General features: G+C 43.1%; 47 protein-coding genes and 1 pseudogene (2 of these 48 only partly in view). 17 read left to right on the top strand and 31 right to left on the bottom strand.

The genetic code is table 11. From position 1 onward, the window contains the following. Positions 1-1,157, top strand: the 3' portion of a protein-coding gene (locus AC59IL_RS01085) for a glycoside hydrolase family 95 protein (RefSeq protein ID WP_496550214.1). 1,267 nt of this gene lie to the left of the window's left edge; the window shows 1,157 of its 2,424 coding nt (coding positions 1,268-2,424); its start codon lies off the left edge, out of view; the stop codon is at positions 1,155-1,157. A 195-nt stretch (positions 1,158-1,352) separates the two neighbouring features. On the opposite strand, the gene AC59IL_RS01080 is transcribed toward AC59IL_RS01085, so the two are convergent. The 9 genes from AC59IL_RS01080 to AC59IL_RS01040 form a co-directional block, all read right to left on the bottom strand. Then, complete coding sequence (locus tag AC59IL_RS01080; protein ID WP_496550213.1) at positions 1,353-2,105, bottom strand: FRG domain-containing protein; 753 nt, start codon at positions 2,103-2,105, stop codon at positions 1,353-1,355. A 59-nt stretch (positions 2,106-2,164) separates the two neighbouring features. Continuing rightward, positions 2,165-3,742: an ArnT family glycosyltransferase gene (locus AC59IL_RS01075; RefSeq protein WP_496550212.1), complete on the bottom strand. Its 1,578-nt coding sequence runs from the start codon at positions 3,740-3,742 to the stop codon at positions 2,165-2,167. A 107-nt stretch (positions 3,743-3,849) separates the two neighbouring features. Then, positions 3,850-4,620 carry a hypothetical protein gene (locus tag AC59IL_RS01070; protein ID WP_496550211.1) on the bottom strand — a complete coding sequence of 257 codons (771 nt, stop codon included), beginning with the start codon at positions 4,618-4,620 and terminating at the stop codon, positions 3,850-3,852. A gap of 141 nt (positions 4,621-4,761) precedes the next feature. Then, entirely contained in the window at positions 4,762-6,264 is a 1,503-nt protein-coding gene (locus AC59IL_RS01065) for a beta-helix domain-containing protein (protein WP_496550210.1), read from the bottom strand. A gap of 64 nt (positions 6,265-6,328) precedes the next feature. Beyond that, positions 6,329-9,463, bottom strand: coding sequence for a TonB-dependent receptor (locus AC59IL_RS01060; RefSeq protein WP_496550209.1), 3,135 nt, complete (start codon positions 9,461-9,463; stop codon positions 6,329-6,331). Positions 9,464-9,555: 92 nt separating this feature from the next. After that, entirely contained in the window at positions 9,556-10,536 is a 981-nt protein-coding gene (locus tag AC59IL_RS01055; protein WP_496550208.1) for a FecR family protein, read from the bottom strand. A 78-nt stretch (positions 10,537-10,614) separates the two neighbouring features. Continuing rightward, positions 10,615-11,241: an RNA polymerase sigma factor gene (locus AC59IL_RS01050; protein ID WP_496550207.1), complete on the bottom strand. Its 627-nt coding sequence runs from the start codon at positions 11,239-11,241 to the stop codon at positions 10,615-10,617. A 21-nt stretch (positions 11,242-11,262) separates the two neighbouring features. After that, positions 11,263-12,660 carry a S41 family peptidase gene (locus AC59IL_RS01045; protein ID WP_496550206.1) on the bottom strand — a complete coding sequence of 466 codons (1,398 nt, stop codon included), beginning with the start codon at positions 12,658-12,660 and terminating at the stop codon, positions 11,263-11,265. A gap of 133 nt (positions 12,661-12,793) precedes the next feature. Continuing rightward, on the bottom strand, positions 12,794-13,480 hold the full coding sequence (locus AC59IL_RS01040; protein WP_496550205.1) for an alpha/beta fold hydrolase: 687 nt from the start codon (positions 13,478-13,480) through the stop codon (positions 12,794-12,796). A gap of 173 nt (positions 13,481-13,653) precedes the next feature. Here AC59IL_RS01040 and AC59IL_RS01035 point away from each other — a divergent pair, with 173 nt between their 5' ends. Beyond that, on the top strand, positions 13,654-13,866 hold the full coding sequence (locus tag AC59IL_RS01035; protein ID WP_496550204.1) for a hypothetical protein: 213 nt from the start codon (positions 13,654-13,656) through the stop codon (positions 13,864-13,866). On the opposite strand, the gene AC59IL_RS01030 is transcribed toward AC59IL_RS01035, so the two are convergent. The 8 genes from AC59IL_RS01030 to AC59IL_RS00995 form a co-directional block, all read right to left on the bottom strand. Further along, on the bottom strand, positions 13,859-14,857 hold the full coding sequence (locus AC59IL_RS01030) for a M48 family metalloprotease (RefSeq protein ID WP_496550203.1): 999 nt from the start codon (positions 14,855-14,857) through the stop codon (positions 13,859-13,861). The genes AC59IL_RS01035 and AC59IL_RS01030 overlap by 8 nt on opposite strands. Before the next feature lie 22 nt (positions 14,858-14,879). Continuing rightward, entirely contained in the window at positions 14,880-15,251 is a 372-nt protein-coding gene (locus AC59IL_RS01025; RefSeq protein ID WP_496550202.1) for a hypothetical protein, read from the bottom strand. A gap of 321 nt (positions 15,252-15,572) precedes the next feature. Beyond that, the gene (locus tag AC59IL_RS01020) at positions 15,573-16,484 is read right to left on the bottom strand and encodes a DUF6175 family protein (protein ID WP_496550201.1); all 912 of its coding nucleotides are present in this window, start codon (positions 16,482-16,484) and stop codon (positions 15,573-15,575) included. A 15-nt stretch (positions 16,485-16,499) separates the two neighbouring features. After that, entirely contained in the window at positions 16,500-17,465 is a 966-nt protein-coding gene (locus AC59IL_RS01015) for an LpoB-related protein (protein ID WP_496550200.1), read from the bottom strand. 403 nt (positions 17,466-17,868) lie between these two features. Further along, a complete protein-coding gene (locus AC59IL_RS01010) occupies positions 17,869-19,173 on the bottom strand; it encodes an enolase C-terminal domain-like protein (protein ID WP_496550199.1) in 1,305 nt (434 codons plus the stop codon). A 99-nt stretch (positions 19,174-19,272) separates the two neighbouring features. Then, positions 19,273-20,148, bottom strand: a complete 876-nt coding sequence (locus tag AC59IL_RS01005) for a 2-hydroxy-3-oxopropionate reductase (protein ID WP_496550198.1) — start codon at positions 20,146-20,148, stop codon at positions 19,273-19,275. A gap of 204 nt (positions 20,149-20,352) precedes the next feature. Further along, a complete protein-coding gene (locus AC59IL_RS01000; protein WP_496550197.1) occupies positions 20,353-21,819 on the bottom strand; it encodes a GntP family permease in 1,467 nt (488 codons plus the stop codon). Further along, complete coding sequence (locus AC59IL_RS00995; protein ID WP_496550196.1) at positions 21,816-22,601, bottom strand: HpcH/HpaI aldolase family protein; 786 nt, start codon at positions 22,599-22,601, stop codon at positions 21,816-21,818. The genes AC59IL_RS01000 and AC59IL_RS00995 overlap by 4 nt, the downstream gene beginning before the upstream one ends. A gap of 457 nt (positions 22,602-23,058) precedes the next feature. Between AC59IL_RS00995 and AC59IL_RS00990 the strand changes: the two genes are divergently transcribed. The 7 genes from AC59IL_RS00990 (at position 23,059) to AC59IL_RS00960 (ending at position 31,449) form a co-directional block, all read left to right on the top strand. After that, positions 23,059-24,069, top strand: coding sequence for an efflux RND transporter periplasmic adaptor subunit (locus AC59IL_RS00990; protein WP_496550195.1), 1,011 nt, complete (start codon positions 23,059-23,061; stop codon positions 24,067-24,069). Positions 24,070-24,215: 146 nt separating this feature from the next. Beyond that, positions 24,216-27,296 carry an efflux RND transporter permease subunit gene (locus AC59IL_RS00985; RefSeq protein ID WP_496550194.1) on the top strand — a complete coding sequence of 1,027 codons (3,081 nt, stop codon included), beginning with the start codon at positions 24,216-24,218 and terminating at the stop codon, positions 27,294-27,296. Between the two features lie 267 nt (positions 27,297-27,563). Further along, on the top strand, positions 27,564-28,865 hold the full coding sequence (locus AC59IL_RS00980; RefSeq protein ID WP_496550193.1) for a TolC family protein: 1,302 nt from the start codon (positions 27,564-27,566) through the stop codon (positions 28,863-28,865). Positions 28,866-28,953: 88 nt separating this feature from the next. Beyond that, positions 28,954-29,463, top strand: coding sequence for a hypothetical protein (locus AC59IL_RS00975; protein WP_496550192.1), 510 nt, complete (start codon positions 28,954-28,956; stop codon positions 29,461-29,463). A gap of 37 nt (positions 29,464-29,500) precedes the next feature. Continuing rightward, the gene (locus tag AC59IL_RS00970; RefSeq protein WP_496550191.1) at positions 29,501-29,878 is read left to right on the top strand and encodes a GerW family sporulation protein; all 378 of its coding nucleotides are present in this window, start codon (positions 29,501-29,503) and stop codon (positions 29,876-29,878) included. A gap of 68 nt (positions 29,879-29,946) precedes the next feature. Continuing rightward, complete coding sequence (locus AC59IL_RS00965; protein ID WP_496550190.1) at positions 29,947-30,672, top strand: GDSL-type esterase/lipase family protein; 726 nt, start codon at positions 29,947-29,949, stop codon at positions 30,670-30,672. Between the two features lie 51 nt (positions 30,673-30,723). Beyond that, positions 30,724-31,449, top strand: coding sequence for an esterase family protein (locus AC59IL_RS00960; protein ID WP_496550189.1), 726 nt, complete (start codon positions 30,724-30,726; stop codon positions 31,447-31,449). A 99-nt stretch (positions 31,450-31,548) separates the two neighbouring features. Here the strand turns inward: AC59IL_RS00960 and AC59IL_RS00955 are convergent, their stop codons facing one another. After that, a complete protein-coding gene (locus tag AC59IL_RS00955; RefSeq protein ID WP_496550188.1) occupies positions 31,549-31,854 on the bottom strand; it encodes a hypothetical protein in 306 nt (101 codons plus the stop codon). 147 nt (positions 31,855-32,001) lie between these two features. After that, the gene (locus AC59IL_RS00950) at positions 32,002-32,334 is read right to left on the bottom strand and encodes a hypothetical protein (RefSeq protein ID WP_496550187.1); all 333 of its coding nucleotides are present in this window, start codon (positions 32,332-32,334) and stop codon (positions 32,002-32,004) included. Positions 32,335-32,933: 599 nt separating this feature from the next. Between AC59IL_RS00950 and AC59IL_RS00945 the strand changes: the two genes are divergently transcribed. Continuing rightward, the gene (locus AC59IL_RS00945; protein WP_496550186.1) at positions 32,934-33,197 is read left to right on the top strand and encodes a DUF6520 family protein; all 264 of its coding nucleotides are present in this window, start codon (positions 32,934-32,936) and stop codon (positions 33,195-33,197) included. A gap of 13 nt (positions 33,198-33,210) precedes the next feature. On the opposite strand, the gene AC59IL_RS00940 is transcribed toward AC59IL_RS00945, so the two are convergent. From AC59IL_RS00940 to AC59IL_RS00920, 5 genes are all read right to left on the bottom strand, one after another. Then, positions 33,211-34,590 carry a RagB/SusD family nutrient uptake outer membrane protein gene (locus AC59IL_RS00940; RefSeq protein WP_496550185.1) on the bottom strand — a complete coding sequence of 460 codons (1,380 nt, stop codon included), beginning with the start codon at positions 34,588-34,590 and terminating at the stop codon, positions 33,211-33,213. Further along, positions 34,587-38,003 carry a SusC/RagA family TonB-linked outer membrane protein gene (locus AC59IL_RS00935; protein ID WP_496550184.1) on the bottom strand — a complete coding sequence of 1,139 codons (3,417 nt, stop codon included), beginning with the start codon at positions 38,001-38,003 and terminating at the stop codon, positions 34,587-34,589. Before AC59IL_RS00935 ends, AC59IL_RS00940 begins: the two co-directional genes overlap by 4 nt. Before the next feature lie 221 nt (positions 38,004-38,224). Then, complete coding sequence (locus AC59IL_RS00930; RefSeq protein ID WP_496550183.1) at positions 38,225-39,442, bottom strand: FecR family protein; 1,218 nt, start codon at positions 39,440-39,442, stop codon at positions 38,225-38,227. A gap of 95 nt (positions 39,443-39,537) precedes the next feature. After that, positions 39,538-40,149: an RNA polymerase sigma factor gene (locus tag AC59IL_RS00925; RefSeq protein WP_496550182.1), complete on the bottom strand. Its 612-nt coding sequence runs from the start codon at positions 40,147-40,149 to the stop codon at positions 39,538-39,540. 432 nt (positions 40,150-40,581) lie between these two features. Beyond that, complete coding sequence (locus AC59IL_RS00920; RefSeq protein ID WP_496550181.1) at positions 40,582-41,220, bottom strand: DUF6266 family protein; 639 nt, start codon at positions 41,218-41,220, stop codon at positions 40,582-40,584. A gap of 876 nt (positions 41,221-42,096) precedes the next feature. Here AC59IL_RS00920 and AC59IL_RS00915 point away from each other — a divergent pair. The 4 genes from AC59IL_RS00915 to AC59IL_RS00900 all read left to right on the top strand — a co-directional run bounded on the left by AC59IL_RS00915 (position 42,097) and on the right by AC59IL_RS00900 (position 48,416). Beyond that, complete coding sequence (locus AC59IL_RS00915; protein ID WP_496550180.1) at positions 42,097-44,832, top strand: T9SS type A sorting domain-containing protein; 2,736 nt, start codon at positions 42,097-42,099, stop codon at positions 44,830-44,832. A gap of 117 nt (positions 44,833-44,949) precedes the next feature. Next, positions 44,950-46,134, top strand: a complete 1,185-nt coding sequence (locus AC59IL_RS00910) for an IPT/TIG domain-containing protein (RefSeq protein WP_496550179.1) — start codon at positions 44,950-44,952, stop codon at positions 46,132-46,134. Positions 46,135-46,341: 207 nt separating this feature from the next. Next, positions 46,342-46,968, top strand: coding sequence for a DUF6000 family protein (locus AC59IL_RS00905; RefSeq protein WP_496550178.1), 627 nt, complete (start codon positions 46,342-46,344; stop codon positions 46,966-46,968). Positions 46,969-47,138: 170 nt separating this feature from the next. Beyond that, positions 47,139-48,416, top strand: coding sequence for a serine hydrolase domain-containing protein (locus AC59IL_RS00900; protein ID WP_496550177.1), 1,278 nt, complete (start codon positions 47,139-47,141; stop codon positions 48,414-48,416). A gap of 96 nt (positions 48,417-48,512) precedes the next feature. Here the strand turns inward: AC59IL_RS00900 and AC59IL_RS00895 are convergent, their stop codons facing one another. Then, positions 48,513-49,199: a DUF1345 domain-containing protein gene (locus AC59IL_RS00895; protein ID WP_496550176.1), complete on the bottom strand. Its 687-nt coding sequence runs from the start codon at positions 49,197-49,199 to the stop codon at positions 48,513-48,515. A 278-nt stretch (positions 49,200-49,477) separates the two neighbouring features. Next, a pseudogene (locus tag AC59IL_RS00890) lies at positions 49,478-50,098 on the bottom strand (helix-turn-helix domain-containing protein); the annotation flags it as partial. 456 nt (positions 50,099-50,554) lie between these two features. On the opposite strand from AC59IL_RS00890, the gene AC59IL_RS00885 reads away from it, so the two are divergent. The 3 genes from AC59IL_RS00885 to AC59IL_RS00875 all read left to right on the top strand — a co-directional run bounded on the left by AC59IL_RS00885 (position 50,555) and on the right by AC59IL_RS00875 (position 51,897). After that, positions 50,555-50,980, top strand: a complete 426-nt coding sequence (locus tag AC59IL_RS00885; protein ID WP_496550175.1) for a YybH family protein — start codon at positions 50,555-50,557, stop codon at positions 50,978-50,980. A gap of 26 nt (positions 50,981-51,006) precedes the next feature. Continuing rightward, positions 51,007-51,333, top strand: coding sequence for a hypothetical protein (locus AC59IL_RS00880; RefSeq protein ID WP_496550174.1), 327 nt, complete (start codon positions 51,007-51,009; stop codon positions 51,331-51,333). Between the two features lie 156 nt (positions 51,334-51,489). After that, a complete protein-coding gene (locus AC59IL_RS00875) occupies positions 51,490-51,897 on the top strand; it encodes a GNAT family N-acetyltransferase (RefSeq protein ID WP_496550173.1) in 408 nt (135 codons plus the stop codon). A 439-nt stretch (positions 51,898-52,336) separates the two neighbouring features. Here the strand turns inward: AC59IL_RS00875 and AC59IL_RS00870 are convergent, their stop codons facing one another. The 5 genes from AC59IL_RS00870 to leuC form a co-directional block, all read right to left on the bottom strand. Continuing rightward, on the bottom strand, positions 52,337-52,591 hold the full coding sequence (locus AC59IL_RS00870) for a DUF4342 domain-containing protein (RefSeq protein ID WP_496550172.1): 255 nt from the start codon (positions 52,589-52,591) through the stop codon (positions 52,337-52,339). 255 nt (positions 52,592-52,846) lie between these two features. Next, entirely contained in the window at positions 52,847-53,920 is a 1,074-nt protein-coding gene (gene leuB, locus AC59IL_RS00865; protein WP_496550171.1) for a 3-isopropylmalate dehydrogenase, read from the bottom strand. Between the two features lie 162 nt (positions 53,921-54,082). Beyond that, entirely contained in the window at positions 54,083-55,576 is a 1,494-nt protein-coding gene (locus AC59IL_RS00860; RefSeq protein WP_496550170.1) for a hydroxymethylglutaryl-CoA lyase-like TIM-barrel protein, read from the bottom strand. Between the two features lie 144 nt (positions 55,577-55,720). Further along, positions 55,721-56,353, bottom strand: coding sequence for a 3-isopropylmalate dehydratase small subunit (leuD, locus tag AC59IL_RS00855; protein ID WP_496550169.1), 633 nt, complete (start codon positions 56,351-56,353; stop codon positions 55,721-55,723). Between the two features lie 106 nt (positions 56,354-56,459). After that, positions 56,460-57,671: the 3' portion of a 3-isopropylmalate dehydratase large subunit gene (gene leuC / locus AC59IL_RS00850; RefSeq protein WP_496550168.1), read on the bottom strand. Its footprint extends 192 nt past the window's final position; the window shows 1,212 of its 1,404 coding nt (coding positions 193-1,404); its start codon lies beyond the right edge, outside the window; its stop codon occupies positions 56,460-56,462.

Here is a 57,671-nt window from a genome sequence, read left to right as displayed (position 1 = left end):
AAAAAACAGCCAAAGCCTATTACAATGGAAAAGGGTGGGTGGCGCATGTGATCACCAATATATGGGGATATACTTCGCCGGGAGAACATTACTCATGGGGTTCCTTCAACACAGGATCAGCCTGGTTGTGCCAGATGTTATGGAGCCATTATGAATTTACACACGACACAGCCTATTTGCGCAAACTGTTTCCTGTATTAAAAGGCTCGGCGGAATTTTATCTGAGCACACTGGTAAAAGAACCCTCACATGGCTGGCTGGTAACGGCTCCGTCAAATTCGCCCGAAAATGCATTCATATTGCCCAATGGAAAAAAGGCGAACGTATGCGAAGGGCCTACCATCGATAACCAGATAGTGCGTTATTTATTTGCTGCAACCATAACAGCCTGCAACCAGTTACAAACAGATACGGAGTTTAAGCAGGCGCTCGAAAAAGCCATGGTGCAATTGCCGCCCAACCAGATCGGCAAAGACGGCCGCCTGATGGAATGGCTGAAAGAATACCAGGAAGCAGAACCGCATCACCGGCATGTGTCGCATGTATGGGGTGTATATCCCGGTAATGAAATAACTACCGCCACGCCCGAACTGGCCAATGCGGCCAAAGCATCGTTAACAGCCCGGGGCGATGAAGGCACCGGCTGGTCGCTGGCCTGGAAAATAAATTTATGGGCCCGGTTGCATGAAGGCGATCATGCGTTTTTGTTGCTGCAGAAATTATTAAAACCGGTACGGTCAACAACCACGAATATGTCGAACGGCGGCGGCACGTACGACAATTTATTTTGTGCGCATCCGCCATTTCAGATTGATGGTAACTTCGGCGGTGCGGCAGGGATAGCCGAAATGCTGGTACAAAGTCAAAACGGTTACATTGAGTTGTTGCCCGCGTTGCCGGCAAACTGGAATGCCGGTAAATTTTCAGGCTTATGTGTGCGGGGTGGGGCAGAAGAGAGTGCCACCTGGGAAAAAGGTCAGGTACGGGAGGCTACGCTAATAGCACATACGGGCAATAACTTCCTTATTAAGAAGCCGGTCAATGTAAAAAAGATTGTGCTAACTAAGAACGGTATTACTAAACCTGCAAACGACGGCGATTTGATACGCGTTGATGTAAAGAAAGGTGAAACGGTAAAATTCGCCTTCATATATTAAAGCTCGGCGAAGCCTGACGCCATAACTGTTCGAAACCTGAATCATACCAGTCTGCATTAGGAACATGGTTACCTGTAATGGGTATGAGAAAATCAGGTTTTATTTAAACTATGAACGGTTAAGGGTGTCTTTACAGATACTTTATTATTCGAATTGGCCCGGGGGACGCCCGGGCCTGATTTTGTAGAAACAGCCTTATGAATATCTTGCTGTTCCATCCGGGTTTAGGTTAACCCAGCTTTCATCTTCAGCAAGCGACCAGTTTCGTTTAATTTGTTTCGATAATCCATCAAGGCCCGGATAAATACTGGCATCGTTTATTCCGAATCTGTTAAGATGGAACCTGAAATGTGCAAATCTATTACCTGGTATTATCAATTTAGTAAGCTTGTTTTTAAATTCATTTGATTCTTCCAATGGCTCAAAGCTGGTACTGTTCGGTAAGCCCTTATGTACCGTAAAATAAGCTGATTGTGCGGTAATCCTTTCCGTTATAAGCCTCGGTTGATAAACCATATGTCTTTTGCATACGATTGTATTCATTTCAGCCTTTGAAGGCTTATCCTCATCACCCGGTCTTAAAATCCATACAACACCAACCTGATCATTAGTAACAGGGGGATTATTTACTGCAAACCATAATGCGGCAAAAGGATTTCTTGTCCAATCAAGTAATCTGGTAGGTAATCCATGATGTTGTGCAAGTGCAAGCCACTCCCAAACATTTGCTAAAGGGGTTGAATAATAGGGAACACTGCCATTTTGAAATTCCCCGATGATAGCTTTTTCATTTTCTATCAATTTATCATATGAGAGTTTTAGCCTTCCGATAGATGGAATCAGTTTATAATCGTTGCTCTGTCCACGAAAAAGCGACAACTCCCAATCGTTGTCTACAAATTCAACACGCTGCGTGAACTCATAGAGTGTGTTAATTGGTTGCTCCATAACCTAATTTAAGGATTATGTTGCCAATTAAAACAGGGTGTTTTTCACGTATTTTTAATTTATTTCCCCACAAGTACCGTCGTCGCTGTTTCAAACAAATCGCGCTCCTTTGCTATCAGCCTAACCGGAACACTATCTAATTCAGACAAATGGCTTTCGCGTGAAATAATGATGGCCTGCGGATTGTTCGTTAAAACCTGTTTAACCTGCGATGCATCATCCAGCATTTTAACCGGTTTGTTTAAATAGAAGTTATAGGCAGGATTGTATATTTTATAGGCATACACCTGCTCGTCTTTTTTTAACAGATGTATTGTTTTTGTTACCGGGTTGTGCTGATAAATTGCCGGATAACCAATCGCAAGAAATAAAAAATTAAATACCGAATAGCCTGCAAGCAATACATGCATCGCTTTTTTGATGCCTTCTTTTTTGAAGAACCACCAGCTGCCGGCAGCTGTAATAACCGGAACTGTAAATAACAAAGCCCATATCCTGAAGGAACGGGTAGCTGTTTCAAGACCAAGTCCTATCCACGCGGCCGTTAATAACAATATATTCAATACCAGTAATAACCAGAATGGATATTGTTTTGCCTGTACCTGTGCTGTTATGGCCTTGTTGATGAAATAGCCCAGTAAAATAGCTACAAAAGGGTAGCAGGGCATAGGATAGTTGGGCAGTTTGGTGCCCGATAAGCAGAAAAATACGATGAACACGGCTGTTACGTACATGCATAGCCTGATAAACGGGTGCTGATGGTACGAACGCAGCTTTTTAAACAGCTCGCCTGTAAACACCGAAAAAGGCAACAGCCCCAGTAATACAAACAAAGGCACCATTATAAAAATACCGCCATGTCCTTCCATCGGTTCGTCGATGCGGTTTAAATTATGACGAAGAAAAAACTCACGGGTAAATTCACCATGGGTGGCAAGGTGTACGGCAACATACCATGGTACGGCAATAAGGGCAATCACAGCGATATACAAAATCATTTGCCGTGAAAATAACACGACGTACTTTTTTTGCGCCAGCAGCCACCACACTAAAACAACGGCTGGTAATGCCAGTGCAACAGGGCCTTTGGCCAGTGAAGCCAATGCGGCCGCTGCGGCTGAACACAATAACCATCTCATCTTTTTTTCCTGTGAATAGGCGTAAAAGCAAAATATGCCTGCCATTATAAAAAAGATAAGGTACGGATCAGGAACCGACATTCGGAACTCGAATAAAAAGTGGGTTGATGCCAGCAATACAACTACAGCCCATATGGCGGTACCATAACTGATAAATCGTTTGGTGAAATACCAGGTAATATATAAAGTGAGCCATCCGAAAACGGCCGAAAAAAAACGGGCGGCAAAAGCACTGGTGCCAAACAGGCGATAGGCAACCTGCATAAAATAATAATGAAGTGGCGGTTTATGAGCCCGCAGTTCGCCGTTAAAAGTTGGAACGATCCGGCTATGATGCTCCATCATTTCACGGGCCGCCTGAGCATTTCGTGCTTCGTCGAGTATGTACATAGGCGTATACCCGATGCCGGTAAAAAGCAAAACGGCGGCAATGATGAATAGCCAGGTTATTTTGTTGGTGCGTAAATGCAACAACACATTATTCAATAGTGGTAACATAGGATGTAGGGGCCGGTTTTGGTGCAGCGGCACCGCTATGCCCCATGCAAAGGTGGGTAAAAGCCCGGTAAATTATAGGTTTTTAGATTCATGAATTGACTATCCGATTAATTTACTTTTTGAATTGTTGCCGGATATGTTAATTTGTAATTGCCGGCGTTTTCTGAAATGGTAATAGTGATCAATGCATACGTGCCGCCACCATAAACGGTACTGGTACTAAAATTATATAAACGAAAAAAATAGTTAGTAGTATTATCCTTTAAATAGGCGCCCGTAGCCGGATCAATCATACGATAATAAAGATCACGCCCTTTTAATAGTGTAACTGCCTGTGAAAATTTATTTATTGTAAGAGGAATATCATAATTCAAACTGTCTTTGGATGTTTTTGGAGAGCCGTTGTATAACCGGATATTGTAGGCGTTCAGGGGAGGTGTAATGGTTGTTACTGTTGATACATATTTAATACGAATCCTGATAGAATCGGCAGGAACGGTGAGTATACTTTTATCCCAGAAACCTTTTGTTTGAAGTAATTCGCTGCAAATAACGTCGAGGCTCGTTTTATTGTTTTTTGGAAAAGCAATCAGCGTGTCTGCAATAAGATTATCTGTTGTGTGTGCAGAATCGGCTTTGTATATCGTTAAGTGCCCGGTTTTTCCGGCTATCAATAAACCCAGGTCAATACTTTTCCCGGGATTTATGGTTCCTGCTTTATTTCCATCCATAAAAACATCCATGGCAACGATCGACAATGCCGAGTTATTGATATTAATACCTCCATAATAATGTTCCTCAGCCAAATTGCCTTTACGGCATGAATAAATAATAACCAGGCTCATAAAAAATACAGCTAAAAAAATCCGTCCTTTCATAATGGTTTGTGTTAACAGGTTTAGTGTAAGGCATTATAACATAAAGAGAGGCTCTCCCTTTTTTGAGGGAAAGCCGCTCTTCTGCCTTATAAATAAAGAAATACTGTTTGGTTGTTGTTGTTGTTAATTGATCAGAATAAATTATTGATATCTTGTCCAGTTTGCGCATCCGTTAACAATAGTCCAGTCTACACGACCAGGAAAGGCTCCTGCACCGGCTGCATCTGCATCTGTGAACTCACCGGCAAAGAAGTTGAAAGCGCCCAAAGAGCTACGATTAAAGGGAGCTTCCAGACCAAGTACACCCGGGTCGGCATCGATCACGCCAAAATTATTGTCGGTAGTCAGTGAAGTAGCCTTGTTAAAGAAGCCCAGGTTATTGCTGAATGAGGCTCCTGTTGCAGAAATACCGTTGCTTTCTGTGGCAAAAGGACCAACTGCAGGGGTAGCAGTGGTGCTGTATGCATGCACATAGGTATTTTTGATCCAGGAAGTGCCGTTATCGTATTTAACCTTGGTGCTGCCCAGTGCGCTATCCAAAGAAAGACCATAATTGAAACCCAGGAAAATGCCATGATTGATTTCAAACTCGGCATTTCTGCGCAGGTGACCTGCCCGGCCGTAACGACCAATGCCCGAACTTGCATTACCATTAGGCGGAACTGTAATTTGCTCAGAAGCCAGTGTGGCATCGGGCAATCCGATAAGGGTGATGTAATTGTAATGGGCATGGGTGTTAGGTGTTGCAGTTGAACCTGTAGCATTGTTGTCACTTTCAAGACCATTTGACTGGCTTACATCCGGACGGGTGATGTCTGACATACCCAGCGCATACGAAATAGATCCCTGATAACCATTATCTGTATCGAACATATCATCGAGTCCATCAACTGAAATCACATGTGAAGCATTTACGGTACCACCGAAAAATTCAAATGAATCGTCGTTGGATTTAAATACTTCTACATAGTCGATCGTTGTGCCATCACCTACGCCGCCGAGTGTAAGGCCATTGATTTCGTTGTTGGGGCTCAGTACATAACCGGCATATTCTATACGTACGAATTTCAGCGTACCTGAATTGTCATGGGCATCAGGAGTAGCTGATCCATAGAGAATGTCGATGCCGGGATAAAGAGTACTGTTGATACCTTCAATAGAAGCAGGATAGTTATTGGTAGGCGCGTTACCCAATAAAATAAGACCAGACCAATCTCCTGATTGAGGATTACTGTCATAACGATAAGAGGTGAATACAATAGGGCAGCTTGAAGTACCTACTGCCTGAATCTTTGAACCACGGGTAATAACAAGACCACCGCCAGGTGTTGAACCATCACTTGAACCGGGAAGACCCAGAATATGAGTGCCTTCCTGAATTGTAAGTGTGTGGTTACCGGTTACAAATACAAGTCCGCTTAATTTGTAGGTAACAGTGTTTCTGAGATAGAGGTCGGTTGTGATCTGTCCTGAAATTGTACTATCAGTGGTCGCTACAGCAGAACAACCGCAGTCTTCTGTAATACCGGCAGACAGGCTATGATCGTTTTTTTTAACGTCTGCTGCTTTTTTACAGGCTACCATTCCTCCTGAAGTAACAAGAAACACTGTTACTACAGCCATAAGGATTCTACTCTTAATCATAATTTTTGATTTGAATTGGTTTAATGGAAATCTGATTTCTATTATTTACAGGCATTGGGCTTTTTCATTTGAATGTATAACTTAAGGTTACGGTGCAGGTACGACCGGGCGCCGCTTTATAATTGACGATGTCTTTACCGGCCTGGTATTGCGCCTCTTTCTTGGATGGATCTTTTTTACTGAGCGATAACTCCGGATCCTCATAATTATTCTGATATACGATAGAGTAACTGTTGAGCAGATTGGAAAGATTAACCTTCAGTACCGCTTTTCTTTGCAGGAAATTAACAGCCACCTGCGCATCGAGCGATTTTAACGGCTGTTCATAAAGCGCGTCGTTTTGATGACCTTGTCCGGCAGGACGAAACATGCGGTTGGTAACACTGTTATAAACCAGGCTCAATGAAACCGGTTTGCTGTCGAAATAAAAGCCGGCATTGTACATATAGTTACTGGCGCCACTTTGCGGCCTTTTTTGAGAGGGATAAACGGTTTCCTGTACAATCAGCCGGTTAGGATTTTCGGGATCAGCCACAGCCTCGGCCAGCATTTGCCGTACTTCGGCATCGAGGTAGGTAAAGTTGCCGTATAAAGTAATATTGCGTAAAACAGGTATTCCGGTGAACGCAAATGACTTGCGGGCTTCTATTTCAATGCCATAGTTTTTTGCATCTTTATCATTAAGCAACTGGTAATCGGCATTCCCATACATCTGATAAATGGCCATAGGGTAATTGAGCTTTTTATAAAATACAGATGCAGATAAAATATCACCTGCCGATGGGAACCATTCATAGCGTAAATCATAATGGTGAATAATTGTAGAATGTACAAGATTTCCATGGTACTGACCTCCCAGCTCATAATCGTATTGGGCAAAATTTACCAGTTCGCGAAGATCGGGGCGGATAATAGATTTGGCATACGAAACACGCAGGTTCATTTGCCTGTTAAGATGATAAGTAAGATTGGCCGAAGGGAACAGATTCAGATTTTTTTCCCGGTTACGAAGGGCCGTAAAATCCAGCCCCGGATTCCTTGCCTGCAGTGAATCTACCTGCGAATTGATTTTATTCAGGTTATAATATTCCGCACGAACACCCCAAACCAATCTCCAGTGTTCGCCCCATTTATTGTCGAGCATGGCATAAGCAGCATGCAGGGTGGCCGCTTTGTGGTAAGTATCAAAAAACCTGCGCTGAAAATCAAAGGAAGCGCTGTATTCAGCAGTATAAATACTGCTCAACGGTACATACCAGGCAACGCCATTGACAGAGGTATTGGCAACATTGTTTCCAAAAAGCGTGTAAAACGAACGGTCTTTATTCCATCCACTGTAGCCGCCTTTAAATATCTGACTGTTTTGTTTGATTAAAAATGGTACACTCACCGCCGCATCCCAGGAATAATTTTTTTCAAGCGCCCGGGTCCAGAACCGTGTACCCGACCCGATTACATTCACATTATTGGGCGCCAGAGAATCTAATATAGCACCTGTAATCATAAAATGATTGTCGGGACGCAGCCTGTTCATTTGCAAATAACTCCCTGTGAAATTCAGTTTAACGCCTTTGTGACCGATAGACTGTTCGCCTGAAAGCTGGTTTTGCAAAAGGGTTGTTTGGTAGGTAACGTCATTCAACCCCCAGTTTCCCCCCTGGTTTGAACCATGATCAACCAGCAGCAGCTGCTGGTCTAATGTACGCAGGTACAGGGTGCTTGCTTTGATACGGGTATTTTTATTGCGAAACCCAAGGCCAACAAGGCCTGAAATATTGGTGGTAAATCCATACCGTTTGCCGGTTGCCCCATCTAATTCCACGGGAGCTCCCAGCCATCCATCCCTGCCTGTATTTATGTCCTGTATCTGCAATGTATTTCTGTAATTGCCCAAAGCAACAAGGCCCCATTTTTGATCGCTGTGAGCCGACTTAAGTACCCTGCCCAGCGAAAACTGGTAGTTTTGTGATGGCTGCGCCTTAAAAGAAGTGATACCCCAGTTGTTGCTTATCAGACCGGGATTTTTATCATGGCTATCATAATAATCAAAAATAGCTGCAGGGTTTTTCCAGTCGAGGCTACCGAATAATGTACGGCTTTTTGACAACTGACCGCGGTATTCGCGTCCTTCAAGCGGCAGTGATAGAAAATTCTTATTGGTTGTTTTATCATTGATGCTGCTGCCAATACTCAGGTTCAGAAAGTTTTGAGTTGGAATGTCGACAGTAGTTACTTCTACCAGCCCGCCTCCAAACTCAGCGTTCCGGTCGGGCGTCAGGGTTTTTATAACGGTTATATTTTCAACGATAGTAGCCGGTACAATATCCAGACTGAAATTTTTACGATTCAATTCGGTGCTGGGCATTACCTGTCCGTCGAGTATGGCCTGGTTGTACCGCTCGCTAAGCCCGCGTACAACGAGGTATCTGTTGTCTACCGCGGCTACTCCGCTTACACGCTTCATAATTTCGCCCACATTTTTATCGGGTGTGCGGTTGATTTGTTCGGCTGAAATTCCATTTGTCATGGCCGCATTATTTTGCTGGCGGGCAAATAACGAAGCAACACTTTCTTTTCGGGCGGTAGCGGTTACCGTAACCTGCTGAAGATTGTTTTTTTCGCGTTTCAGCGTCAGGTTCAATACAAACGGCCCATCATTTCCAACCTCGATGTCGGTAATTTTTTTTGCTACATAGCCAACAGAAGAAACATGCGCCTGATACGATCCTTCGGGTATTTGCATGGAGAAACTGCCATCTATGTCGGTTACAACGGATTTATTATTCAACTGAATAGTGGCTCCCGACACAGGCTCGCCGCTTTCTTCATCAATAATTCTGCCGCTCACGATGCCTGTGGTTTTTGGCGACTGTACCGGTGATAGTGGTTGCGATTTGGTCAAAATCACTATTGTTCCGTTTACCTCTTTGTATTCAAGCGAAAAATTCTTAAGTGCCTGTTGCAATATTTCCTGCAGCGCAGCATTGAGAAATTCATGAGCAGCTGCCTGCTTTTGCGCTACCTGATTTTCGTCGAAAGCAATGGTGATACCACTTTGCATTTCTATAGCTTTTAAACGCAGGCTGAGTGGTTCTTTTTTAAAAGAAGCAGTCAGTTTTTTCTCCTTTAATATCTGTGCGTGCAGTTGTGCATGAATGAATAACAACAGACCAGGAAAAAGAAATAAACGTAATTTCATAATTTAAATATGCAGTTTGGGTTAGTGTTGTGCGGGCATAGCGCTGCCATGCTCTGTGTCAGAACAATTTTTGCTGTGATAAATAATGTTGTTTACTGAATAATTATACGGTTGTCGATACGGTGATAACTTGTTTTATATATAGTGCACAATATGGCCAGCACATCTTCCAGTGAAGCGTTCTCCGGAAAGCCGGCCGAAAATGATGTTTGTAAAATGCGCTGATTATTGCTCGACAGTTGTACGCCGAACCTGAGTTGCAGCCGCAATGCCATTTCTTTAAAACCCGCCTTGTTCAGTATAAAATGATTGTTCCACCATTCAAGCCCCTGTTCAGCAGTTGTTACTGTTACATAAAAATGGCTTTTACTGTAATAGGTGAGCTGCCGGTTATGCCCAAGTGTATCGAGTATGTTGCCCGCGGCTGATACCTGCACACTGCCATGACTTACCAGTACCTGCATAGTTGCCAGCTGGCGATAGGCCTGTATATTGAATGCTGTACCCAATACCCTTGCATGAAGCGAATCTGCATGTACAATGAAGGGTCTTGCCGGGTTTTTTGCCACTTCAAAATATGCTTCTCCTTCATCGAGCCATACTTCGCGGGTGGCAGCGTTGCGATAGTCGGCAACCGACAGGGAAAGTCTGGTACCATTATTCAGCCAAACGATAGTGCCATCCGGCAAACTCAGTTTTTTACGAACCCCCGTATCCGTTGAAAATGTCTGGCGCATTGACAGTTTTCGTGCGGGTGCTGCCGGTGCCGTTAGCCAGCGAAATACTGACCAACCCGTAACCATCAGAACCAATGCAGCTGCATAGGGCAGGTACTTTCGCAGATGTATCAATTTCATCCCTGACGGTTGCGGCATTGTATTTACGGGTAAATTCAGTTGTGCCGACAGGCTTTGCCATGTTTCTGCTTTCGCACGGCGAAGGTGTTTTTGAGTAATCCACGCCGGCGTTTGCCCGTCGCCTGTTTCAGCATACCAGGCATTGACCATAGCGGCTTCCGATTCGTTAGCCTTCCCGTTAAGATAATTTTTGAATGTGCTTTTAATAAATTCCATGTTTCCTGTACTCAGTACTATAATACGGGGCGAACGTTGTTTTTATCCCGAAGAAGTATATTACCAATATGTTAAGCGTTAAATACCTGTAAGTGAGAGTACAAAAAGTATAAAGGCAAATTGTGCGGAAGAAGACACCGGTGCATCGGCATAATATTTATTGATACAGTCCCTGATGCGCGCCATGGCCAGGGATGTAAGGTTACGCACTGTTTTTTCAGACAGCGCCAGGCCTTCGGCAATTTCAGCAATGGAATAGCCCTTGCGCTGGCTCAGTTGTATCACCTTTTTCATGGTGACTGGCATGGTTTCTATTTCCTGATCAATGACTTTATACAACTCCTTCGCCATCACGTCTTCAAGAACATGGGATTCCTGAAGGGATAATACCTGTTGAAACACATGATAAGTTATTTCCATGCGCTTGTCCTGCGCAATGGCATCGAATATGCGATAGCGTAGTAAAGTATATAGATATGGTTTCAGGGAGCCTTCTTCATTTGTGCTGATGGCATTTCGTCTTATCCATAAAGAGGCCATGATTTCCTGTACAATGTCTTTCGTTTCAGAAGCTTTTCCAAGGCGCTTACCTGCTGCGATGTACAGTTCCTCCCAATAACGGTGAAACAACTGTGCAAAAGCCTGCTCATCGTTAGCCTGCATTTGCTTAAGCAATTCCTTGTCGGTTATTAATTGTGAAAGCATAAATATATTATTCTTTGCAAATTAACGCAGTTTGTTTATGCTAATCTCTGATGACGCCTGAGCCTGTGCGGTAGCCGAATGGTATATCATTTGAGCAGGTATAGTCGCATGTGACCTGCGCAAATCGCTGTATGCCGGCGGCAAGGCATTCCCATATATTAATTGCAGCGCTTGTTTTACGAGTGGGTCGGCAGTTGTACCGGCATCTGCCAGCGGCAATTCGGCCGTTTCATTCACCACATATTCGGGAACAAGACCGCCTGAATAACCACCTTCACCGGCACGATTGAATAATTTATATACAATCGGTTCCAGTGTCCAGTAAACGCTGCGCGGAGACCGGGTATCTGTTATTTTAAAGCCAGCCTCATCTTTGCCGGTAGTCGTTTGCCCGATTTGTATTACCTGCAGGTAGGGTTTAAGATTATTAACCACCAGTTCGGCCGCCGAAGCTGTTGCTGCCGTAGTGAGAATAAAAACCCGGCGTAGCGGTAATTGTATGGCCTGCAGATCAGTGTATTGCCGTCCGTAAGAATTGCCCGATGTATTGAGCACCTGTTGCAAACTGCGAACAAGCTTTCCCTCATACCGGTTACCCCCTAATATAACATACGTATCCGCTGCACCCATTGCAGGCGCTATCATGCCTGCTAATTTAGCACTGCTGGCCACACTGCCTCCGGCATTGTAGCGCAGATCCAGAATCAGTTCAGTTACCCCGGCTGTTTTTAATCTGGTAAATGCTTTAAGCAGACTATAATCGTAATTTTCATCAAATGAACTATAATAAATATAACCGGTAGTTGTACTTCCGGCAGTAAAAGAACGGGTATAGGTAACTACATTTTCTGAACTAAAAAAGGCAGCGACCGTTACTGTGGTGTCGGTTTTCCAGGCGTTGTTTTCGTATATAGCCGTCGTAAGTTGAATACCGGTACCGGTTCTCAATTGCTGGTTCACTGCATTTAAATTATCCTGATTAACCGAAACACCGTTTACCTTCATAAAATAACTGCCCCGTTGTAGTCCCGCTTTATCGGCCCCGCCATTTTTATTTACAAATGTAACTACTCCGAGGTAGTTATCATATCCCGGCACCTGAACAAAAGCGTAATGAAACCCATAGGTAAACCATGAGTTGGAAGGCGGAGCAATGGAAGTGCTGGTGCTGATCCAGGAGAACCGGTCATGTGAAGATTTAATACTATTGAAAAATGCATCCGGGTTCAACGAATAATCCGGTTTGTTGGGAATATCGTCTGTCCAGTAAGAATACCGTCGCATGGTATCTAAAATCCATTTGTTTATCACACCGATCGAATCCGTGGGAATATAATCTGTAATAACATCCTTTTTGCTGCATCTCTCAAACATTGCCATTAGCATCAGTAATAGCAAACCAATTAAAAAGGATTTCATTTATCAGGTTTTCAACAAAAGTTCAGCATTCCTTTCGTTTACCCAATAATTACGAATGAATTTTACATTAAATACGGTTGCTGGAAACGGATATGGATATTTGCTAATTTGAAGATCGTTGTTATACCTTTTGTTATAATAGAAATTCATTGATAAGCTGAACCAGCAAACCTATATTCACCTGCTCAAGCGGATGCGGGGTGCCTGGTAAAATTCCCAATTGGGCATGGGGCAATTGTTTGTATATGGCTACCGTTTCATCGAGTGTTACCATTTTATCACGGTCGCCCAGCAGCAGCATGCATTGTGTGGTAATGGAGGTATAATCTTCGGGTTGTAATGCGTTTTGTTTTCCCAAACCAGTCAACAATTCCTTTGTTTTTTCGAGTAACGCTTCCCAGTCGTTGGGGGCATGGCGTTGCTGTAACTGTTCTGCAAAGGCAGGCACCTTCTCTTTAATGGTAGCTGCGTTCAGCATTTTTACTTCCCTTGCAGCAATGGTTTCATCCCAATGATATTTAGTGGCCAGCGTAATAAGCTTGCCGACTTTAGCGGGAAGGTGTTTGGCGAGGTACATGGCGGCATATCCACCCATGCTATAACCGAAAATATGGGCCTGCTCAATACCCATTTCGTTCATATAGGCTTCTATTTCGTTGCTGAAGAAGGGAATTGAAAAAGCATTGGCCGCAAATGGCCGCCCTCCATGTCCGCTGAAATTAAAGGCATGTACCTGAAACTGATCGTCGAGCGAATGGGCTAATGGCAACAGCTGATCTTTATTGCCAAGCGCACCGTGTAATAAGATGATATGCTGCATGCAATTTTTGTTTTAATGGCTATTTATCAGCTTCAAATATAAATAATTTGGAATATAGTCTGCATTCGCATAACTGATGTCGATTCATGTGCCCCGGTCATCTACTCAACCTCATACAGGCTATTGGTTGTGGGTAGTTTTACATCATCAATTAATGATTAAAAAAGTAAGCTATGAAGGCTTCCACAGAAAGAAAGATCATTCGCTGGATGCATATTGTGTTCAGTATTCCCATTATAGGGTTCCTGTACGGACCGGTAGCCACTATTCCCGTGGCATCGATGATGGTAAGATGGGTTTTATTTCCACTTGTGGTAGTATCGGGGTTGTGGTTGTGGAAGGGAGCTGTTGTAAAAAGATGGGTGAAGAACCGGAAAGTTATTTAATAACATAGGTTTTCGACTTGCATTTTTCTACCAGAATATTGCTTTTTCTTGTAAATCCGTTTGGCAGGCCATAGCTGTCAGTAGAAATTTCCCGGATATCACACACCAATGCCATTGCTTTAATATTGAAGATGGTTTCTGTTTGTCCGGGTTCGATGATTATTTCTCCGGCTAACCATTTTACACTCATGTATCCTCCTGAAGGTGCTTCGATCATTGGTTCGGCACTAAGTATTCCTTCCGGTGCAGGTAAGTAAACAAACACCTTAACCCTTTTGGGGGTTGAATTGGTAAATGAGTAATCGCCTGTATTATTCGCTTCACATTCTTTATTTACATTTTCGGTTTTAAAATTGATGGGCTGACCCGGAGGCACAGAAATCTCAATTTCTTTTTTAGCTGTTGCAATGCCTCTTTTCCAGCCCACTGTAACGGCTTCCAACCTGGCCCGTTTGTTTGGATATGAGCCCGTTTGCTGTTCTTTTTCAACCGCCGTTTGAATAGCGCTTTGCGATTCACTTACCGAAGCTCCGAACCTGGCCAGTATAAATCCGCCAAACTCATCTGCTTCCAACTCATACTGGTCGCGTAATCCGTTTTTATCTAAAGAATCTAACGTGTGCCCATTTAAGTGATGCCCTATTTCATGCGCCAATATAAATACCGATGACCAATTTGTATTTGCCTTTAAATTTATTTTCTCTATAAAATTTTCACTGTAGAATATATACCTCACGCCCTTATCTATAACAGCGTACGCATTATCTATGCTAACGGCCAGCGTTACAAAATTTACTTTTAACCCTATTTCAGATACGATTTTATTTATAATTACCTGCGCATCAGCGCTGGGGTCAAAGGTGTAAATTTTGTCTGTTGAAGCTGGTTGCTCATTAAATGAACATCCTTTGCCAAAGTCAACGGTAATTCTTTTCTGTGCAAAACATAATGATGTACTTAGCGTACAAAACAAGGTTAATAGCTTAAACATGGCTTATTGGTATATGAGTAGTTTAATCAGGTAGTTTTGGTGCGTCTTGTATAATAGCTCTTTTAAGGCTGTCGGAGTTCGCTGCTGTTTCCCTGAAACCTTTTGCCCTGGTAAAAGAAAATGCAGGCTCTTCCTGTGTCAGGTTTGTTTCGCAATATTTAATGGCTTTGTCAATGCGCTCTAATTCGCTTTTATTCTCCGGAGCTTTTAAGCTGTCGATATGGCAATACTTAAAAATCAGCAAATATTTATACGCAAGTAAATAATCACCTTTGTTGTAAAAGTTTTTGCCGAGCATATAGGAGTGCGTTATATCTGCATCCTTTGTTTGGGCTGCCAAACAGGTAGTAGTTAGTAAAAGCAAAAGAGCTATTGTTATTTTTTTCAATTTCATATTTGTCAGTTTTATTTAACAGCGGTTTTTCTGCCGGCTGTTCAACCGGAGATATGCTGTTGTTGTTTTTTTTATTTTCAAGTTCGAGGCCTTTGTAAACAGAAACGCAGATAATAGTTGCCCCCAGTAAAGAAAAGAAGGTGCCGGGGGCCGATTTCTTTATTAATATTGAGTTTTCCCTGAATGTAAAACTGGCATCTACAGTCGGGCCAAAAATTCCATTCATAAAAAGCCGGTACCCGAGGTAACAAATGAATACCCCTGAAAACAAACTTGCCAGTTTGTACAATAGTATGATCAGCTCCGGACTAAGCATAACGATTAATTTCTGTTTCTTAAAGTGAAATTTATCCAGGCGCCCAGTGTAGAATATCTCATATCAAAACCCAATGCAAACAAGTATTGGTCTACTTTATAGCGTAAATATTCGGTAGGTGTTACTGAGTTGCCTTTTTCATCTGTCAACGGAACCTGTGCTACAAAATCTATGTATGTTTCTGTTTCGCCAATCACTTTATACTGGCCTTTGTAAGCATATTGTTTTATAGCCTGTATAATTTTATCCGACAATCGTTCTGTACTTATTCTTCTGGTTAAATCAAAATTTCCGTTGGGGGCCACTTCAAATTTTACCTTCATTGGCCGCCCGGCTGTTAACAATGAAGCGTATGATATATCCAGTTGCTTAAGAAACGTTCTGAACTGGGTAACGCCATCTTTCGTGAATGCGTGGTCAATGGCTTGTGGCAGGCCCGAAAATTCACGTGGGTAAGATTGTATAGTGGTGCTATTGGCATAAACGTCGCTGGTATATTTATCAACTGCTTTCAGCAATACCCTTACCTGTCGGTGGGTGGGTTCGCCGGGCGGATCGCTCCATATTATTTCAGCTTCAATTATTATATCAACAGGAGCCTCTTCGATATATTTTTTCATGCGATCGCTTTGGGACGTTGCTTTGGTAACTTCCCTTCGCTGATTTATTATATCCATGTGTTCCTTAAAATCCAGCACTTTATATCCCATGTTTAACAGGGCGGTATTAATGGCGGCAATGGCATCTTTATAACCGGCATCGTTTTCAATGCGGGTAAGTATATCTTCGCCTTTAGAGGTATAAGGTACCACCATTATGGTTAGTTGTGAGCGGTTAACAGGAGGCAGGGCAGACTGTGCAATGGCTTTAATACCGGCACATAAACAAACAGCCAGAATGGTATATTTATTCAGCATACAGTAATGGTTGTTTTAGTTAAAAACAATACGCATGTTTTTGTTTTGCGCAATTTCCTGTATGCGTGTGCCGCCTCTTGTTACCTTGCATTTGGATGTTTCGGCGCGCACTTCTTCTATTTCAAGTTCGGCTACCGGTTCCTCATCCCTGATCTTGCCTTTGGCTGTTTCGATTTCGGTTACCAGTACCATTTTCAGTTTGTAACCTTTTTTCATACCAATATCTTCACCGCCTTCGACCAATACTGATTGAACTCCTTTTTTCTTATCCTCATCCATAGCTTGCAAAAAAAGCAGGCTAAAGTTGAAGGTTTTGTGCACCCATGCATTTACCTGGCCAACTGATTCTTCAATAGCATCAATGGTTTTTCCTTTAATAGCATTTTTTTCCTGTTCCGACATAACGTTCAATGCAGCGCTGGAAAGCATAACTGTTTTCCAGTTTTTATTGGCAGCAAAAAACAAAGGGACAGCGGCCTTCGACAAGCCGTTCGACAACTTATGGGCTTTTGTATTCATGTTTTCGCTATCACCTGTAAACGAAGCTGCTGCTATGGATTTGCCGGTTTCTACATCAATGTATTTTAACTCATAGTCTACCCGTGCTGAATATTTACCATCATATTGGTATAACTCTGCATTTTTTACAAAACCTGCAATCAACACCTGCGCACCCAAACTTTTACCCTGCTTAATAATATCACTTTCCAGAAAACCTGAACTACGTTGCCTTTCAATTTCATCCTGGGTTAGTTTCCATTTGTCTATTTCAAGTATGGTAAACCGCTTGGTTTGCACAAGTATTCTTGTAACGGCTGCATACATATTACGTGCGGCAATTGAATCCATGTAACTATTAGTGGCAAAAGCCAGGGTGCCTACCATTCTGGTATCGCGAAGGTCCTGGGCACGTAGCTGATGAAAGCTGATTGCAAGGCAAAGGCATAAAACTAATTTTGAAAACAGGGGTTGTTGTTTCATATAAGTTGTTTAGTGGTTAATACATTATTTATCTCCAGGTATAGCAGTATATCTGGCAGTAATTGAGCCTAGATTAGTATTCAGATAAAACGAAAGTGCCCGAACACGCCAGGAACAGATTTCACTTAAGCGGGTAAAAATTAACAGATGCTCTCAGATAGCCTTCATTAAGGCGTTTATGACGATTTGGTTGGAAGAAACTGAAGGAGATTTAATAGGAATATGGACGAGAGATTGTAAATGTAGTATTTTATATCTTGATGTCCAAATGTCAAATATCCGTAACGGTATGTACTAACGACGATATAAATAAAAAAGGCGGAGTGATCCGCCTTTTTTTAGAAAGAAATTGAGCGTAATTAAGTGGCTGAGTGAATGCAACGCGGTTGTGCTATGGGGGTATTTACCAACGAACTGCTTCAAACTTCCAGCCCGGTACTACTTTTTGCATTTCTGTTTCATCATCGCGTTTGGTCAGTCCACAGTTTATATAATTCTGATGCAGTCGTGCCAGCGCCTGTTTGTCGAGCTCTACGCCTAAACCAGGTGCTGAGGGAACAGCAACAGCGCCGTCTTCAAACGTAAAACGACCGGCAGTGATCACTTCGTCCGACTGCCAAGGATAATGCGTATCGAGGTCGTAGAGCAAATGGGGCAGGGCTGCGCCCAGGTGCACCATAGCGGCCAGCGATATGCCCAAATGACTGTTCGAATGCATGGAAAGATGCCTTCCGAATGTTGAGCATATCTTCGATAATTCCATGGAGGCTCTTAAGCCACCCCAGAAATGGTGATCGCTCAGAATAATATCTTCAGCGCCTATGGCAACACTGGCCGGTATATCGTCGAATGAAGTGGTACACATATTGGTGGCCAGCGGCGTTTTAAGCGCCTGCCGTACGATCGACATATTTTTTTGCCCCCTTGTAGGATCTTCGAGGTATTCGATAATGCCTTCCATTTTACGGCCGTATTGTATGGAGGTTTCAACCGTCCACAAAGCATTCGGGTCAATACGTAATGGCATATGCGCACCAAAGGCTTCGCGTAAGGCAAAAATGGCTGCTGTTTCCTGCGCAGGTTCAAATACACCGCCTTTTAATTTTATAGAGCGAAATCCAAATTCTTTACACATGGCTTTTGCCTGTTGTACGATGCCTTCGGGATCCAGCGCTTTTGCCTGACGGGCGGCGCTCCATCCGGTTGCCTGTTCATCGATGTTAAACCCAAGATCGCCTCCGGCGCCTTCATATTTATAAAAAAGATAGGCAGCAAAGGGCACGCGTTCCCGCATCTTTCCGCCCAGCAGGTCAACTACAGGCAAACCTGTTATTTTACCTATGATATCTAAACAGGCTACTTCAATGGCGCTGAAGATGTGCACCAGCTTTCGCTGATCCCAGGGCGTATCGCCGCGTTGTGCTGCTGTTTCCTTACCAAAATAATTTTCCAGCTCACGGCCGATGCTGTTTAACTGAACGGGAGATTTTCCTATAATGATATGACGGGCCGATTCAAGGGACTCGTTGATGCTTATATTACCCGGAATTTCGCTAACGCCCGAAATATTATCATCGGTGATCAGCTCAACAATGGTACGTAATGCATAAGGTGCGTGCAAGCCCGCTGCGTTAAGTAAGGGTGGATCGGTGATGGCTATTGGTGTTACGATCATTTCCCTGATGCGGGCGCTTTTTATATTTTTCATCTGAATAAGTTTCCTGAGTTTAGCAATAATAGGGTGCGGGTTCCTGTTACCAGTTTCCTGTTTCCCGGTATCCGGCAACTGGTAACCGGTAACCGGTATCTATTGTATTCCCGACAACTGTTGTATCAGCCATGCGATAGCGCTGTGGTCCCATTCGCCTTTGCCCTGTGCTATCAATGCATCCATATGTGCACTAACCTGTGCCGTGCCATACAACGGAACCGAAAAATCTTTTCCGGCCTGCAGGGCGATATTCATATCTTTTCGATGCAGTTTTATTTTGAAGCCGGGGGTGAAGTTTTCGTCGATAATTCTTTTACCATGTAAATCGAGAATGCGGCTTTGCGCAAAACCACCCAGCAGCACTTCGCGCATTTTCTCCAGATCAACACCTGCTTTTTTCGCCAGGGCAAAGGCTTCGCCAACGGCCGATATGGTCATGCCAACGATCATCTGATTGCAGGCTTTTGTCATTTGGCCGGCGCCCGGTTCTCCGATGAGCACAATATTTTTTCCCATTACTTTGAACAAAGGCAGGGCCCGTTCAAACGCAGGAGCAGTACCGCCCACCATTATAGATAATGAAGCAGATGTAGCGCCAACCTGTCCGCCCGATACGGGGGCATCCAGTGCTTCAACACCTTTTTGTTGTAACAACCGATAAATTTCTTTGGCAGCCGAAGGCGCAATGGTGCTCATATCGATAAACAAACTGCCTGAGCGTACACCTTCTATAATTCCTTCAGCGCCTGTAACTACTTCCAGCACTTCGGGCGAATCGGGCAGCATGGTTATGATAATATCACATTCCTGCGCTATGGCCTTACCGGTAGCATAAGCTTTGGCGCCTGCTTCAACCAGTTCGGCGGCAGCTTTGTTCTTTTCCAATACGCATACCGGGTAGCCTGCTTTTACTAAATGCAATGCCATGGGCTTACCCATGATGCCTAATCCTATGAATCCAATCTTTTCCATATTGATACTTCACTTTTTTATTTAAAATTTCACGCAAAGGCATTAAACCAATATCGAATAATGAATATTAAATGTAGAATGTTGAAATAAAAACAACTTCGACATTTATCATTGGACATTCGATATTCGATATTTACATCGAAATGTAGAATGCTGAAATAAAAACAACTTCGACATTTATCATTGGACATTCGTTATTCGATATTACACCAACGGCATCAGCTTCGCCGCAATCATGATTATTATTAACCCTGTTAACCCCATCACCAGCAGCATAGGCGCAAACGCCCGTAAGGTTTCCCTTTCGGTAAGGTTCGACATCTTACAAATAAGCCAGAAACCGGCATCATTCATCCACGGAATTAATTTCGATCCGCAGCCAATGGCCAGTCCTAAATACAATGGATGATAAGGCAAACTGGTATTATGCGTTAATCCCGATAAAATGCCCGATGCAGTTATCAATGCAACGGTGGCCGAACCCTGCGCTGTTCGCACAATCGCGGTGATAAAAAATGCCATTGGTATCAGGGCCATCTGATAATCTTTCGTCCACAGGGCAATGCGTTGACTGATGCCCGTTTGCTGCAGCATACCTCCGAAAGCGCCGCCGGCTGCAATGATCAGTATAATACCACCCGCACTTATTACCGCTCCCTGCACAAAAGAACTTAATCCGGCCCTGCTTTCTTTTTTGTGTACCACCAGTATTAATAATGCAATGAGCGCGCCAGTGACCAGGGCAATATTTCTGTCGCCCAGGAATTTTATTATACCGGCCATGTTTTGCAAAAACAAAGAAGATGATATTGTTGCGGTATCGCCGCCATGTACTGAATGCAGTGCTGTATCGGCGCATATGAACACCAATGGTATTAATAGCGGCAGCAGCGACAGCCATAGGGGAGGAAGCTGTTTGGTTTCCTGTAACGAAACCGATCTGATATCTTCGAGCTTTGCATCGAGTGAATCTCTTAATTCAACAGGCCATTTTTTATTTACCCATACGGCATAATAATAACCTGCTGTAATGGTAAACAGTCCGAGTAAAATACCGGCGATCATCATGGTGCCCATGGCAATATGCATTTCACCTGCGAGGAACAATGGCCCCGGGGCCGGCGGCACCAGTGAGTTGGCCATGGCTGCCCCGCCTGCGATCGTAAGAATGAACAGCAAATAATTTTTTCCCAGTCGCATGCTGATCGTTTTCGCCAGCGGCGTCATGAGTAATATAACGGCATCAAAGAATACGGGAATGCCTACAAAAAAACTGCTTACCAAAAAAGCTACCGGTGCTCTTTTTAAACCGGTGAGCCGTAATACCGATCGCACGATGCGTTCTGCGCCTCCGCTTTCGAGCAGGCATTTTCCTATAATGGCTGCCATGGCTATGATGATGCCGATTTTTGAACAGGTATTTCCAAACTCCAATGCTACTCTTTCACCGGCGCTCCGGGTCGCCTGCTGAAGGGCGGCTGCCGGTGTGGCTCCCTTGCTTATGGCATATTGTTCAAGAACCGATACGGGCGTCATAATAGCAACCACCAGCGCTCCCAGTAACAGGGCCAGAAATGGATGCAGCTTTAATCCGATGATACCACCGGCCACTATAACGATACCCGCAAATAATATAACTGCAGGCTCTGATAAGAATAAGGATAATGTCATGCCAAGCCGGTTTTTCCTGAGGGTCGAAAAGTTTGTAATGTATTAGCCATGTTGCGGGCTGAATCGGCAACAAAAGTGGAATCGGCGCCACAGGCTATCATGCGTATGCCCATGTTGTGATACCGGGCATATTCGGCGGGATTAAAAAATAAAATACCGGTTGCCTTACCTGCTTTATTAGCGGCATTCACGGTTGCCTTTACTGCATCAATAAATAACGGATGATCGAACTGACCAAAGATGCCTAATGCCATGGTTAAATCGGCAGGGCCGATAAACAATACGTCAATGCCATCGAGTGCGGCAGTGCTATCGAGATGATCGAGCACTTCGGTGGTTTCGATCTGTACAATACCAACTATATTTTCTTTAGCCTGCTGATAATAGTTTTGAAAGTTTTGTCCGAATGCAGTGGCCCGTACCATTTTGGCTACGCCGCGGGTGCCATCGGGCGGATAATGCAATCCGCTGGCTACGGCGGCAGCTTCGGCCGTATTGGTAATGCGGGGGCACATTATGCCTTCGGCGCCCATATCGAGTATGCGATGTATCCGTTGCCGCTGGCTGCTTTCAATACGCACAATGGCGGCAGCCGGTGTATGTTCAAGCGCCTGAAGCTGGTTGTATACATCCTTTTCGGAGCCTGCGCCATGCTCAAGGTCTATCAGCACCCAGTCGAATCCCGATAGTCCAACGATTTCGGCGGTCACCGCACTTCCTAAATTCAGCCAGCAGCCATGGAGGGTGGCGCCCTGTTGCAGTTGTTTCTTTAAATGCTTCATATGGACTTTTTCCTGTGGTAAAGGATAAACTAAAATTAAACAGATATTAATTACGTAATTATCTGATTCTAACACATTGCTTAGCTTTTTTGGCTTTAGTTTCTCGCAAAGGCGCAAATGTGTTTGTTTGTGGTTTGCGGTTTGTGGTTGCTACCGCGCTTTGGAAAATCATTATTACCTCCCGCACCTTAAAATTGAAACAGGATCAAAATTGCACAGTATGATTCACCGAAAGAACCACAAACTATTAACCGCTTTATCCCATTAACCGTTAATTAACACTTCCTAATCCATCGTTAACGGCCACGTGTTGCAACCAGCCCGCTTTTATTTTAACGTCTGTTAACGCACACGAACACAGATAACAAACTCAAAAAGTAACCACGTGAAAAATAGGTGCAACAAAAGAATTTCTTTCGTAAGAATAATACTTTACTGTTCAGGCACTGCCTGTATAATGGCTTTCATAACTGCCTGTGAAGGAAAAGCCGCTTCGGTAAAATCGGCGGCAACGGTTAGCAAACCGGCCATTGTTGATGTAATGGTGGCGAATGCAAAAAACATCAGCAACACCGTAGAAGCTACCGGAAGCATTGTGGCCAATGAATATGTTGAGCTGCATCCCGAGGTAAGCGGCCGCATTACTTATTTGCATGTGCCCGAAGGCGCCCGCGTACAGCAGGGCGAACTCATTGCGCGTATATACGACGATGACCTGCAGGCGCAGATGCAGAAGTCGAAAGTGCTGCTTGATCTTTATCAGAAAACCGAAGAGCGCGACCGGCAGCTGCTGGCCATTAACGGCATCAATCAAAGCGATTATGATCTGGCCCTGAACAATGTGAAAAGCACACAGGCCGATATTGCTTATACACAGGCCCAGATAAATAAAACCATCATAAAAGCGCCCTTTAACGGCGTGGTAGGATTGCGGCAGGTAAGCCCCGGCGCTTACGTGTCGCCGACATCGGTTATAGCTACGCTGCAGCAGGTCGACAAAACAAAAGTCGATTTCATGATGCCCGAACAATACAGCTCGCTGATAAAAAAAGGTGCCACTGTAGATGTGCTTTCCGACGGAACAGACTCCCTTAAACAAAAAGCAGTGATCATTGCCACCGAGCCGCAGGTAAGCGCGCTGAGCCGTAACATAAAAGTGCGTGCGGTAATGCCAAACGGTTATAAATCGCCCGGGGCTTTTGTAAAAGTGTATGTGAAGGGCGTACTGCAGTCAAAAGCCATGCTGGTGCCTTCCAATGCCATTATACCCGATGATAAGAACAACCAGCTGGTGGTGATAAAAAATGGTAAAGCTGCATTTGTAAACGTGCAAACCGGTTTGCGCATGGCCAATAATGTTGCCATTACAGGTGGATTAAATCCCGGCGATACCGTTGTGGTAACCGGCGTATTATTTGCCCGCCCCGGAGCTCCTGTAACGGTACGAAGTGTAAAAACCATTGATTAATTTGAAAATGTGCTAATTTGAAAATTTGAAAGTGAAATACACCGCTCCCTTACAATTTCTTCATTTTTCATAATAGCACATTCCCATTTTAGCAATTTGCCATGTCATTTTCAAATTAACTCATTTTCAAATTTTCAAATTGATAGATGAATATCTCCGAACTATCGTTAAAGCGTCCGGTGTTAGCAGCAGTAATGAACCTCATGCTGATCTTATTTGGCGTGGTGGGTTATTATTATCTGGCGGTAAGGGATTATCCGGCAATCGATCCTCCCATTATTACCGTTTCTACCAGTTATACCGGCGCCAATCCTGATATTATCGAAAGCCAGATCTCGGAACCGCTCGAAAAACAGATCAACGGCATACCCGGTATACGCACTATATCTTCAACCAGTACGCTTGGCAGCAGTGTAATTACTGTTGAATTTAACCTTGGCGTTGACCTTGAAGCCGCCGCCAGCGATGTTCGTGATAAAGTGAGCCAGGCCACCAAAAGTTTGCCGTTAGATATCGATGCGCCGCCGGTAGTTACCAAGGCCGATGCCAATTCGGATCCAATTTTAATTCTTGCTGTGCAAAGTCGCACCAAAGGGTTGATGGAGCTGAGCGATTATGCCGACAATGTTTTGCAGCAACAATTGCAAACCATTGACGAGGTTAGCTCGGTAACCGTATTTGGCGACAAAAGCTATTCGATGCGCATATGGCTGAACCAGGATAAAATGAACAGTTATGGTATTGCCTATAATGATATCAGCACGGCCATGAACAACGAAAATGTAGAGCTGCCTCCGGGAAAAATTTATGGCAACAATACCGAGCTTACTATAAAAACCCTGGGCCGGCTTACTACCGAAAAAGATTTTCGCGACCTGATCCTGCGCGACGACAGCACAGGCATTGTGCGTCTCGGCGATATTGCCCGTGTTGAACTGGGGCCGCAGGTTGAGGAACAAAGCTGGAAGTACGATGGCGTATACGCGATCGGGTTGGCCATTGTGCCGCAACCCGGCGCCAATAATATTGCCATTGCCAATGAGTTTAACCGCCGCCTCGGGGAAATAAAAAGATCAAACAAATCAGATCTTGAATTTCATGTGCTGATAGATAATACCAAAAACATCCGCCAGTCGCTGGCAGAGGTAAAAGAAACCCTCATCATTGCCTTTGCATTGGTAGTGCTGGTGATCTTTTGTTTCTTCCGCAACTGGCTGATCGCCCTGCGGCCGCTGATCGATATCCCCATTTCGCTGATCGCTACTTTCTTTATCATGTATGTGTCGGGCTTTACCATCAATATTCTTACGCTGCTTGGCATAGTACTGGCAACCGGCCTGGTGGTAGACGATGGCATTGTGGTAACGGAAAATATCTTCCGTAAAATAGAGCAGGGAATGTCGATACACAAGGCGGCGCTGGAAGGCAGTAAGGAAATATTCTTTGCCGTTATATCTACCTCCCTTACGTTGGCGGTGGTATTTATGCCCGTGGTGTTTTTACAGGGTTTTACAGGGCGCCTTTTCAGGGAATTTGGCGTGGTGCTGGCCGCAGCGGTATTGATCTCGGCATTTGTATCGCTCACCATTACACCTGTGCTGAACGTATACCTTACCCGGCGTTCCCCCTCCACCGGAGGGGGGCAGGGGGAGGCCCGCCACGGAAAGTTTTACGAAAGAACCGAGCCCTTTTTCAGAGCTATGGAAAACGGTTATCAGCGGTTACTGACAGGGTTTATGAAAGTGCGCTGGCTGGCCTGGGTGATCATTGCGGTGTGCGGACTGATGATCCTGCTTATTATGCGCAGCATGCCCAGCGAAATTGCGCCGCTCGAAGACCGAAGCAGCGTACGCTTTACCGTTACCCTGCCCGAAGGATCGAGTTACAGCGCTACCCAAAAAGCCACCGATGCCATAGCCAACTACCTGTACGACTCAGTGCCCGAACGGGATTTTGTGTTTGCCCGCACCCCGGCGCAAACCATCAATTCGTCGCAGCCGCGGTTAGGACTGGTAGCGCCGGCTTTACGAACCCGCAGTCAGGACCAGATCACCACCGACCTGCAGAAAAAATTACGACGATTTAATGATGCGCAAATTTTTGCCATACAGGAGCAAACCATAGCAGTAGGATCAGGTTCAAAAACAGGGTTGCCCATTCAGTTCGTATTACAAAACCAGGACCTGAATAAACTGAAACAGGTAATACCGAAATTTTTAGATGCAGCACGAAAAGATAAAACCTTTTCGAATGTAGATGTGAACCTCAAATTCAATAAGCCCGAACTGCAGGTAAGCTTCGACCGCATGAAGATAAAAGACCTCGGTCTGAGTACCTACGATGTAATCAATGCCATGCAGGCAGCATTCAGCGGAGGCCGACTGGCGTATTTTATAATGAACGGCTATCAGTATTATGTAATTGCGCAGGTTGAAAGAGGGGAGCGCAACGAACCCACCGACATCAGCAAGATGTATGTGCGCAATTCATCGGGACAAATGATACCGCTCGATGCTGTAGTGCATGTTGAAACCAGCAGCAGTCCTTCGAACCTGTTTCATTTTAACCGGTATAAAGATGCAGTGATCTCTGCATCGCTGGCGCCCGGAAAAACCATTGGTGATGGCATTAAGGTTATGCAGGGCATTGCCGATAAAATGCTCGATCCCGGTTTTCAAACGGCATTGACCGGTCCATCGCGCGACTATGCCGAAAGCTCGTCGAACATTCTGTTTGCGTTTGTGCTGGCATTGATATTAATCTATCTCGTTTTATCGGCCCAGTTCGAAAGCTTTATCGATCCGTTTACCATTATGCTTACCGTGCCGCTGGCATTGGCAGGCGCGCTGCTGAGCCTTTGGGCATTTCATCAAACCCTGAATATTTTTTCCGAAATAGGCATGATCATGCTCATCGGGCTGGTTACCAAAAATGGTATCCTCATTGTTGAATTTACCAATCAGAAACGCGAAACGGGCATGCTTAAAAAAGAAGCGGTGATAGAGGCTGCTTCGCAACGATTGCGTCCTATTTTAATGACCAGTTTGGCTACCTCACTGGGAGCATTGCCCATTGCATTGAGTTTGGGCGCTGCTTCAACCAGCCGTATTCCATTGGGTATTGTAGTGGTAGGAGGGATTATGTTTTCGCTGATACTTACCCTGTTTGTAATACCGGCTGTGTACACGTATGTATCAGGTAAACATAAGGCGCATAGCAGTTTGTAGTTTGAGGTTTATGGTTTGTAGTTCTTTCGGTGAATCATACTGTGCGATTTTAATCTTGTTACAGGTATTATAGCCGTGCCACGGTTTAGAACCGTGGCACGGCTTCAAAAAAGTGGTTAAACAGGAGATGGAGCCCTTCGGCTCCGCTCAGGATTGAAAAATAAGGTTCGCGCAAAGGCACTAAGGTTTTTTCTTAGCGTTCTTACAGATCTTGAAGCGTTCATCTTTGCGGCTTAGCGCCTTTGCGAGAAATATAAATAACAACTTATGAAACACATCATACATCACATTTTGTTTTTATTATTTCCCGCTGCGTTGCTGGCGCAGGGGCCTTTAACGCTGCACGACGCGGTAGCAACGGCATTGAAGAACAACCTCGGCATACAAATAGCGAACAACAATATTAATATCGCGAATATCAATAACAGTTATGGTATAGCAGGCGGATTGCCGGTAGTTACCGCTACCGGTTCCGATGTGGAGCAAGTGAGCAGTCTGAAACAGGAATACGCCAATGCCGCCAATAATAAAACCAGCAATAATGCCGCATCGAACAACCTCAGTGCCGGTATAACCGCTTCGATGCTGGTGTACAATGGCGGACGTGTAACGACTGCCAAACAAAGGTTGGGCATCGCGGCCTTACAAAGCCGGCAGCAGTTAAGTTCCCGGGCGCTGTTGCTGGTGTATAGTGTAATGCTGCGATATTACGATGTGATCAGGCAACAGAACTATGCCAAAACACTGCAGCAATCTATTGAAGTATCGAAGCAAAAACTAACCGTGGTGCAAACGCAGCAGAATGTGGGCATGGCCAATAATGCCGATCTGTTTCAGGCGCAGGTTGACCTGAACACTCAGATACAAAACCTGCAGGCCCAGCAACTGGTGATTGACCAGGATAAAACCGATCTGCTAACCCTGCTTACTTTAAATCCCGATTCGAGCATTGTTGTCAACGATACCATTCTGGTTGATAAAAGCATTACGCTGGCATCGGTGATCGATGCCGTTCGTAATAACCCCGATATAGTGGCAGCCGGTCAACAGGTAATAATCAACCAGTTTATTGCAAAGGAAACTGCTGCGCTACGCTATCCTTCATTGAGTGTAAACGGCGGCTATAATTTCAGTCATACAAAAAATGCTGCCGGCTTTTCGCTGCTGAACCAGAGCTATGGCCCATTTGCCGGCGTTGGTGTGAGCATACCATTGTTTAACGGCAATATTTACAAAAAGCAACAGGAAGTGGCCGACATCAACATAAAAAATGCCGGGCTGGTGAAAGACACGCTGGTGCAGAATTATACCGCCAATGCAGTGAAGAGCTGGCAGGCCTACAACAACAACCTGCAGCAGCTCGAAACAGTAAAGGCCAATTACGAATTGTCGCAAAAATTATTGAACCTTGCCATGCAACGGTTTCAGTTGCGGCAGGCCACTATTGTAGACATCAAAAATGCCCAGCAGAGTTTCGAGAATGCAGGCTACCTGCTCATCAATACCAGTTTTGCCGCCAAGGTGGCCGAACTGCAGTTAAAACGATATGCCAATCAGATGACGTATTAGCCAAAGACATTGCAGCAAAATACATGTGTCATATAATAGCCTGATTCTCCTCATTTTTATTTTCTGTTTATCTACGGAACTTTAAACAGTGGCACTTGTAATAATCATCATCATATTACTCATAAGCCTGTTTATTGTTTGGTTGTTAACCGCACCGGTATATATTGAAATCGATACAAGAGTACCGGAAGCCAACCTGCGATGGGTATCCCTTGGGCGGTGTACGATCCGGTATCAGCAGGAATGGCTGTTGTATGTGCAGGTGCCGTTTTACAGACATACTTTCAGGCTGGCGGCAATAACATCCAAAAAGAAAAAGCCGGCTGAAAAGAAAACAAAGAAAACAAAACCCGCTCATCGAAAAAAGCTCCTGCGAAAACTGCAAAAAGGATGGCAAGTACTGCGAAGCTGTACCGTGCAGCAATGGCAGCTATCGATCGATACCGGCGATTATACAAAAAACGCGCAGCTGTATCCTTTTACTTTTTATCCTGCCTTATATGGTCACCTGATGATCAGCTTCACCAATGAAAACTACTTTTTCATCCGCATCCGCAACCAGGTATGGAAAATGTTAGTGGCTTATCTGCGCAGATAAGCAATTCAATATTTGTTAACCGTAAAATATCATTGTTATGCCATTTAATCTCGATGAAACGGTAAAACAACTTACCGAGCTTTTAAAAACAGAAGCAAAGACTGAAACTGTTGTGGGACAATCGTTCCAGTTAGGCGAATTCACCTGTGTGCCCGTTATTAAATTCGGCATGGGTGTTGGCTACGGCGGGGGAGAAGGAACAGGCCGCCAGGATGGCAAAGGCCAGGGCGAAGGTACCGGTGGCGGCGCCGGTGGTGGAATGGGGGTTGAACCGATCGGCTTTCTGGTAACCCGTGGCGATCAGATATCTTTCCTTTCAACAAAAACCAGCAAAGGCCTGAGCGCCGTATTTGATAAAGTGCCCGACCTCATGGAAAAAATGATCGACCGCAAGAAAGCGGGAGCAACTTTATAGGAACAACCTGTTTAATTAGCCGTGCCACGGTCCTGAGTGAAGTCGAAGGGGAACCGTGGCACGGCTTTGTGCATATTATACCCATTAAACAATTTACCCATCAAACCATCGTAATTATCTTAATTTCGGCCGGAAAATACGCCGCCGCAACGCAACAGGCGGGCTCGAAATTAGTCAGCAAACAACAGCTAATGATCTGGTACGAAAACGACGTTAAAAAACTGGAAGCGTTAACAGGCAAATTACCCTACACGCCTGAAACTATTTTTTATGGAAGTTCCTCCATCCGCCTGTGGCAGGGATTGTACGATGACTTTAAGCCTTTTAACCCGGTAAATCTGGGGTTTGGGGGCGCCACGCTTGCCGCCTGTGTATGGTTCTTTGAACGCATTATGCAGCCCTATTCGCCCAAACATATTGTTTGTTATGCCGGAGATAACGACCTGGGCGACGGACGAACCGCTGAAGAAGTGTACATTTTTTTCCGCCAGCTGCTGATTTGTCTCGATCAGCGGTTTCCCGGCGTTCCGTTCACCTTCATCTCAATAAAACCCAGTCTTTCGCGATGGAATATGGTGAACCAGATTCGCTATACCAATAAGCTGATCGGCGAAGCCATTCAAAAAGCGGGGGATCATTACCATTATGTGAACATATTCGACCGCATGCTCGATGCAAACGGACATCCGGTGAGGGAACTTTTTGAATCAGATGGTTTGCATTTGAGTCAAAAGGGTTATCTTTTGTGGAAAGAAGTGCTGTTGCAGCATTTTGAGCAAAAGTTTAAAATTTAGTAACAGCAATAAGCCAGCCTTTTGCTGTTTTTCCCAGTCATTTGAGATGTAATGATCCGAAAATATTATAAGTGGTTTAGTCCTTCATTGTACAGGCACATGGAACTGCTTGTTTTCGGTCATGCCGGAGCGTCGGTGCTTTTCTTTCCCACCCGAACGGCGCGCTTTTACGATTATGAGAATTGGAAGATCGTGGAATCGCTGCAGGATAAAATAGAGCAGGGGTTTTTACAATTGTTTTGTGTAGATAGTGTTGATGCCGAAAGTTTTTATGCGCATATTCCGCCGTCTGATAAAATCAGGCGGCACCTGCAGTATGAACGGTATATTTTGCAGGAAGTGCTGCCACTGATCATTTTCCGCAATAATTTCAAATGGCTCACCGCCGCAGGTTGCAGTTTAGGCGGTTATCATGCGGTTAATATCGCTTTCAAATATCCCCAATATTTTAACAAGGTGGTGGCCATGAGCGCCCGGTACGACCTCACTTTATCGGCCAATACTTTCCCCGACCTTTTTAATGGCTATATCGATCAGAATATTTATTATAACATGCCCAGCATGTATATGCCCAATTTAGCCGACGGAGCCATTCTTGACAATATTCGTAAAATGGATATAACGCTGGCCGTTGGGAAGGAAGACCCGTTTTTCGAGAACAACAAACATTTAAGCGCGGCACTCACCAGTAAGAGTATCAATCATTCCTTGTTCATATGGGACGATGAAGCCCATCGCCCGCGTCACTGGCGAAAAATGGTGCAGCTGTATTTGTAGGCTAAGAGCTAAAAAGAGTAGAAGGAGAAAAAAGAGATCTTTTATTTCATGACTTTGATTAAATAATCTTACAACCCTGTAATAAACAGTGCAAATCATTTAGTCACCTTTAAGTTTAAGGTCACAATTACTGTTTGAAAAGAATGACATCAAACCTCTGAACTCCAGAATAGCTACAGTTTTTAGTTTGTTCTGGTTCAAGTCTGTTTTCTTAATATAGTCATCAATAATTTTGATTAAAGTACTTTGGTTTTCCGTGGTTAGCTGCGTATCACCGTACGGGTCAATAGAAATGCCTGTCCAATGCCTGTAGGTTTCAAATATGTCTGCAAGTTGATTGTACCAGGTGTCGTCAAGTCCAAATAAGTATTGGTTGTTGTCGAGCCGGTGAAAATCTAAAGCCATAAGCGGGTTTGCAATTATGCAATTATAGTCAAAGGTTTCAAATTCGAAAATTAAACAGATCTTCCATATCAAAACAATTACAACCGGCATTATTTTATTCCGGCAGGTTGTTTTAACAGCAGTAATAAATAAAATAAACGGGAGCAACTACCGGCTCTCAACCAGGTTCGCTTGCACATCTTTTTCATCGAGATGTACATACTTCGAAAATTCCTTTACCGACACATATTCATCTTTTGCGCGGCCCAGGGAATCTTTAATAGTCCTGAGCAGGCGTTGGGCGGTTCGGATATTGATACCCATAATTTTTGTTATGTCACGGGTATGGATCACCAGACGCCCGGTTGTGTTTTTTTGGGAAGCGGCTCCCTTTTTAATTTTAAGGGCCCCGTTATGTTGGGCATTGTTCTTTTTGGGTGCGGCGCTTTTCTTTTTTGCGCCGGCAGTTTTTTTGGCAGCAATACGTTTTTTTTTAGCCATGCAGATCAGTACGTTTAATGGTTAAGGCTAATAACGGGCAAATTACCCGTATGAACAATGGAAATTACAATTTTTTATGCAATGAAGACGATATGGGGATACCTGTTTATGACGGCGAACCAGATCGGGTTAACAAATCGAAAAGGCGGGGCGCGAATGTTAATGGTCGTTTACGGGTAAAATCAGGCACTTTTAGTGATCAGATTATTTAGATCAATTTAGCCGTAAAAACTTTAATGTTCATGGCAGTAAGTGTAAGGTACTTTATTAATACATAAGATACAGGTTTTATTGGGGTATAAGCGCATTTCTTATTATTTTTTTAAAATATATTTTATAGTTAACTTTATTCACAGATAAACGCAATTGATTTATCTGTTCCCTCATATATCCGCACTGGTTCTTTATCGCTTATGAAAGCGGTTCGATTTTCTGTCTAACGTTAATGATGAAGCATGTGTTTGGCGATTTTTCAAGCTGTTAAGCCGTTAACAGTTTAACTGATTTTTTGCATGCCTCCGCATGGTATTATATCTATCAGGGAAAACCGAAAACCTGTATAAAAGAGTAGGTATATCATTAACGTTAAAAATTTCTGTATGAAAAAAATCAAAATTGCATTGGTGTTATTAGCCATCACAATTGCAATAGGTGGCTCATTTGCCACGGCGCCCTGCCAAACCTGTGAAGCTTACACACAGTATTATCGTAGTGGTAATTACTATTATCTGGCAGGTGTGTTTGGCGAAGAATACACCTGTGATGGAACAATTGGTACGTGTACATACTGGCGGCCTAATCCTGCTGAACAACCTAACTATTATGTTCCATGCCGAACAGGGTACTATACACCTATTTGGTAAACCTGGTTTCGGGCTATCTTGGATTTTGAGGCATTCCGGTTTGGGCTATTATTGCAGGAGGGATGGGTAATACATAACGTTTATCGTTTGGAGGCAGTTCATATAGCTGCCCTTTTATGTTACGTTTTAATGTTATAGAACGTTCTTCTTTGTTTAAACGCCGGATATCTGTCCAACGCAACCCGCGTATAACCAGTTCTTTTTGCCTTTCTGCAATGATCAGTTGCAGAATATCAGAGGAAGGCGGTACAGTGACTGGCTTATAACTGTCTGCCTTCCATCTTTTTTTTAACAACGTATTTAGATCCGTTAGGGCCGCTGCCGTATTTTTACTTCTTGCATGCCATTCGGCCCTTATCAAATAAATTTCGTCGATCGCAAGTCCGCTGAAAGGAAAGTAGTTGCCATAGTAGCTACCTTTGATATTGGGCAACCGGTCTTTATTCATAATAAAATAAGCCATAGGCCGCAGGTCGCCGGGTGCATAAGATTTATACAGTGCAGAATCAATTATGCAACCGCTTGCCGAATAACCAATCAGGCAATCTGTTGTAGCATGGAATCTGGTCTGATACAACGTTTCTTTATTTAAACGACTAAAAGGCATATTGGAAGACAGGTCTAAATCATTATAATCCATAAGGTCATTATTCATCATCAGACAACTATCTGCATACATACCTGCCTTATCATATTTTCGCATAGAATGATATACCCGGGCAAGCATAGCAAATACCGCGGATACAGACGGGCGATTGCGGTTTGCAGAGTCTACTCCGGAAGGAAGTAACAGACGGGCGGTGAATAAGTCGGTCAGGATCTGATTGTATGTTTCATGTACAGTAGAGCGTTGCGACGGCACTTCAATCACCGGCGTAAGTCGTAATGGTATCCCCAGACTATTGTCTGTTATTTCATCATAAGGGGGGGCAAACAATTGTGCTATATTATAAAACGCATAAGCTCTTTTGAAATGTGCATCGCCTTTTATTGTATTCCATTGTTTTTGATAGCTTCCGGTAGAATTAAAATGGGGCAATTCGTAAAGTACAACATTGGCATAAAATACCTGTTGGTACGGCAAAAACCAGTCGTCTACTACTTCACGGTACCCAAAAATTGATGAGGCCCATATGTATGTATTTTTTTCCCTCGAGGTTAAAGAGTACCACAACTGGTCGGTAATATAGATTGCATCTGCCGATAGTTCGCCCAAAACAGGACTGCTGTTCATTACACTTTCATTATCAAGTAAAGCCTGCAAATCCTGCAAAGAGGAAGGAACCTGGTATGCACTGGAGGGAGTACTGTTTAGCAGTTCTCTTTTCAGGCATGATGTTACGCCTGCTCCGTAAGCCGACAACCAAATCAACAGAATAAGATTGTTTTTCATTCTTTTTCATTTTTGGTTTTTTCAAAGTCAACACTAAAACCTATGGTCCAGATACGACCTGTAGGGATACCTGAAACATAATCGGGGTCTGTTCTTGTTTTTGTGGCTTTCCATAGGATGCCAATATTGGTGGCCTGTATAAATATCCGGGCCTCCCTGAATGGCAGTCTCTTAAAATAAAGCCTGTTGAAATTATAGCCCAGCTGAATATTCTGAAGGCGGATATTATCTGCTTTTTCAACCTGAACATCCGAAAATTTATAGAACAGATCCCGCCGTATACTTATATTTTTCATCGATGGAACGTTGGTAAATACTTCATCACCGGGTTTTTGCCAGCGTTTTTCATAATCCACGTGCCCGAAACCGCGCCCATTGATCAGGTCTGTATAAGAAATAGTATTGTTGCGGAAATAATGACCCAGTTTCCATATGATGGAAAAAGAAAGATTGAACCCCTTCCATTTAAAGTCATTATAGATACTGCCATAAAAAACAGGTTGTTCGGGGCCGTTATATACCAGTTGATTAAGAGGTGTTTGATTTAATATTGCTTCATAATCTTTACTGATTTGGCCATGCAAAAATCCTCTCGGGTCGCCATTGGCCGGGTCCAATCCCTTCGAACGAAGGCTAAAAACAGCTAAGGGAGAATACCCCTGTAGTGGAATCCTGAATTCAGGGTCAAGGTATTTCCAGGTTGCGTCTGCTGTATCAGGATAACGGGTAACAATGGTGCGATTGAAGCTGGCTGACAATCTGGTTGTCCATTTAAACTGTGAGGATATTATATTTTGGGTATTCAATGTAAGATCTATTCCGGTTCCTTTCATCTCTGCTACATTGCCGATATAGGATAAATTGCCCGTAGTGTAATCAGTGGGTGCCGGGGCTATCAGATCAGTTGATATTTTTTGATAACATTCTATGCTTCCACCAACTCTTTTTTTGCCGATTGTAAAGTCTAACCCAACATTAATCATTTTCACCTGCTCCCATTTCAGTTTCGGGTTGGGGGCTGTGCTAATCAGGTTAGCCGGTGCGTTGTAAATATTTAAACTGCCACCGGCAATGGTAGTAACCGCGGGTACCGATTTTATCACATTGCCGCTAAATCCTATGGATGTGTGAAGTTTTAAATAGGTAAGCCAGGATGCTTTATAAAAAGGTTCATCCGAAATAAGCCACGTGCCTCCGGCAGACCATAGCGGTATGTTTTTTTGGCTGGAATCTCCAAAAAGGTTTGATTCATCCCGCCGGGCGCTGGCAGACAGGCTGTATCTTTTTCTGAATGTATACGCTGCGTTAAAAAAAATTGATCCATAGTGATCTTTTGAATTATAAGGATTCAATTCATTTGGTTCAATGCTTTTTGCCACAGAGGTATTGTAAAACATTGGAAATTGTGTATCGAAATCTGTGGGTATGCTACCCGACATGTCGGGATTGTAACCATATTGGCGGCCGGATAAATAGGATGTTTCGGCTATTCTTTTTTCAGCACCTGCTATAACAGTTATTTCGTGCGAGCCCCATGTGGGGTTAATGCCTGTTTGAAAACGAAGGTTCTTTGAAAAGAATTTTCCATCTCCATAATCCAGTATACCGCCCGGTGGTACATGCCTGATAATACCTCCGGCCGACCTTTCGCTGTAACTATTGTAATAATGACGTGGTAAATACATGTCGGGTTTCATATAATCACGTTGCTCTGTATTGTCTCTGGTATATTGGTAAAGTAATTTTGCATAAAAGTTTCTGGTGAAATTATATTGCAGTCCGGCATCAACGCGAATATTCATCAGTTGCATTTTATTATATCGCTTCAGTAACTCATCATATGGTCTGTAATTCCAATCAAGCAAAATACCCCTTGCAACCGTATCTTTATAGTATTGCCTGAGGTCTTGGGGAACAACCTGTGCTTTCCCATCTGGATCAACGACCCGAATATAATTCCAGTGCATATCAGGAGCCGGATTATTGTTAAGTGTTTCACTTTCGAGGTATTGTATCGACGCATTGGCCTGAATGTTTTTAGCCGGATAGAACTGGTAGTTTACCAAAAAGCTGTTACGTTTATATCCGCTGTTTTTAAGGCTGTTTTGATTTCTATCGAATCCTGCTGAAATAAAATAGGCATGACTGTCAGAGCCGCCATTTAAACTTATGGCATATTGCTGGCTTACCGCATTACGGTAAAAGTATTTTTTAAGATCATTACGATTATCGTATGCCCTGAAGCCGTTTAAGATTTTTTTAGCCTCCAGGTCAGAAAGCAATCCGTTTTGTTTTTGTATAAGTGTTTCAATAACGGGTGATACAACGCGTGCGGGATTTTTTAATGATAAGTAAAACCCATTCCGGAATAACGAGTCTTCAATATCAACATAATCACGTGTCGACATAGTTGGTTCGTAATGCAGGTTGGGTTTGCTTCCTATTGTTATGTTACTGTTTAAGCGTATTGTATTGCCGGTTGATGCGGTTCCCTTTTTAGTAGTAATTACTATTACGCCATTGCCGGCACGAGTGCCCCATATAGATGCTGCTGCCGCATCTTTAAGAAAAGTTACTTTTTCAACAACATTAGGGTTCAGGCTTGCAGTCCATGGATCGCCTTCATACGGCCAGTTGTCGATCACGATCAGGGGATTTGAATTTCCAAATAAAGAACTTAGTCCCCTGATTGAAATACGCTGCCGGTTTACATTGTAAGGATCTTTCCAGAACAATAAGCCATTGCCGATTCCTTCAATCCCCTGCAGAATAAATGGAGAAATATTCCGGTTAACCTGTTTGTCATACAATACCTCAAATGAACCGGTAGTTCTATCGCGTGGAAGGTTTTGATACCCGGTGCTGGTATTTTTGATCACATCTCCCAGTTTGTTTATCTTTTTGTTTAATTCTATAGTAATTAGTTCAGGGCCGGTTATGTTTTTTTCAATCGTATCTGTGTTCACACTTGTTAATACAAGCGTACTTATCGGATGCCGGCTGGCGATTTTAAACCTGCCATCCTCATCTGATTCAGTATACAGGTTAGTTCCTTTTACGCTTACGTTGATGAACTGCTCAGGCTCACCGTTTTTATTTGTTAATATGCCTTTCACAGGCAGGGAACCTACTTCGATACCATTTTTTTTAATACAGTAAGTGAGTCGAAGTGTGCTGAATCCGGCTTTTAATAATTGCTTCAGACTTACATTATGAACCGAACAGTTAACAACACCGGCATTTTTCAGCCACCATTCTTCGCAGGTAAAATAATAATTGTGGCCGGTTATTTTTCGTACTGAATCGAGGAACTCTACCGGGCTTGCATTTTTTAATGTAAGCGAATATTGAGCCTGGGTAGTAAGTGAAATTATAACAAAAGTAAAAGCTACTAATAGAGTTACAGATTTCATAAATGAAGCCCTTATAATTTTGTGTGTATCGAAAATTTATACAAGGAAATCCTGCACGGCCGGAAGCCGTGGACTGTTTGGTGTGGGTCAATACTTGGGTTCAGACTGCTGATTATATGCCCCTGGCATATAATCAGCAATGCTGTAACACTTTACATGGTTTAATGGTGAAATGGCATCGGCCGTATGGCCATTAGAGGAAAGGTTGGCAGAAGTGCAGCCTACGGCAACACAATAATTTTATTTCCGTTTAACTCTATATGAATATGAAATCTGGATTCAAGCATTAATATTACATCATTTAATGGAGTATTTTGGTTTATTCCGGCAGTAAATGTACCCCCGGGAAATTTACCCCGGAATGCCGCTATAACTCCATATGCTTTTTCAAGTTTTTTCAGTACAGAAGCAAAATCATCATTTAGAAACCTGATTGGTTCACTGTTAAGCAGTGAACTATTTAATGCATTATTGATGTAGGAAACCTTTATAGGTCCGTCGGTTGCAGCCAATGCCTGTTGGCCAGCCGCTTGCAGCAATTGGGAGTCGGTTTTGTTTGAAATCAGAATAGAACCTTCATAAAGGGTAGCCATAACATTTCTTGCATTTGGCTGAGTTGAAAGGCTAAAGCGGGTTCCTTTTGCTGTTATAAAAATATCGTCGAAAACCTTTACCCGGAATAGTTTCGGTTTATTAGGAGCCACATCAAAACTTACATTGCCTTTTTTCAACTCTACAGTTCTTTCATTAGTAAGATCGGGAGGGAAAGTAACAGCTGAGGTGTCTTTTAGTAACATATGTGTACCGTCTGACAGGGTAACATGCAGTTGCCGGTTTTGCGGGGTTGCTACCGTGTTTTGAAATACTGTATTAAAATCAGCTGTTTCTTTTTTTGTCTCAAAATTGTTAGTACTATATACAAGTGAGTCTGGTCCCTTTTTTTCAATTATTGAATTTCCCATATGGGTAATGATTCCGTTTCTCATAACGTCCAGTTCAATGCTTGAATCTTTCGAAATTCTGAGAACCGGATTATTGCCGGCAGGTATATAGCTGAGGTTGATATTATCCTCATTTACGGATTTCTTATTTGTTTTAACCGGCCAAAGAAAGTAAGCAGCGATTGCAATTAGCACGGTAGCCGCCGCCGCATAACCCCAATGAATTGTAAAAGAAGATTGTTTAATTACATCCGGAATTTTAATGTTAAGTTCCTTTTCTATTCTCTTCTTTCCGGTATCAGAGATACCACTACAAACCTGATGAAAAGTTTTGAGTTCCTCCCAATAGCCTTCTTTACTTGTAAATCTGTTATATAAATTTTTGTTTTCTGGTGATTCTGCTATCCAGTTTTTTAATAGCTCTTTTTCGGCCTTATTTAAAGTGCCTTGTAAGTCTTTTACAATTAACTGTGCAATTATTTGATAGCGCTCCTCCATATGTTATAAATAATAAGTAGCAGTAGTTGCCAATGCTACCTGATTTTTATGGTTATAATAAAAAGGATAAATTTACCCATTAAAAATTCAAACAATTATATGATCCAATGAAACGCAAGGCAAATAATCAATAAGTTTCTCCATTTCCTTGCGGATCTGATTGCCTTTATAGCCAATTGTTTTTGGTTTAGAATTGTTTTGCGATTGAGACTAAGTAGTTCAGCGATTTCGTCGATTGAAAGCTCATCAAAAAAATACATGGTAAAAATTACGCGTTTTCTCTTTGGTAATTTTTCCACTTCCTTATAAATATGATCAAGTATTTCCGCTTTAATTTTTTGATTTTCTTCCTGTTCTAATCTGTCATCAATTGTTTGCAATGAATGCACCAACTGCTGCTGATTTCTTGCTACTACATTTGAATGGTTTAGTTCATCAATACATTTATTACGGGTTGTAATATAAAGGAATGCAGCTATGTTTTGAATTGTTTCGAATTGCTCCTTTAATTGCCAAAGTTTAACCAATGCTTCTGTAACTGCATCCTCGGCTATATCATTATTTTTCACAAGCCTCAATGCATATTGGAAAAGCTTTTTATAGAATTCATGATAAATTATTCCATAAATTTCCTGATCTCCTTTTTTTAATCGTTTCAACTGTTTTTTTGACAAATCAAAAACGCCGTTCTTGTAGAATTTAATCATTAGGTCGAGTACTTTTTACAGATTAAATAAATAAGGGATAACGAATAGTACGGACCGGACAAGGTGGGCGATTATTTGTTGATCTGCGAAACAATTTTTAAGGTTACGCAGAAGTATATGCATTAATATAAACGGCGATGGTGAAATTTTTTCCCGGTTTTTTTTAAGTATTTTTTCTTTACTCACTTTATGATTCTGATTAAGACTTTGTGTATTTGTGTACGATAAGGCATAGTTGTGGAATCTTCTTTATACTACAAACGAGGACTGTTGAGTTTTTCCCGATGAATTGCAAAGTTTTTTTGTTGCGCACTTTTCAAGTCTTTGTGTGTTGTTTACGCTAATGGCATAAGTAAGTATGCTCCTCTATTAAAGACGAGGATGCCGCAGTTTTTCCCGGCTGTTTTCAAACTTTATTTGTTGAATTTAATTTCACTCCACCATCACCTCTCCGCAATACATACTGGTTGCCACATCTTTTCCGTCTTCTGATATAAAGCTGATCCAGGTATGCACTTTTATGCCATTAAAGGCCTGCATCTTGAGGATGGCCTTGCCGGTGCCGCGTTCAGGGCCGGTTTCATATACAAGGGCATTATGCTCTTCGGAATAGGCCACTAAAATAGCCTTATCGGCCAGCGTAGCCTTGCCGGTTAGTTCGGCATTCGTCCAGGTAAACTGAAGGGTTTCATTTTCAGCCGGCGATACGGTGCATGCGGCAGCGTTGTTCAAGCAGCCCCGGCTTATCAGCACCCGGTCGCAGGCAATGGCAAAATCGGGATAGTTGCCCCTGATGGCATGTTTCATAGTGTAGGAGATGGCGGCGTTGGTACCTGTTTTTTCAATGGCTTCGTTTTGAAAACCGATCTCTAACAGGTTGCGCATTGAGCGAAGAAATCTGGTGGCTACCCCAAACTTCAGGCGGGTGGCGGCCTGCGCTTCGCTGAAATGTTTTTTAGATCTTGTTTGTGGCTTTGTGCGTACAATAGGAATACCTTTCCAGGTAGCGGCCACTATGGGGCCAATGGTGCCTGAGAGGGCGCCGGTTATGCTATTTGTTATTCTGGCCATACAAATAAAGTTTAATGGAAAAATAAATAACAGTGTCCGTTAGTGATATAAATATATTAATTTTATTCAAATATCATGAACCTGGGCCCAAAAGTTCCGCTGATGACTATATACATTGAAAATCAGTTTGTTTTTGTCTTTTAGCATTTTCTCTCCCGCTCATGCGAAGTGCCTGCATTGTCTTTTTTCAGCTTTCCGGTTTAAATAATTTTCGACAGGGTTTGCTCAATACCGGGGTCGTACCACGGCCGTATCTGATTCGTATTTCATCCGAGTTTTGTCCGACTTTTGTCCGGGTTTCGTCCGAGTCGGAGTCGGACAAATGACGGATAAACTACGGTTAAGTATCGGATAAAAACAGAAGCTGATACGAAGCTGGTATTGATCAAACCCGAAGCCGGTAATAATGTGGTAAAATGAAGCGGCAGCGTATTGGCCAGTTCAGCCCTTAATAACAGAGAAGGAAAAACGGGCTTGTTGTAGTTGTTACATATTTGTATCAAACATCTTTCCAAACGTGATAGGAGTTGAAGGAATATTTTTTCAGCTCCCAAAAAATTCTGAAAGTGGGCTGTTAAAACGTTAATGTTCACTAACTTTTGCAGAATCACAAAAAAAAGAGTCACACATCTCTCCTTTGCCATATATAATCTCATGAAATTTCATTCCGTGGCAAAATACACCCAATCAGAAATTCCGTAATCAGGTTTGTATACATAGAGGATTGTATATAAAATCAACTCCATGCAACATCCAAGTATTACGAGTACGCTATTGGATCAAAGAAAATACCTTGCGCCCCGCCCTGCCGACCAATAACAAACACCCATAAGTTTTTTAATCCGTAAAACTCTTAACACGAAAAACGTTACATCCATGTACCGGTTGCTACCCTATGTATTTCTATGCCTGCTGCTGATGCTGGCGGGTTTTAATGCTGCAACAGCCCAATGTCCGGCCTCCACCCCCCTGATCATAAATTCGGTTGTCACCACCGAAAGCCGCTGCCAGGCTTCGGGCACTGCTACCGTATCGGTATCGGGTGGTTCAGCACCGTATAATTTCAGCATCATTGCCGGGCCTGCTTTATCGCCTCCGCAATCGTCGAATAAATTGCAGTCGCTGGCGCCGGGCATCTATACTGTACAGGTAACCGATAATTGTAATACCTCTGTTACCAGTAATTTTACAGTTACCGGTACGTACGCTGTTCCCTCATTCAACATTGCCGCGCAATCGCCTGGCTGTCCCGGCAGCAGTGATGGTTCTATAACCATTAGTGTAACCAATGGCCGGGCGCCACTGGCTTATTCATTGATCAGTCCTTCGCTCGTTACTGCGGGCCCGCAGGCAGGCAATGTATTTACCGGTTTGCCTGCCGGTACCTATACCTGCCAGGTAACCGATTCGTGCGGTAATTATCAAACCCGAACGGTCAGCCTCAGCGCTCCCCCCAGCTCTGTGTCTTTTATAAACAGCAGCCTGCAATACCTTGCCTGCGACTCTTTTGCCGTTATCCTGACCTTCAATATATCCAACTACAAGCCTCCTTATACGATTATGGCGACGCTGCCAAATGGCTCGGTTGTGACGCATGTGCTCACTGCTCCTTCTCTTAGCTCGGGCTATCTTAAAGATACTTTCAATATACGGTTTCATCACACCACGGGCGTTCCCGATATGATGTCAACAACGATCACCAACCAGTGCGGCGTTTCAGCAACGAATAACTTTAGCATATCGGCCGACATGGATATGTCGCCCAATGGTTCACTCCCGTCGGGTTGCGGGAATCAATACACGTATACGTTTGATGTTCCTTCGCAATTGCATTGCAGCACCATTACCTATACCCTGGTAAGCCCCTCCGGCAGTGTGCTGGCCACGCAAACCAATAATTCCACGTTTTCGGGTTACCCGCCCGGTACCGGCTACAAAGTGGTTCGGCAGGATTGCTGCAGAAAAGATACACTACAATTTGACTGGGCCGCAGGGCCGGCATTTAAAATATCCTATACTCAAAATTTGCCGTATGCCACCTGCAGGGAGGGAACAACAAGCCTCTATATTCAGTACAACTACGGCAACCGGCTGGCTGATATCGTGCTTACGTCGGGCCCTCCTTCCGTGACGTTTGCCGACGGCACGGTGCACACCTATACCTACCCGGATACCACCACAAATGTGGGGTCCGGAACTATACTGGGCTATTTTGGACCTGGCACCTATACGATGTACGCCATCGACCAATGCGGGAACAAAGACAGTATTACGATTACGTTTAGGCCTTCGGATGTGCGCCATTCCGTGTTCAGCGCCTCGTTGGAAAAAGGATGCACAGATGCCAATAAGATCCTGCTGAGTGCCACGTCGAACTCGCAATATACGCCGGGCACTGTAGCCGTCAATTCGATATATAACAAATACTTCATGGCTTCGTCTTTCAGCGATTCGCTCTTGAATCTTTCGTCCGGGACTTACTATGCGTCTTATCAGTATCAAAATTATTATTCTCCGTCATACTTGGGTAATGTCAATCCGGGCTGCGATGTTATTATTGACACGATCGTCATCCCAGCCTATACACAACCCGTGTTTAGTTCCTCTGCTGCTGTAGCTCTTTGCGGTACTACCAGGCAGGTGGCGCTGCTGCCCGACAGTACACGTGGCGTGGCGCCGTATCAATACCAGATCACCGCAGGGTCAACAACCACATTGCTGCAGGCAAGCCCCGTGTTCACGGGCCTGGCTCCGGGCACTTACACGTTTTTGATGGCCGATGCCTGTGCCAACAGCTACTCGCGCAACATTACCATCGACACGCTGGCACTACCCAATGTGGTCACTACCGGCAGTACCTGCCTCGGCGGCGCTGCAACGTTTACCCTCCCGTCAAGTCCTTTCTACACCTATTCCTGGCAACGCTCCAACGGCAGTACCAGCACCGGGAATACCATTACGCTCAACCCTGTTTCGGCTTCGGATATAGGAACCTATACCATATCGGTCACCAGCACAGTGGGTGGTTGTACCAATACCAGCAGCAAAAGCCTTATGCTGAACGCCTGCCAGACACTGGCTGAAACCTTGTTGCGTTTCACTGGTCAGCGGAAAAACGGTAACGTTCAACTGAACTGGCAAACGGCCGATGAAATAAATATGAGCTATTATATCGTAGAACGAAGTTCAGATGGTATTGTGTTTACGCCGGTACAGCGGGTAGTCGCTACGGGAAGAGATATGAACACGTATACAGCTACTGATACGCATGTTCCTGCAGGGGTTGTTTATTACCGGCTACAGTCGGTTGAAAAGAGCGGGACCATCAACTATAGCAGTGTTATTTCTTTCAACAATGTCAATGCTCAGCCTTTCAATGTTTATCCCAGCCTGATTACCGGCAATACACCGGTTGCGGTTACCTGCCCCGTTAACAGCCATGTTACCTTTATACGGGTGGTTGGTGTGGATGGCCAAGTATGGCAAACCATCCCTGTTGCTGCGGGTATAACCAAAACTAATATCGATGTTACCAACCTGGCAAAAGGCAGCTACTTTGTTGTTTTCACCGGCGACAACAATGTGATGACAACCCAGATCCGGAAGAAATAATGTGATCGGGATAGGAATTTTTAAAAAGGTCAGGTTGTATAGGTGAATATAATACAGCTCCGGTAATGCTTTGATAGATGAGACCGGATTTGAATTCAACAACAATAAATGCTAACTATGAAAATTAGAAATGTAACTTTTGTCCTGATGCTTGGTGTCCTTATCCTTTTTTCTATGTGTAAAAAAGAAAAGGTTAATGCACCTTCCAATACAGGCGGCGGTGTTGATCCCGGGGGAAATGACAATAACCCCCGGTTGGTAAGTTTTTATCCGGAAAGTGGCGCTATTGGCGATACTGTTAGTATTACAGTCGCGAATTTTACCGGTAATCCCAACAATCTAACGGTGTTCTTTGGTAACTATGCACAAGCAAAGGTGATAAGTGTAAGTACCTCCAAACCCAACATAGTGATCAAAGCATTGGTACCCGAAACGACTGATATAACTACAAAGATCAATGTGAAGGGAGATAATAACCTGTGGCTGGTAGCTGAAAAATTCTTTACCGAAACATCTCCTGCTATTCAATTTTCAGGATTTTCACCAGCCAATGCATATATCGGGGATACCATTACCCTTACAGGCGCTTTTTATAAAAATACGCCTGTAGTGAACTTTGGAGATGTTGCTGCAATGGTAATTTCGCAGGATAGTAAAACGCTGAAGGTAGTAGTGCCGGATGATATAACGAATGCAACACCTGTTATCAGCGTGACTGTTCTTGCACAAACCGTAAAAAGTACAACATCCTTTCATTTAAACGCGCCTGTGATTGACTCTGTTTATCCTAAGACAGCATATATAGGGCAGGTGATAAGAATAAAGGGAAAAGGATTCCGGAATTCATTCAGGTATGACCAGGTGTACCTGGATAATTCATTGATAACTACTGCTGCTGAAAGCAATACGTCAATAGCCGTTAATACTAAAAATGCCGGGCTCGGATCACACACTATTGCTGTAGAAGTTGCCGGTTTGAAAACTCAGGCAAAAGACTCCTTAAAGCTGATTGCGCCGGTTCCGCCGGAAATTACTTCCATTGCTGAGGACACGGTTGTTAATGGTGATTTAATTGAAATTATGGGGAATCACTTGCTTTCTCCTTCTCCTGAGGAGCCTGCAACGGTTACAACAGTTGATCAGGATGGCAATGTCAGAAATTTTCGCATACAGTACAATTCAGATAATGAGATCATTGCCTGGGTTCCCTATTTAAGTAAAATAGGACAATATAAGGTAACGGTAACTGTATTGTCCGCGTCTGTTACGTATAGCAAGACGATAACCTATTTGACCTATTGATAACGAATTAAATCAGCAAAAGAAGTCACCTCAACAGGTGGCTTTTTTTGTTGGCAGAACGGTAGCAACAAAATATCCTGAATGACAAATCAAATGATGAACTGCGCTTAGTTTCGAATAGAACAATTCTTTAATTAAATCATTGATTTCATGTTCTGTGCAGTACAAATTGACTTACTTTTATGAGTTAATAACTTTTTTATAAAAGTGACAGATTATACATTCCATCCAGACTATGTAGCGCCTTATTACCTACTACTCATGAATGCAAACTTTGTGAGCCGGCCAGAGCATATTCCAGGCCTGTTTAATGGATTAAAAAAGATAGAAAAAGAGCTTGATAACATTCAACTGACCCATATGCTTAGATCCTCCTGGCGACCATCAAAAGTAGCTGCGTGGATTATAGGATTATATCAGAAAGTGGAACTGGAGGATGAACTTATTAATACATTATATAATTCCCCGGTTTATTGCGAGCATTTGATTTTTGCTTTGGCTTTTCTAAATACGGAAAATAGCATTAGCAGCATTGAAAGGCACATAAAGTTGCGAACTGATTCTCTGAAAGAAAAATTTGATTTGCTTCGTATTGATATAATGGGTTTCGACTGGGCTCTTATCGCACTTGGTTGGCTGGACAAGTTAAATAAGACAAACCGAATAGAAAAATCTTTGCATGTTTGGGATACATTTAAGAAGGATATAGAGGTATACGAAAAGAAATATCGGCGATTCAAAATTGACGATTACGTACGGGTCGATGATAAAATGATAAGAGTATTCGATGAGGCTATGTCGTTGGCTTATACCCACCACAACACAAAGCCCTAAAACGTTGGCTGCTATTTTGGACAGACCCTAAATTTTAAAAGATTTTATTTAAGAGCAATGAAGACAAGAATCAAAAAAATCTTAAAATACTTTTTCTTGTACTACTTATTTGTTTTGTAATTTATGTATGGAAATTTCTTCCTATTATATGTGGACACGTAGCAAAAGAAATGTGTTCTGATATTTTTGTTTCAGGAAGAACTCCGGATGATATTTCAAAACATGAAACAGGCATTTTTCCATACAATTTAGCTTCTTATACAGTAAACATGGAGGATAGCTCGGTGTCTGCATCGGTGTTTGGATTTGCTAAAAGAAAAGCTATTTATAGAAAGGGGTTGGGAGCAACATTAATTAGTGGAATAAGCGAAACAGAATTAAGGAAACAATACATAAATGTTACCAATGCTTTACCATACAATCAAGACACAATAAATTTCCCTCAAGGCAATCGTATAAAAGACTACATAAATGCAGGTGTAGACAAAGAACAATTGAATGCTGCCATAAAAGATGCTTTCAATGAACCTAATAATAAACAGCAAAGGCAAACAAGAACTGTGCTGGTTGTTTACAATGGACAGATAATAGGAGAAAAATATGCAAATGGTTATTCTATTAATTCCAAACAGTTGAGTTGGTCCATGACCAAAGGCATCATAAATGCAATGATTGGAATTTTAGTGCACCAAAAAAAGTTAAACATCAATTCGTTTGCTCCTATTGACCAATGGAAAAAAGACGAAAGAAATAAAATTACAATTGCCGACCTGATGCATATGAACAGTGGATTGCGTTTTTGGTGGTTTCCTGCAGGGCCAAGCGACTTGACCAATATGTTGTTTAAGGAAAGAGACATGAGTCAATTTGCTATTGACAAATCTCTTAAAAATGAACCAGGCAAAGTTTTTAATTATTCAGATGGCACAGCGAACATACTTTCTTATATTATACGCAAAACGGTTGGTAACAAAGACTGCTACCGTTTTCCGTATGAACAACTATTTTATAAAATTGGGATGAACAATACTTTGTTAGAAGTTGATGCAAGTGGAACATTTGTTGGTTCATCTTATTGTTATGCAACAGCAAGAGATTGGGCAAGGTTGGGCTTGCTGTATGCAAACGATGGCATTTGGAATGGTGAAAGAATATTACCTGAAGGTTGGGTAAAATTTACAGCGACAGCTTCTAATGTAAAAAAACCGGGTAAAGCAGGAAAGTATGGTGCTTTGTGGTGGACAAACGAAGGGGATAAAAACAATCCGGCAAATAAAAAATACCCTCATGTACCTTCTGATTGCATTTCTTGTGAAGGTTATGACGGGCAATATGTTTGGGTTATACCTTCTAAAAAATTGGTAATAGTGCGTTTTGCTTTTGAACAAGGGAGTAACTTAGATCCTGACCTTTTTTTATCGGAAATTATTAAAGCTTTGCCTAAATAACCTTAGGTTGAATTGCTCTACCCGGAACCTGCTAATACAGGATTTAAAAGTGAAATCACAGGGCACTTAACAGGTTATGCCCACTGAACAACTGCCTCATTTTTGTATCAATCCTGCAATAATGTTTATGACGAGTGCAACAAAAGTGGTATTAAATATGAAGGCAATTAGAGAATGCAACAGCGTTAGACGCCGTATGATGCCCGAAGTTACCTGAACATCCGACACTTGAAAGGTCATGCCTAACCCAAAGGAAAAATAGGCAAAATCAAGATAATCGGGTGTTTTATCATTAGGAAATTCCAACCCACCTCTACATTCTTTATCAATGACTTCCTCCTTTTTACAAGTATAATAAAGATGTGCATAGCGGAATGCAAAAATGGTATGGATCAAAAACCAGGAGCAGCTAACCGAGGCAATAGAAAGTACTATATGATAATAATATCCCCTTTGACCTGGGTTGGGCAATTCTCGTAACAATAACACAATAGCTACCAAACTTACAAAGGATGCCAGCAGTATTACAAAAAAGATAAGTATCCGGCTGAAGTCCTGTTTCTTGGCAATGCGGGCTATTTCTCTGGGGTGGGCTGTGAACATGATGACCCAAAAAAAAATCAGATTCACAAGCGAAAAGCCAATCCAGGCCGACATAAACTGCACTGGAATAGTTCTTCGTCGCAGAATAATAAGGAAAATAAAAGCCGAAGCCAATGCCGTAAAAAATCTAACAAGAGCAGGCAATTTATGAAAACGCGTTATAGGTTTGATTTTCTTCATGTAACAAAAATACAGATCCGTGCATTACAAGCAAATCAATAGAAGAGAATACCGGTTTTGCTTTAAAATATTCTTAAATGACAGGTTGTATTTACGCTAACCGGTGACAACTGCGCTTTTGGTTCCAATTGTATTGCCTGCCCGCTGGAATAACCTGGTTAAGACCCGAGCAGTAAGGGTTCCGTTATAAATTTAGCAGAATGCATGTTAAATTATAATCCTAATTCTATATATGAATTGACTGAAAAGAAATTACTAAATTAGTAAAATGAAGTCCATTAACTAAAAGTTTGCCGGAATTCCAAAGGCGAAAGTTTGGTTTTTGATTTAAATAGTTTGCTGAACGATTGTGGATGCTCAAACCCCAGTTCATATGCAATTTCGCTTACAGATTGATCTGTTGTAGAAAGTTTCTCTTTGGCTTTTGCTATGAGCTTTTCGTGGATGAATTGTTGTGTGCTTTGTCCGGCTAATAGTTTAAGAACGCGGCTTAAATAGCTTACAGAAATGTTCAGTTCCTCACATATGGATTGTACGGTTGGTAAGCCTTGATAAATCAAATCGCCGCTATTAAAACGATCATTGAGTATTTTGTTTAATCGGTCCAGAATCTGATCGTTAGCTTTTTCACGGGTAATGAATTGCCGGTGATAAAAACGCTCACAATAATTGAGCAAACTTTCAATTTGTGGAACAATAATTTGTTTACTGAATTTGTCAATATTTGAATGGTACTCCTGCCCAATGTTTTTAATAATATTATCCAGGATCGCTTCTTCTTTATCTGAAAGAAACAGTGCTTCATTTACCGAGTAATCAAAGAATTCGTACTTGTCGATGATCTTTGCCAAAGCAGTGTTCCAGAGAAAATCGGGATGAATGAGTAGAATCCATCCTGTGCAAGTGGTTTACTTATGTTTCCCAGAGAACCTGTGATGATAATATTCATTTTGCTGTTTTTTGTTGATACAAAATTGCAGCATGGTGAAAGAATTGACTTAACCGAATTTGACTTTTTTGTAGTCAAAAAATATGGGTTACTTAAGGACTGATGAGTTAAATTATATAAGGAATATAATTTCCTTGAAACTAAAACCCTTCAAATCCAACGATCGAAGGGTTCATTTTTAGTGTCGGGACAGCTGGACGGATTGCTAACCTGTTAACACAAGATGTAAGGCGAGTAGGAGAGTTCTTAAGCCAGGATGGCGAATTGAACAGCAGGATAAACAATGAACTTTTGTAACTTTATTTAGCATTTGTTTAGGGCGTCTGCCAGACACAAATGCTTTATCGTTAACAGCAATTAACTTGTAGCGGTGCAATAATTTTTTGGCGACTTAATATATGGAGCCATGAACATCCAACTCACAATTGAAGAATATCACAAGGCTGCTGATATTTTTTCACGTGGCAACCCTGACCCCGTGAAAAAAATGTACTCTCATTCAGATGATGTTATGCTGGCCAACCCGTTCGGATCAACTGTAAAAGGATGGCAACGGGTCTCCGAAGCACTTGATTTTGCATCATCACGCTTTAGAGATGGTGAAGTAAAAAGTTTCGAAAGAATTGCTACTTACGAAACTAATGATCTTCTAATCATATTTGAAATCGAAAAATGGACATCCAGGGTTGGTGGAAAATCAGAAATTTCTTCATTTGATCTCAGAGTTACTACTACATTTAGAAAGGAAAAAGACAATTGGAAGCTGGTACATCGCCACGCAGATCCCATTGCAAGTTTCAATGACAAGGGACCAATTCGAGGAGACATTTAGCTTACCTGTAATCGTTCCGGTTTTTTTTGCTTGTTGAGCACTTCCTGCATTCAATTGCGCATTATCAGGGTGTAGAAACTCCCAAACAATTTGGGAAAGCCCGTTGGAGCCGTAATTTTCTAAACTGGATAGAACAGGAAGCGCAAAAAGATACCGTATTAAAAGATACTTTATTGTTTATGTTGGAACAGGTAAAATTTTTGTGTCAGTTGTTATTGGAAGTAGAACGAAAACTCAGAGGGTTGATGAATAGTGAAAAATACAATGACAGCATAAAGCTATTGCTTCAGTTCCGGGCAGACAGTTGGTCAATTCCCCAAAGTACAACAGTTTATGCATTTATTAAATATTAAAGCTGACTTTCCACCTCACGTCTCAACCCCTGAAACCATGATTTTTTTTTGTTTAACGCGAAAAGTAGCATATAATAGCAGAAATACAAGTTATAGGGCCGGCGAACATAGACTGAACTTTAGCGTGAGCCACTTATTATTAACCACTTCCTAAAAATGAATGCTTTGAAAATTACTTACAAATTTGACGTCACACCAACTGCAGAGCAGGTTATTGAACTATATGAAAATGCAGGACTTCCCAGACCGACTAATGACAAAGAAAGAATTCAAAAAATGTATGAAAACTCAAACTTAATTGTTACTGCCTGGGATGGTGAATTATTAGTTGGGGTTTCCCGAAGCATTACCGATTGGGCCTGGAGTTGTTACCTCGCTGATCTGGCAGTTAATAGTCAATATAAAAAATCAGGAATAGGCAAAAGACTTATTGAACTCACAAAAGAAAAGTTAGGTGAGCAGTCAATGATTTTGTTGTTATCCGTTCCAACGGCTATGGAGTATTATCCTAAAGTTGGGTTTTTAAAAGAAGATCGCAGCTTCATGATACCGAGAGCAAAGTAATTTAAAATTCATCTCCTTGAAAAGGCACCTGCAGCCTCAGGATGATCCAGGCTGGTGTGGGCATTAAAACGGAAAAAGCCCTGAAACGCTTTTCTATATTATTTAAAAACAGTATGTCGGCTCATATTCATATGATGAGAGCCACACTTGTTTGTAAGTATACACGATGGGACGCTTTGGCTCAACGGCACACCAAATACCGGCATTTCCTGGACGGCTGGATTCGAACCGGCGACCTCTGCGATTACGCTGTTGATGTGATACTTCTGAACTTCGATATTGCTCAAACCAGGTAAAAATCTTAAGGCGCCTCGCATCTTGTATACGATTTTCAAAAGCTTATTAAAGATTAAACTGGTAGCTTTTCGCATGCTTTCTTTAAGCAACTCCGGCAATTCCCTGGACCTTTCGTTTGTGCATTGTACCTGTATCCCGAGCCTTACCTGCCTTCTTCCCTTTCCACCGAAATTTTGCATTCGCCTATCAGCGCTGCTAAAGCGCCTATAGCGGCCAATACGGGCGCCAGCAGGGTGCCAACAACGCCAATGGTCAACGGAAAACTCATCAGCTCTTTCCCGTCTTTATCGTGTATGGTAACCTTGCGAACATTCCCTTCTTTGATCAGCTCCTTTATTTTGTTTATCAGGTTTTCGCCATTGAGGGTAAACCATTCTTTATTTGTTGTGGTGGGCATGGTTGTTGTTTTTGGTGTTACATAATTTACGGAATTCCTGGCAGATTGCTGCACTATGATGGCTCGACGGTTAAATTGTTTGATGGTTGGAATGGTTTAACAAACAAAACGGGTGGGCCACCTTTTGAAAGATGACCCACCCGTTAATGAAATGGCTCGATTGTTTAATTGTTTGATTGTTGGATTGATTGAATGATAAAGCGGTTGATAAACTTTCAGCGACCCTAACCATCAATCCATTCAACAATCGAACAATCAAATCAGCTTCAACACCTCTTCTCCAATAGCCTCAGTGCCTAATATTTTGTTTGCAGGTGTTTGCGCATCGGCGATATCCCGGGTGCGGAAACCTGCTTTTAATACTTTGTCAACCGCATTGATCACGGCTTCTGATTCGGCTTTCATGCCAAATGATATGTCGAGCAACAGGGCTGCCGATAAAATAGAGGCGAGGGGATTGGCTACGCCTTTACCGGTAATATCATGCGCCGAACCGTGAATGGGCTCATATACACCGGTGCCATCGCCTATTGAAGCTGAGGCCAGCATACCCATAGAACCGGCAATCTGTGATGCTTCATCGGTTAAGATATCGCCAAAAAGGTTGGCGGTAACTACCACGTCAAACCTGCGCGGATCTTTTATCAGCAACATGGCTGTGGCATCTACAAACTGGTGCTCAACTTCCACATCGGGATATTCGAGCGCTACCTTTTGTACTACTTCGCGCCACAGGCGGCTGGTTTCAATAACATTGGCTTTATCTACCGAACATAATTTCTTTCTTCTTGTACGGGCTGCTTCAAAGGCTTTGCGGGCAATGCGCTCCACTTCATAGCGGCTATATTCAGCCACATCAAAAGCAGTATCGCCATTGTTCTTTCTTCCTTTTTCACCGAAGTAGATGTCGCCGGTCAGCTCGCGGAAGAATAAAATATCGGCGCCTTTTAATATTTCGGGTTTGATGCTCGATGCACCCAGCAGCTCATCAAACAATTTTATCGGGCGCAGGTTGGCATACAGGCCCAGTTCCTTACGCATCTTCAGCAAACCCTGCTCAGGACGCACTTTGGCAGATGGATCGTTGTCGTATTTGGGATGCCCAACGGCGCCGAATAAAACGGCGTCGGATTTGCGCATCTTTTCGAGCGACTCATCGGGCAGGGGATTACCCGTTGCTTCAATGGCCACATGACCAATCAATGCTTCGTCGTAAGTGAACGTATGTCCGAATTTTGCAGCTATCTTATCCAATACTTTTTTACCAACTGCAGTTACTTCCTGTCCAATGCCGTCGCCGGGAACGATGAGGATTTTCTTTGTTGCCATGCGTTTCTTTAAGATTAGTTTTTACTATGAATTATGAGTATCAAATATAGGATTGAGTTACAGGTTTCAGGTTACACGTTACACGTTACAGGACTTTTAATATCGTTCAGGTTGCCAGATGTAAGGTCCCTGGAACCTGAAACTTGTAACCTGTAACTGGTTTTATATCAGATTGAGCATCTTCTGCGTAGCCTTTATCGCCGATACCGTTTGGTCGCTATCGAGGCCGCGGGTTTTGAACTCTTTATTGTTATGGCTCCAGGTGATAACGGTTTCGCATAAGGCATCTGTTTTACCACCGGGCGGAATGCGCACTGCATAATCCGTTAACAGGGGCAGCTCCACCTTCATTTTTTTATACACTTTTTTCAGGGCGTTCATAAAGGCGTCGTACTGTCCATCACCCTGAGAATGCTCTTCATACAGTTCGCCGTTGATCGAAACTTTAACTGTTGCCGAAGGATGCAGGTTCTTTGAATGCGTAAGCACGTAATTTTCGATACGCACTTTTTCGTCAATGTTTTTGCTGTCGAGCACATCAGAAATGATGTATGGCAAATCGGCCTGCGTTACCACTTCCTTGCGGTCGCCCAGCTCAATAATGCGCTGCGTAACTTTTTTCAGGTCGGGCTCACTTAACTGTATGCCTAACTGCTGTAAATTATTTTCAATATTGGCCTTGCCGCTTGTTTTGCCCAACGCATATTTGCGCTGACGGCCAAAACGTTCAGGCATCAGGTCGCTGAAGTAGAGCTTGTTCTTTTTATCGCCATCGGCATGTATGCCTGCCGTTTGGGTAAACACGTTTTCACCCACCACCGGTTTGTTTACTGAAATGCGAAAACCCGAGAACGTTTCAACCAGTTTACTCACCTTGTACAATGAGGTTTCAACCACGGATGATTTTACATTGGGCATAAAATCGTTCAGCACTGCCACGGCGCTGGCCAGCGGCGCATTACCCGCTCTTTCGCCCATACCGTTGATGGTAAGGTGAATGCCATGGGCGCCGGCTTTTACGCCTTCGAGCACATTGGCGGTGCCGAGATCGTAATCGTTATGCGCATGAAAATCGAAATGCGTATCGGGATAGCGTTGAACAATGGATGAAATGAATTCATACACTTCGGCAGGCGTTAGCACACCGAGTGTATCGGGCAGCATGATGCGTTTTACCGGCAACTTTGTTAAAAAATCGAGATATTGAAACACATAGTCGCGCGAGTGGCGCATACCATTGCTCCAGTCTTCGAGGTATACATTGCTTTCGAGCCCTTTTTTCTTTGCGAGATTAATTACAGCGGCCACTTCGGCAAAATGCTGTTCGGGCTTCTTTTTAAGCTGATGCGTTAAGTGATTGAGCGAACCTTTGGTAAGCAGGTTCATCACTTTGGCGCCGGCCTGCTGCATCCATTGAACCGATACATCGCCGTCGACAAAAGTGAGGACTTCAACCCGGTTCAAAAATCCGTTGGCCTTTGCCCATTTGGTAATGGCTTTTACCGCTTCAAATTCTCCTTCACTTACACGCGCCGAAGCAATTTCAATGCGATCTACTTTTACCTCGGTTAATAATAGCTGGGCAATCGTTAGCTTTTCAGATGGGGAGAACGACACGCCGCTGGTTTGTTCACCATCGCGGAGTGTTGTATCCATGATCTCAATATATCGGGGGGCCACTGGCATAATAATTAAAAATGAGAAATGAAAAATTAAAAATCAGAAAGTAAAACTATAATAGAAGCAGGCTATATACTCCTTCATTTCTCATTTCTAATTTTTTATTTATAATTCACTGAACTAATAAACGCTTTTCGCTGCGAACGATTGAATATCGGTTTTCATGCTCTGCAGGTAATCAATATCATCGTAGCCATTCATCATGTTATGCTTCTTATAAGCATTGATCTCGAAAGATTCGGTCTCCCCTCCCGCTAAAGGCGGGATGGAGGGGGAGTTGGGCAAACTTCCGACTATTGTGATCGTTTGCTCAGCCAGGTTAACTTCTAACTCTGTTTTAGGATCTGCTTCGATGGCTTTAAATATTTTATCTAAAAAGGCTTCACTTACTGTTACGGGTAATATGCCGATGTTTAAAGAGTTGTTCTTAAAGATATCGGCAAAGAAGCTGCTCACCACGCAACGGAAACCATAATCGTATATGGCCCAGGCGGCGTGTTCGCGGCTGCTGCCGCTTCCGAAGTTGCGGCCGCCTACTAATATTTTACCGGAGTAAATCGGGTTATTTAATACAAAATCTTTTTTGGGAGATCCATCGTTTTCATAACGCCAGTCGCGAAACAGGTTATCGCCAAAGCCTTTGCGCTCGGTGGCTTTTAAAAAACGGGCGGGAATGATCTGATCGGTATCTACGTTTTCGATGGGCATAGGTACCGCAGTGCTCTTTAATATCGTAAACTTATCGTAAGCCATTTTGAGTAATAAGTTATTAATAATAAGTTATAAGTTCGGGTTGAAGTTTAAGTCGTAAGTGACGGTTCGCTGAGGGAACTTATTACTTACGACTTATCACTTACAACTAAATCAGTTCGCGTGGGTCAGTCACAAATCCTGTAACTGCTGCAGCGGCTGCTACCAGCGGACTTGCCAGCATGGTTCTTGCACCGGGACCTTGTCTTCCTTCGAAGTTGCGGTTGCTGGTGCTCACAGCATATTTACCTGCAGGAATTTTATCATCGTTCATTGCCAAACAAGCCGAACAACCGGGCTGACGTAACTGAAATCCTGCTTCGAGCAAAATATCCAGTATGCCTTCTTCTTTGATCTGCGCTTCAACAATGTGCGAACCGGGCACTATCCAGGCGGTAACATGATCGGCTTTTTTGCGGCCTTTAATTACCGAAGCAAATGCACGGAAATCTTCAATGCGCCCGTTGGTGCAGCTGCCAATGAAAACATAGTCAACTTTTTTACCCAGCATGCTTTCTTCTTCATGAAAGCCCATATAGTTAAGCGACTTATCGTAGCTGGCTTTGCTGCCGCCTACTTGCGTTGCCGTAGGAATATGTTTGGTGATGCCGATGCCCATACCCGGGTTGGTACCGTAGGTGATCATGGGTTCAATATCGGCAGCTTTGTATTCGTATTCTTTATCGAAAGAAGCGCCTTCATCGGTTTTCAGCGTTTTCCAGTAAGCGAGCGCTTTATCCCAGGCTTCGCCTTTGGGTGCTTTTTCGCGGCCTTTGATATAGGCGAAAGTGGTTTCGTCGGGGGCGATCATACCACCGCGTGCGCCCATTTCGATGCTCATGTTACAAACCGTCATGCGGCCTTCCATGCTCATGTTTTCAAACACATCGCCTGCGAATTCAACAAAATAACCGGTAGCGCCGGCTGCAGTGAGTTTTGAAATGATATATAAAACAACGTCTTTCGGAGTGATGCCTTTGCCCAGTTTGCCATTTACCTTAATGCGCATTTTTTTGGGGCGCGGCTGCATAATACATTGCGACGACAGTACCATTTCTACCTCGCTGGTACCAATACCAAAGGCAATAGCACCAAAAGCGCCATGGGTAGAAGTGTGTGAGTCGCCGCACACGATGGTCATACCCGGCAGGGTAATACCATTTTCGGGGCCAACCACATGCACGATACCATTTTTGGGATTGCCGAGTCCCCAGTGTGAAATGCCATATTTGGCCGAATTGGATTCGAGGGCCTTCAGCTGGTTGGCCGAAAGCGGGTCCTGAACGGGCAAATGCTGGTTGATGGTGGGGGTGTTATGATC

The organism is Niastella sp. sgz303648 (assembly GCF_059587045.1).
The sequence above is the reverse complement of the archived record's forward strand: the minus strand, read 5'-3'. Positions and strand labels throughout refer to the sequence as shown.

Excerpts from the sequence above, each read along its gene's own strand:
- AC59IL_RS01015 (WP_496550200.1), bottom strand. The coding sequence starts at position 17,465 with ATGAAACAACAACCCCTGTTTTCAAAATTAGTTTTATGCCTTTGCCTT.
- AC59IL_RS00955 (WP_496550188.1), bottom strand. The coding sequence starts at position 31,854 with ATGGCTTTAGATTTTCACCGGCTCGACAACAACCAATACTTATTTGGA.
- AC59IL_RS01050 (WP_496550207.1), bottom strand. The coding sequence starts at position 11,241 with ATGCTTTCACAATTAATAACCGACAAGGAATTGCTTAAGCAAATGCAG.
- AC59IL_RS00900 (WP_496550177.1), top strand. The coding sequence starts at position 47,139 with ATGTGTTCTGATATTTTTGTTTCAGGAAGAACTCCGGATGATATTTCA.
- AC59IL_RS00990 (WP_496550195.1), top strand. The coding sequence starts at position 23,059 with ATGGCTTTCATAACTGCCTGTGAAGGAAAAGCCGCTTCGGTAAAATCG.
- AC59IL_RS00920 (WP_496550181.1), bottom strand. The coding sequence starts at position 41,220 with ATGGCCAGAATAACAAATAGCATAACCGGCGCCCTCTCAGGCACCATT.
- AC59IL_RS01080 (WP_496550213.1), bottom strand. The coding sequence starts at position 2,105 with ATGGAGCAACCAATTAACACACTCTATGAGTTCACGCAGCGTGTTGAA.
- AC59IL_RS00950 (WP_496550187.1), bottom strand. The coding sequence starts at position 32,334 with ATGGCTAAAAAAAAACGTATTGCTGCCAAAAAAACTGCCGGCGCAAAA.
- AC59IL_RS00870 (WP_496550172.1), bottom strand. The coding sequence starts at position 52,591 with ATGCCCACCACAACAAATAAAGAATGGTTTACCCTCAATGGCGAAAAC.
- AC59IL_RS01000 (WP_496550197.1), bottom strand. The coding sequence starts at position 21,819 with ATGACATTATCCTTATTCTTATCAGAGCCTGCAGTTATATTATTTGCG.
- AC59IL_RS01010 (WP_496550199.1), bottom strand. The coding sequence starts at position 19,173 with ATGAAAAATATAAAAAGCGCCCGCATCAGGGAAATGATCGTAACACCA.
- AC59IL_RS00935 (WP_496550184.1), bottom strand. The coding sequence starts at position 38,003 with ATGAAATCTGTAACTCTATTAGTAGCTTTTACTTTTGTTATAATTTCA.
- AC59IL_RS01025 (WP_496550202.1), bottom strand. The coding sequence starts at position 15,251 with ATGAAATTGAAAAAAATAACAATAGCTCTTTTGCTTTTACTAACTACT.
- AC59IL_RS01055 (WP_496550208.1), bottom strand. The coding sequence starts at position 10,536 with ATGGAATTTATTAAAAGCACATTCAAAAATTATCTTAACGGGAAGGCT.
- AC59IL_RS01040 (WP_496550205.1), bottom strand. The coding sequence starts at position 13,480 with ATGCAGCATATCATCTTATTACACGGTGCGCTTGGCAATAAAGATCAG.
- AC59IL_RS00915 (WP_496550180.1), top strand. The coding sequence starts at position 42,097 with ATGTACCGGTTGCTACCCTATGTATTTCTATGCCTGCTGCTGATGCTG.
- AC59IL_RS00860 (WP_496550170.1), bottom strand. The coding sequence starts at position 55,576 with ATGGATACAACACTCCGCGATGGTGAACAAACCAGCGGCGTGTCGTTC.
- AC59IL_RS00940 (WP_496550185.1), bottom strand. The coding sequence starts at position 34,590 with ATGAAAAACAATCTTATTCTGTTGATTTGGTTGTCGGCTTACGGAGCA.
- AC59IL_RS00875 (WP_496550173.1), top strand. The coding sequence starts at position 51,490 with ATGAATGCTTTGAAAATTACTTACAAATTTGACGTCACACCAACTGCA.
- AC59IL_RS00995 (WP_496550196.1), bottom strand. The coding sequence starts at position 22,601 with ATGAAGCATTTAAAGAAACAACTGCAACAGGGCGCCACCCTCCATGGC.
- AC59IL_RS00945 (WP_496550186.1), top strand. The coding sequence starts at position 32,934 with ATGAAAAAAATCAAAATTGCATTGGTGTTATTAGCCATCACAATTGCA.
- AC59IL_RS01045 (WP_496550206.1), bottom strand. The coding sequence starts at position 12,660 with ATGAAATCCTTTTTAATTGGTTTGCTATTACTGATGCTAATGGCAATG.
- AC59IL_RS01030 (WP_496550203.1), bottom strand. The coding sequence starts at position 14,857 with ATGTTTAAGCTATTAACCTTGTTTTGTACGCTAAGTACATCATTATGT.
- AC59IL_RS01065 (WP_496550210.1), bottom strand. The coding sequence starts at position 6,264 with ATGATTAAGAGTAGAATCCTTATGGCTGTAGTAACAGTGTTTCTTGTT.
- AC59IL_RS00960 (WP_496550189.1), top strand. The coding sequence starts at position 30,724 with ATGATCCGAAAATATTATAAGTGGTTTAGTCCTTCATTGTACAGGCAC.
- AC59IL_RS01070 (WP_496550211.1), bottom strand. The coding sequence starts at position 4,620 with ATGAAAGGACGGATTTTTTTAGCTGTATTTTTTATGAGCCTGGTTATT.
- AC59IL_RS01075 (WP_496550212.1), bottom strand. The coding sequence starts at position 3,742 with ATGTTACCACTATTGAATAATGTGTTGTTGCATTTACGCACCAACAAA.
- AC59IL_RS00930 (WP_496550183.1), bottom strand. The coding sequence starts at position 39,442 with ATGGAGGAGCGCTATCAAATAATTGCACAGTTAATTGTAAAAGACTTA.
- AC59IL_RS00985 (WP_496550194.1), top strand. The coding sequence starts at position 24,216 with ATGAATATCTCCGAACTATCGTTAAAGCGTCCGGTGTTAGCAGCAGTA.
- AC59IL_RS01035 (WP_496550204.1), top strand. The coding sequence starts at position 13,654 with ATGAAGGCTTCCACAGAAAGAAAGATCATTCGCTGGATGCATATTGTG.
- AC59IL_RS01020 (WP_496550201.1), bottom strand. The coding sequence starts at position 16,484 with ATGCTGAATAAATATACCATTCTGGCTGTTTGTTTATGTGCCGGTATT.
- AC59IL_RS00925 (WP_496550182.1), bottom strand. The coding sequence starts at position 40,149 with ATGATTAAATTCTACAAGAACGGCGTTTTTGATTTGTCAAAAAAACAG.
- leuD (WP_496550169.1), bottom strand. The coding sequence starts at position 56,353 with ATGGCTTACGATAAGTTTACGATATTAAAGAGCACTGCGGTACCTATG.
- AC59IL_RS00895 (WP_496550176.1), bottom strand. The coding sequence starts at position 49,199 with ATGAAGAAAATCAAACCTATAACGCGTTTTCATAAATTGCCTGCTCTT.
- AC59IL_RS00970 (WP_496550191.1), top strand. The coding sequence starts at position 29,501 with ATGCCATTTAATCTCGATGAAACGGTAAAACAACTTACCGAGCTTTTA.
- AC59IL_RS01060 (WP_496550209.1), bottom strand. The coding sequence starts at position 9,463 with ATGAAATTACGTTTATTTCTTTTTCCTGGTCTGTTGTTATTCATTCAT.
- AC59IL_RS00980 (WP_496550193.1), top strand. The coding sequence starts at position 27,564 with ATGAAACACATCATACATCACATTTTGTTTTTATTATTTCCCGCTGCG.
- AC59IL_RS01005 (WP_496550198.1), bottom strand. The coding sequence starts at position 20,148 with ATGGAAAAGATTGGATTCATAGGATTAGGCATCATGGGTAAGCCCATG.
- leuB (WP_496550171.1), bottom strand. The coding sequence starts at position 53,920 with ATGGCAACAAAGAAAATCCTCATCGTTCCCGGCGACGGCATTGGACAG.
- AC59IL_RS00885 (WP_496550175.1), top strand. The coding sequence starts at position 50,555 with ATGAACATCCAACTCACAATTGAAGAATATCACAAGGCTGCTGATATT.
- AC59IL_RS00910 (WP_496550179.1), top strand. The coding sequence starts at position 44,950 with ATGAAAATTAGAAATGTAACTTTTGTCCTGATGCTTGGTGTCCTTATC.